This is a genomic window from Streptomyces sp. NPDC045022 (assembly GCF_056432605.1).
This window is the reverse complement of sequence record NZ_JBWKIR010000022.1, coordinates 16046-72290: the sequence shown is the minus strand read 5'-3', so window position 1 is coordinate 72290 and position 56245 is coordinate 16046. Positions and strand designations below refer to the sequence as shown.

At 72.5% G+C, this 56245-nt stretch carries 51 protein-coding genes and 3 pseudogenes (1 of these 54 only partly in view); 25 read left to right on the top strand and 29 right to left on the bottom strand.

The features are described from left to right. Positions 1 to 5365: the 5' portion of an SDR family oxidoreductase gene (locus tag AC07C1_RS30730; RefSeq protein ID WP_478944252.1), read on the bottom strand. 2054 nt of this gene lie to the left of the window's left edge; the window shows 5365 of its 7419 coding nt (coding positions 1-5365); its start codon is at positions 5363 to 5365; its stop codon lies beyond the left edge, outside the window. A gap of 433 nt (positions 5366 to 5798) precedes the next feature. After that, positions 5799 to 7715 (bottom strand): RICIN domain-containing protein, encoded by a 1917-nt coding sequence (locus tag AC07C1_RS30725; RefSeq protein ID WP_478944250.1) that lies wholly within the window; start codon positions 7713 to 7715, stop codon positions 5799 to 5801. A 298-nt stretch (positions 7716 to 8013) separates the two neighbouring features. On the opposite strand from AC07C1_RS30725, the gene galU reads away from it, so the two are divergent. After that, positions 8014 to 8973 carry a UTP--glucose-1-phosphate uridylyltransferase GalU gene (galU, locus tag AC07C1_RS30720; RefSeq protein ID WP_478944248.1) on the top strand — a complete coding sequence of 320 codons (960 nt, stop codon included), beginning with the start codon at positions 8014 to 8016 and terminating at the stop codon, positions 8971 to 8973. A 56-nt stretch (positions 8974 to 9029) separates the two neighbouring features. On the opposite strand, the gene AC07C1_RS30715 is transcribed toward galU, so the two are convergent. Next, entirely contained in the window at positions 9030 to 9497 is a 468-nt protein-coding gene (locus tag AC07C1_RS30715) for a DUF4442 domain-containing protein (protein WP_478944247.1), read from the bottom strand. A 121-nt stretch (positions 9498 to 9618) separates the two neighbouring features. Here AC07C1_RS30715 and AC07C1_RS30710 point away from each other — a divergent pair, with 121 nt between their 5' ends. Beyond that, complete coding sequence (locus AC07C1_RS30710; RefSeq protein WP_478944245.1) at positions 9619 to 10653, top strand: DUF8017 domain-containing protein; 1035 nt, start codon at positions 9619 to 9621, stop codon at positions 10651 to 10653. A 54-nt stretch (positions 10654 to 10707) separates the two neighbouring features. Here the strand turns inward: AC07C1_RS30710 and AC07C1_RS30705 are convergent, their stop codons facing one another. Continuing rightward, positions 10708 to 11034, bottom strand: a complete 327-nt coding sequence (locus tag AC07C1_RS30705) for a hypothetical protein (protein ID WP_478944243.1) — start codon at positions 11032 to 11034, stop codon at positions 10708 to 10710. A 182-nt stretch (positions 11035 to 11216) separates the two neighbouring features. On the opposite strand from AC07C1_RS30705, the gene AC07C1_RS30700 reads away from it, so the two are divergent. Beyond that, a complete protein-coding gene (locus tag AC07C1_RS30700; protein WP_478944241.1) occupies positions 11217 to 12512 on the top strand; it encodes an MFS transporter in 1296 nt (431 codons plus the stop codon). Here the strand turns inward: AC07C1_RS30700 and AC07C1_RS30695 are convergent. The 3 genes from AC07C1_RS30695 to AC07C1_RS30685 all read right to left on the bottom strand — a co-directional run bounded on the left by AC07C1_RS30695 (position 12474) and on the right by AC07C1_RS30685 (position 15525). Further along, positions 12474 to 13319 carry a spermidine synthase gene (locus AC07C1_RS30695; RefSeq protein ID WP_478944239.1) on the bottom strand — a complete coding sequence of 282 codons (846 nt, stop codon included), beginning with the start codon at positions 13317 to 13319 and terminating at the stop codon, positions 12474 to 12476. The two genes, AC07C1_RS30700 and AC07C1_RS30695, sit on opposite strands and share 39 nt — an antisense overlap. 44 nt (positions 13320 to 13363) lie before the next feature. After that, positions 13364 to 14536: an elongation factor Tu gene (tuf, locus tag AC07C1_RS30690; RefSeq protein WP_478944237.1), complete on the bottom strand. Its 1173-nt coding sequence runs from the start codon at positions 14534 to 14536 to the stop codon at positions 13364 to 13366. A 266-nt stretch (positions 14537 to 14802) separates the two neighbouring features. Then, complete coding sequence (locus AC07C1_RS30685; RefSeq protein WP_478944235.1) at positions 14803 to 15525, bottom strand: DNA alkylation repair protein; 723 nt, start codon at positions 15523 to 15525, stop codon at positions 14803 to 14805. A gap of 245 nt (positions 15526 to 15770) precedes the next feature. Here AC07C1_RS30685 and AC07C1_RS30680 point away from each other — a divergent pair, with 245 nt between their 5' ends. Both AC07C1_RS30680 and AC07C1_RS30675 read left to right on the top strand, forming a co-directional pair. Next, complete coding sequence (locus tag AC07C1_RS30680; RefSeq protein ID WP_478944358.1) at positions 15771 to 16922, top strand: glutathione-independent formaldehyde dehydrogenase; 1152 nt, start codon at positions 15771 to 15773, stop codon at positions 16920 to 16922. A 137-nt stretch (positions 16923 to 17059) separates the two neighbouring features. Beyond that, positions 17060 to 17833 carry a TVP38/TMEM64 family protein gene (locus tag AC07C1_RS30675; RefSeq protein ID WP_478944233.1) on the top strand — a complete coding sequence of 258 codons (774 nt, stop codon included), beginning with the start codon at positions 17060 to 17062 and terminating at the stop codon, positions 17831 to 17833. A gap of 746 nt (positions 17834 to 18579) precedes the next feature. Here AC07C1_RS30675 and AC07C1_RS30670 read toward each other — a convergent pair. Then, positions 18580 to 19749 carry a thiolase family protein gene (locus AC07C1_RS30670; RefSeq protein ID WP_478944231.1) on the bottom strand — a complete coding sequence of 390 codons (1170 nt, stop codon included), beginning with the start codon at positions 19747 to 19749 and terminating at the stop codon, positions 18580 to 18582. A gap of 156 nt (positions 19750 to 19905) precedes the next feature. On the opposite strand from AC07C1_RS30670, the gene AC07C1_RS30665 reads away from it, so the two are divergent. Beyond that, complete coding sequence (locus tag AC07C1_RS30665; RefSeq protein ID WP_478944229.1) at positions 19906 to 20376, top strand: winged helix-turn-helix transcriptional regulator; 471 nt, start codon at positions 19906 to 19908, stop codon at positions 20374 to 20376. Positions 20377 to 20458: 82 nt separating this feature from the next. On the opposite strand, the pseudogene AC07C1_RS30660 reads toward AC07C1_RS30665, so the two are convergent. After that, a pseudogene (locus AC07C1_RS30660) lies at positions 20459 to 20796 on the bottom strand (DUF6807 family protein); the annotation flags it as partial. A 114-nt stretch (positions 20797 to 20910) separates the two neighbouring features. Between AC07C1_RS30660 and AC07C1_RS30655 the strand changes: the two are divergent. After that, a complete protein-coding gene (locus AC07C1_RS30655; protein WP_478944227.1) occupies positions 20911 to 21090 on the top strand; it encodes a hypothetical protein in 180 nt (59 codons plus the stop codon). Between the two features lie 47 nt (positions 21091 to 21137). Here the strand turns inward: AC07C1_RS30655 and AC07C1_RS30650 are convergent, their stop codons facing one another. Next, complete coding sequence (locus tag AC07C1_RS30650) at positions 21138 to 21749, bottom strand: DUF4291 domain-containing protein (protein ID WP_478944225.1); 612 nt, start codon at positions 21747 to 21749, stop codon at positions 21138 to 21140. A gap of 91 nt (positions 21750 to 21840) precedes the next feature. Here AC07C1_RS30650 and AC07C1_RS30645 point away from each other — a divergent pair, with 91 nt between their 5' ends. Then, positions 21841 to 22323: a nuclear transport factor 2 family protein gene (locus AC07C1_RS30645; RefSeq protein ID WP_478944223.1), complete on the top strand. Its 483-nt coding sequence runs from the start codon at positions 21841 to 21843 to the stop codon at positions 22321 to 22323. 192 nt (positions 22324 to 22515) lie between these two features. Further along, positions 22516 to 24090, top strand: a complete 1575-nt coding sequence (gene lnt, locus AC07C1_RS30640; RefSeq protein WP_478944222.1) for an apolipoprotein N-acyltransferase — start codon at positions 22516 to 22518, stop codon at positions 24088 to 24090. Here lnt and AC07C1_RS30635 read toward each other — a convergent pair. Then, positions 24008 to 24919, bottom strand: coding sequence for a Gfo/Idh/MocA family protein (locus AC07C1_RS30635; RefSeq protein ID WP_478944220.1), 912 nt, complete (start codon positions 24917 to 24919; stop codon positions 24008 to 24010). The genes lnt and AC07C1_RS30635 overlap by 83 nt on opposite strands. Beyond that, positions 24916 to 25275 (bottom strand): annotated as a pseudogene (locus tag AC07C1_RS30630) (monooxygenase); the annotation flags it as partial. The pseudogene AC07C1_RS30630 and the gene AC07C1_RS30635, both read right to left, overlap by 4 nt. Before the next feature lie 179 nt (positions 25276 to 25454). Here AC07C1_RS30630 and AC07C1_RS30625 point away from each other — a divergent pair. Beyond that, a complete protein-coding gene (locus AC07C1_RS30625) occupies positions 25455 to 25919 on the top strand; it encodes a hypothetical protein (protein WP_478944219.1) in 465 nt (154 codons plus the stop codon). Positions 25920 to 26424: 505 nt separating this feature from the next. Here AC07C1_RS30625 and AC07C1_RS30620 read toward each other — a convergent pair. The 7 genes from AC07C1_RS30620 to AC07C1_RS30590 form a co-directional block, all read right to left on the bottom strand. Continuing rightward, complete coding sequence (locus AC07C1_RS30620; protein ID WP_478944218.1) at positions 26425 to 26940, bottom strand: hypothetical protein; 516 nt, start codon at positions 26938 to 26940, stop codon at positions 26425 to 26427. 483 nt (positions 26941 to 27423) lie between these two features. Beyond that, positions 27424 to 28107: a uracil-DNA glycosylase gene (locus AC07C1_RS30615; RefSeq protein ID WP_478944217.1), complete on the bottom strand. Its 684-nt coding sequence runs from the start codon at positions 28105 to 28107 to the stop codon at positions 27424 to 27426. Positions 28108 to 28189: 82 nt separating this feature from the next. Further along, positions 28190 to 29767, bottom strand: coding sequence for an ABC transporter substrate-binding protein (locus tag AC07C1_RS30610; RefSeq protein WP_478944216.1), 1578 nt, complete (start codon positions 29765 to 29767; stop codon positions 28190 to 28192). Between the two features lie 199 nt (positions 29768 to 29966). Next, complete coding sequence (locus AC07C1_RS30605) at positions 29967 to 30728, bottom strand: SDR family oxidoreductase (protein WP_478944215.1); 762 nt, start codon at positions 30726 to 30728, stop codon at positions 29967 to 29969. A gap of 22 nt (positions 30729 to 30750) precedes the next feature. Beyond that, positions 30751 to 31512, bottom strand: coding sequence for a 3-oxoacyl-ACP reductase FabG (gene fabG / locus AC07C1_RS30600; protein ID WP_478944214.1), 762 nt, complete (start codon positions 31510 to 31512; stop codon positions 30751 to 30753). Positions 31513 to 31657: 145 nt separating this feature from the next. Beyond that, complete coding sequence (locus AC07C1_RS30595) at positions 31658 to 32107, bottom strand: DUF3037 domain-containing protein (protein WP_478944212.1); 450 nt, start codon at positions 32105 to 32107, stop codon at positions 31658 to 31660. Continuing rightward, positions 32104 to 32868 carry a HipA family kinase gene (locus AC07C1_RS30590; protein WP_478944211.1) on the bottom strand — a complete coding sequence of 255 codons (765 nt, stop codon included), beginning with the start codon at positions 32866 to 32868 and terminating at the stop codon, positions 32104 to 32106. The genes AC07C1_RS30595 and AC07C1_RS30590 overlap by 4 nt, the downstream gene beginning before the upstream one ends. 174 nt (positions 32869 to 33042) lie before the next feature. On the opposite strand from AC07C1_RS30590, the gene AC07C1_RS30585 reads away from it, so the two are divergent. Continuing rightward, complete coding sequence (locus AC07C1_RS30585; protein WP_478944209.1) at positions 33043 to 33573, top strand: Rieske (2Fe-2S) protein; 531 nt, start codon at positions 33043 to 33045, stop codon at positions 33571 to 33573. Positions 33574 to 33579: 6 nt separating this feature from the next. Here AC07C1_RS30585 and AC07C1_RS30580 read toward each other — a convergent pair whose 3' ends face one another. Next, positions 33580 to 34224, bottom strand: coding sequence for a cysteine hydrolase family protein (locus AC07C1_RS30580; protein WP_478944207.1), 645 nt, complete (start codon positions 34222 to 34224; stop codon positions 33580 to 33582). A 149-nt stretch (positions 34225 to 34373) separates the two neighbouring features. Between AC07C1_RS30580 and AC07C1_RS30575 the strand changes: the two genes are divergently transcribed. Continuing rightward, positions 34374 to 34844, top strand: coding sequence for a pyridoxamine 5'-phosphate oxidase family protein (locus AC07C1_RS30575; protein ID WP_478944205.1), 471 nt, complete (start codon positions 34374 to 34376; stop codon positions 34842 to 34844). Positions 34845 to 35059: 215 nt separating this feature from the next. Here AC07C1_RS30575 and AC07C1_RS30570 read toward each other — a convergent pair whose 3' ends face one another. Then, positions 35060 to 35962 carry a LysR family transcriptional regulator gene (locus AC07C1_RS30570; protein WP_478944204.1) on the bottom strand — a complete coding sequence of 301 codons (903 nt, stop codon included), beginning with the start codon at positions 35960 to 35962 and terminating at the stop codon, positions 35060 to 35062. A gap of 74 nt (positions 35963 to 36036) precedes the next feature. Between AC07C1_RS30570 and AC07C1_RS30565 the strand changes: the two genes are divergently transcribed. After that, positions 36037 to 36969 carry a DMT family transporter gene (locus tag AC07C1_RS30565; protein ID WP_478944202.1) on the top strand — a complete coding sequence of 311 codons (933 nt, stop codon included), beginning with the start codon at positions 36037 to 36039 and terminating at the stop codon, positions 36967 to 36969. Between the two features lie 85 nt (positions 36970 to 37054). Here AC07C1_RS30565 and AC07C1_RS30560 read toward each other — a convergent pair whose 3' ends face one another. Then, the gene (locus AC07C1_RS30560; protein WP_478944200.1) at positions 37055 to 38386 is read right to left on the bottom strand and encodes an aminotransferase class I/II-fold pyridoxal phosphate-dependent enzyme; all 1332 of its coding nucleotides are present in this window, start codon (positions 38384 to 38386) and stop codon (positions 37055 to 37057) included. A gap of 61 nt (positions 38387 to 38447) precedes the next feature. Here AC07C1_RS30560 and AC07C1_RS30555 point away from each other — a divergent pair, with 61 nt between their 5' ends. Further along, positions 38448 to 39128: a pyridoxamine 5'-phosphate oxidase family protein gene (locus tag AC07C1_RS30555; protein ID WP_478944198.1), complete on the top strand. Its 681-nt coding sequence runs from the start codon at positions 38448 to 38450 to the stop codon at positions 39126 to 39128. 88 nt (positions 39129 to 39216) lie between these two features. Here the strand turns inward: AC07C1_RS30555 and AC07C1_RS30550 are convergent, their stop codons facing one another. The 3 genes from AC07C1_RS30550 to AC07C1_RS30540 form a co-directional block, all read right to left on the bottom strand. After that, entirely contained in the window at positions 39217 to 40161 is a 945-nt protein-coding gene (locus AC07C1_RS30550; protein WP_478944196.1) for a DMT family transporter, read from the bottom strand. A gap of 192 nt (positions 40162 to 40353) precedes the next feature. Beyond that, complete coding sequence (locus AC07C1_RS30545; RefSeq protein WP_478944194.1) at positions 40354 to 41358, bottom strand: EamA family transporter; 1005 nt, start codon at positions 41356 to 41358, stop codon at positions 40354 to 40356. A gap of 98 nt (positions 41359 to 41456) precedes the next feature. Then, positions 41457 to 42143, bottom strand: a complete 687-nt coding sequence (locus AC07C1_RS30540; RefSeq protein ID WP_478944192.1) for a Clp protease N-terminal domain-containing protein — start codon at positions 42141 to 42143, stop codon at positions 41457 to 41459. A gap of 255 nt (positions 42144 to 42398) precedes the next feature. Between AC07C1_RS30540 and AC07C1_RS30535 the strand changes: the two genes are divergently transcribed. Further along, a complete protein-coding gene (locus tag AC07C1_RS30535; protein WP_478944190.1) occupies positions 42399 to 42827 on the top strand; it encodes a type II toxin-antitoxin system Rv0910 family toxin in 429 nt (142 codons plus the stop codon). Positions 42828 to 42891: 64 nt separating this feature from the next. Here AC07C1_RS30535 and AC07C1_RS30530 read toward each other — a convergent pair whose 3' ends face one another. After that, complete coding sequence (locus AC07C1_RS30530) at positions 42892 to 43518, bottom strand: PadR family transcriptional regulator (RefSeq protein ID WP_478944356.1); 627 nt, start codon at positions 43516 to 43518, stop codon at positions 42892 to 42894. A 217-nt stretch (positions 43519 to 43735) separates the two neighbouring features. Here AC07C1_RS30530 and AC07C1_RS30525 point away from each other — a divergent pair, with 217 nt between their 5' ends. Further along, complete coding sequence (locus tag AC07C1_RS30525; protein ID WP_478944189.1) at positions 43736 to 44548, top strand: PhzF family phenazine biosynthesis protein; 813 nt, start codon at positions 43736 to 43738, stop codon at positions 44546 to 44548. 18 nt (positions 44549 to 44566) lie between these two features. Here AC07C1_RS30525 and AC07C1_RS30520 read toward each other — a convergent pair whose 3' ends face one another. Further along, positions 44567 to 45367, bottom strand: a complete 801-nt coding sequence (locus AC07C1_RS30520; RefSeq protein ID WP_478944354.1) for a CPBP family intramembrane glutamic endopeptidase — start codon at positions 45365 to 45367, stop codon at positions 44567 to 44569. 281 nt (positions 45368 to 45648) lie between these two features. Further along, on the bottom strand, positions 45649 to 47166 hold the full coding sequence (locus tag AC07C1_RS30515) for a glutamate-cysteine ligase family protein (protein WP_478944187.1): 1518 nt from the start codon (positions 47164 to 47166) through the stop codon (positions 45649 to 45651). A gap of 565 nt (positions 47167 to 47731) precedes the next feature. On the opposite strand from AC07C1_RS30515, the gene AC07C1_RS30510 reads away from it, so the two are divergent. From AC07C1_RS30510 to AC07C1_RS30485, 6 genes are all read left to right on the top strand, one after another. Further along, positions 47732 to 48316 carry a hypothetical protein gene (locus tag AC07C1_RS30510; RefSeq protein ID WP_478944185.1) on the top strand — a complete coding sequence of 195 codons (585 nt, stop codon included), beginning with the start codon at positions 47732 to 47734 and terminating at the stop codon, positions 48314 to 48316. 275 nt (positions 48317 to 48591) lie between these two features. Continuing rightward, entirely contained in the window at positions 48592 to 48798 is a 207-nt protein-coding gene (locus AC07C1_RS30505) for a DUF5999 family protein (RefSeq protein WP_478944352.1), read from the top strand. A gap of 436 nt (positions 48799 to 49234) precedes the next feature. Continuing rightward, positions 49235 to 49765 carry a universal stress protein gene (locus AC07C1_RS30500; RefSeq protein ID WP_478944183.1) on the top strand — a complete coding sequence of 177 codons (531 nt, stop codon included), beginning with the start codon at positions 49235 to 49237 and terminating at the stop codon, positions 49763 to 49765. A gap of 208 nt (positions 49766 to 49973) precedes the next feature. Beyond that, positions 49974 to 50531 carry a hypothetical protein gene (locus AC07C1_RS30495; RefSeq protein ID WP_478944181.1) on the top strand — a complete coding sequence of 186 codons (558 nt, stop codon included), beginning with the start codon at positions 49974 to 49976 and terminating at the stop codon, positions 50529 to 50531. A 357-nt stretch (positions 50532 to 50888) separates the two neighbouring features. After that, positions 50889 to 52841: an APC family permease gene (locus AC07C1_RS30490; RefSeq protein WP_478944179.1), complete on the top strand. Its 1953-nt coding sequence runs from the start codon at positions 50889 to 50891 to the stop codon at positions 52839 to 52841. A 267-nt stretch (positions 52842 to 53108) separates the two neighbouring features. Further along, a complete protein-coding gene (locus AC07C1_RS30485) occupies positions 53109 to 53504 on the top strand; it encodes a TOBE domain-containing protein (RefSeq protein ID WP_478944177.1) in 396 nt (131 codons plus the stop codon). 43 nt (positions 53505 to 53547) lie between these two features. Here the strand turns inward: AC07C1_RS30485 and AC07C1_RS30480 are convergent, their stop codons facing one another. Next, complete coding sequence (locus AC07C1_RS30480) at positions 53548 to 54069, bottom strand: molybdopterin-dependent oxidoreductase (protein WP_478944176.1); 522 nt, start codon at positions 54067 to 54069, stop codon at positions 53548 to 53550. A gap of 201 nt (positions 54070 to 54270) precedes the next feature. On the opposite strand from AC07C1_RS30480, the gene modA reads away from it, so the two are divergent. The 3 genes and pseudogenes from modA to AC07C1_RS30465 form a co-directional block, all read left to right on the top strand. Then, positions 54271 to 55092 (top strand): molybdate ABC transporter substrate-binding protein, encoded by an 822-nt coding sequence (modA, locus tag AC07C1_RS30475; RefSeq protein ID WP_478944174.1) that lies wholly within the window; start codon positions 54271 to 54273, stop codon positions 55090 to 55092. Further along, positions 55089 to 55949, top strand: coding sequence for a molybdate ABC transporter permease subunit (modB, locus tag AC07C1_RS30470; RefSeq protein ID WP_478944172.1), 861 nt, complete (start codon positions 55089 to 55091; stop codon positions 55947 to 55949). Before modA ends, modB begins: the two co-directional genes overlap by 4 nt. Continuing rightward, positions 55946 to 56245, top strand: a pseudogene (locus AC07C1_RS30465) (VWA domain-containing protein); the annotation flags it as partial. The gene modB and the pseudogene AC07C1_RS30465, both read left to right, overlap by 4 nt.

Sequence of the window (56245 nt, the reverse complement as noted above, 5' to 3'; positions counted from 1 at the left end):
CGGCGATCATCTCCCGGCTGGTGCGCAGGTATTCGGAGACCAGGGCGTCCCGGTCCGCCGGGGTGCCGTACGGCTGGTCGGTCGTCACAGTGGTCTCCAGGACTCGTCGGGCCGGTGCGAGGGCACCGGGGAGCGGTGCTCCGCCGGCGGTGCGGACGAGATGTCCGTCCACCGTCCAGCCGGGCCGCTCGGGCAGCGGGGTGCGCAGCGCGTCCACGGCGTCGCGGCCCTGGAACAGCCACGCGGTGCGCACCGGGAGTCCCGCGACGGCGAGTTCGGCGAGCGCGTCGAGCCAGCCGGGCAGACCGCTGTCGGCGCGGGGCTCGCAGGCGACCGTGCGGTGCGGGCGGTCCCCGAGGATCTGCCCGACGAGCCGGGTGAGGACCGTACCCGGGCCCGCCTCGACGAAGATCCGCGCGCCCGCCTCGTACATCGCCTCGATCTGCGCGGCGAAGGCCACCGGGGCGCCGATCTGCGCGGCGAGTTCGGCCCGCACCGCTTCGGGGTCCGGCGGGTACGGGGCGGCGGTCCGGTTGGCCCACACGGGGAACTCCGGGGCTCGTACGGTCCGGTCCGCGAGGACCTCGGCGAACCGCGCCCCCGCCGCGGCCACCACCGGGCTGTGGAAGGCGCAGGCCACGGGGATGCGCCGCGCACCGAGCCCGGCCGCGCGCAGCAGGCGTACGGCGGCGTCGAGGTCCGCGGTGGGGCCGGAAACCACGGTCTGCTGAGGTGAGTTGAGGTTGGCGACGACCACCGACTCGGGTGCCCCGGCCGTGCGCAGGGCGCGTACGACGTCGTCGGCGGCGGCTCCGACGGCGGCCATGGTGCCGGGTTCGGCGCCCGCCGCGGCCAGGATCGCGCCGGCCCGCTCGGCGCTCAGCTCCAGCAGCGTCCGCGGATCGAGGGCGCCGGCCGCGGCGAGCGCGGCCAGCTCGCCGTAGCTGTGCCCGGCGGCCATATCGGGGTGGACGCCCGCATTGGTCAGGAAGGCGTGGGCGACGAGGCCCGTGATGCCGAGCGCGGGTTGCGCGGTCCGGGTGTCGGTGAGGGCGGCGCGGCGCCGCTCGCGGGCGGTGTCGTCGAAGGCGGCCGGCGGGTAGAGCGGGTCGGCGGTGCCACGGGCGAGGTGCAGGTGGTGGCGCAGTTCGGGCAGGGTGATCAGGAGGTCGGCGAGCATGCCGGTCCGCTGGCTGCCCTGGCCGGGAAAGAGGAAGGCCACCTTGCCGTCCACCGGATCCGCGAGAGGGGTCCCGGCCGCGGCGTTCCCACCGTTCGGCGGATCCGCCGGACGCACCCCGGTGACATGCAGGCTGCCGCCCGACGGATCCGCCGGCCGCACCCGGACGACATCCATACCGCCACCCGACGAATCCGGAAGACCCGCCCCGCCGACACCCACACCGCCACCCGACGGATCCGCCAGACGCACCCCGGCCGCCGGATCGTGTTCCCCGGCGAGGACCCGCCGCAGCTGCCCGGTCAGCTCCTCCGCGGTGCGGGCCACGATCGCGGCCCGTACCGGTTCGTGTGAGGTGTCCGCGCGGTGGGCCGCGGCCACGGCGAGGTCGCGCAGGCGCCAGGGGCGGCCGTCGGCCTCGGCGGCGTGGATCAGCTCCGCGACCTCACGGTGGGCCGCCGCCGTGTCCCGGCCCCGGAACAGCAGCAGCTCGGCGGGCCAGGCGTCCAGAGTCTGCCGGGGCGGTACGGCGGTCTCGTGCGCGGCCAGCACCGCGTGAAAGTTGGTGCCGCCGAAGCCGAACGCGCTGACTCCGGCGAGGCGTTCCGCGGACGGGGCCGCCCAGGGCCGGGCGTGGGTGTGGAAGACGAACGGGCTGTCGTCCTCCGCCCAGGCCGGGTTGGGCCGCTCCAGGTGGAGGGTGGGCGGCTTGACGCCGGTGTAGAGGGCGAGGGTGGTCTTGATCAGGCCGGCGAGTCCGGCGGCGCACTTGGTGTGCCCGATCTGTGACTTGACCGAGCCCAGCGCGCAACTCCCGCTCGGAGCGCCCGCCTCGGTGAACACGGCGGCAAGGACGGCGAGTTCGGTACGGTCGCCGACGACGGTCCCGGTGCCGTGCGCCTCGACCAGGCCGACGTCGGCGGGCGAGACACCCGCGTTGCGGTACGCGCGCTCCAGCGCGGCCCGCTGGCCTTCGGGGCGGGGCGCGGTCAGGCCGAGGGAGCGGCCGTCGCTTGCGGCGCCCAGGCCCTTGACCACGCCGTAGACGCGGTCGCCGTCGCGGTCGGCGTCCGTGAGCCGTTTGAGGACCACGCAGGCCACGCCCTCGCCGAGGGCGATGCCGTCGGCAGCGGCGTCGAAGGCGCGGGACCGGCCGGTCGGGGAGAGGGCGTGGACGGAGGAGAAGAGCACGTAGTCGTTGATGCCGTTGTGAAGGTCGGCGCCACCGCACAGCACGACGTCACTGGTGCCGGAGACGAGTTCCTTGCAGGCCACGTCGAGGGCGGCGAGGGAGGAGGCGCAGGCGGCGTCGACGGTGTAGTTGGCGCCGCCGAGGTCCAGGCGGTTGGCGATCCGGCCGGAGATGACGTTGGCGAGCATGCCGGGGAAGGAGTCCTCGGTCAGCCGGGGCAGCTGCTCGTCCAGCCCCTCGGGGACCTTGCCGTAGTACGACGGCAGGACGGCGCGCAGGGTGACGGCGTTGGACAGGTCGCTGCCGGCCTCGGCGCCGAACACGACGGAGGTCCGTGAGCGGTCGAACGCCCGGCCGCGTTCGCCGTATCCGGCGTCCTCCAGCGCCCTGCGGGCCGCTTCCAGGGACAGCAGCTGGACGGGTTCGATGCTGCCGAGCGAGGCCGGCGGGATGCCGTAGCGCAGCGGGTCGAAGGGGATGCGGGGCAGGAAGCCGCCCCATCTCGACGCCGTGCTGCCGGCGGTGTGGTGCACCGCGGGGTCCCAGCGGTCGGGCGGGACCTCGGTGACGGCGTCGTGTCCGGAGACGACGTTCGCCCAGAAGGTGGCGAGGTCGGGGGCCTGCGGGAACATGCAGGCCATGCCGACGATCGCGATGTCGAGCGGCGCGGGGGGTTCCGGTTCGGCCGTGGGGCGGGGGGCCGGCCGGGAGGCGCGGGCGGCTTGTGCGGCTCGCGCGGTCAGGAAGTCGGCGGCTCCGTCGGTCACCGAGCGGTGCAGGGCCGCGACGGTGGTGGTCGCCGCGCGCAGGACGGCCACCTCGCCCGCCATGAACATCCCGTCGGTGAGCTGCCGTTCCTCGCCGACCGCCCGCAAGTCGCCGTCGGCGGCACGCTCCAGGCCTTTGCTGGCGATACGCAGCCGGCCCACGTTGAGGCGTTCCAGGGCTTCCCAGACGTCCCGGTCGGACACGCCCTTCGTCCGTGCGGCGGCCTCCCGCTCACGGTAGTCGTGGGTGAACGGGCTCGGCACACAGCGGGTCGCGTGCCCGGGTGCGGTCTCCAGCAGGGCGGTCGCGGTGGCGGCGACGACCTGACGCTGGAAGAGGGGCCGGATGGCGCCGTGCGTGACGGCTTCCTCGGTGAACAGGTAGGCGGTGCCCATGAGGAGGCCGACGGCCGCGCCCCGGGCGGTGAGCGGCGCGGCCAGGGCGGCGACCATCGCCGCCGACCGCGCGTCGTGGATGCCGCCCGCGAAGAGCACCTCCAGCCGCCGGGCGGTCTCGCCACCGGTGCCGTCGGCGTCGGCGTCGGCGTCGGCGTCGGCGTCGGCGTCGGCGTCGGCGTCGGCGTCGGCGTCGGCGTCGGCGTCGGCGTCGGATGTGGCATCGGCGTCCGCCAGGAAGTCCTCGAGCACGGCGAGTTGGGCCTCCCACAGCGGGAAAGAGGCCCGGGGCCCGACGTGCCCACCGCACTCGGCCCCCTCGAAGACGAACCTGCGCGCCCCGGTGTCCAGGAACTGCCGCAGGAGTCCCGGCGAGGGCACGTGCAGGAAGGTGCGGATCCCGGCCCGTTCCAGCGCCTCGGCCTGGGCGGGCCGGCCGCCCGCGATGATCGCGTGCGTGGGCCGCAGCTCCCGTACGGCTTCGAGCTGAGCGTTTCTGATGTCCTCGGGTGCGAACCCGAGCACGCCCACACCCCAGGGCCGCCCGTCGAGCGCGGCCCGCGTCTCGGTCAGCATCGCCCGGGTCCGCTCCCCGTCGGCGAGGGCCAGTGCCAGGAAGGGCAACGCCCCGTTCTCGGCGACGGTGGTGGCGAACCCCGCCTGATCGCTGACGCGGGTCATCGGCCCCTGGGCCACCGGCAGTCGGGTGCCGAGCGCCCGGCTCATGGCGGACCCGGGCCGCAGAGCCCTGACGGCCCCGGCGACGTCGGCACCGACCCGCTCACCCGCACCACGCGCCGCCGGCTCTCCGACCACCGCCGCAGGCACACCACCCGGCCCCTCGTCACCACGTGCCTCCACAACCGGCCCGCAGACACCAGGCGCCTCCGACCCTCCGACAGCCGCCGGAGGCACACCAACCGCCCCGCAATCACCGCGCGGCTCCGCATCGGTCGCCCCTGTCGGCAGTCCCGGACCAGTCACCCCCCGGATCGCCTCGGACAGCGCGCACACCACTCCCCGCACGGTCCGCCACCGCTCGGCGAACCGGGCGGCGAGGAAACCGTCCTGGCCCACGGGGAGCAGTTGGCCGCGGAGGTCGCGGGCGCCCAGTAAGGACGCGACCGTGTCCGGATCGTCGGCGGGTGGCCGCGGGGCGTCCGGTCCCCGGCGGCGCAGTACTCGGTGCCCGCCCAGCACCACGGTCTCCGAACCGTCGAGGGACCGCAGCGCGGCCCGGACCGTTTCCGGCAGCCGGGACTCGGCCAGCAGGGCCAGTTGACTGTCGAGGACGACCCCGGCCGCCCCGCCCGCCACGGCGGCGACCGCCGTACGCGCTCCGATGCCTCCCCGGGCCCATACCGGAAGGCCGTGCAACTCCGCGTCGGCAAGCAGCTGTTGCAGCAGTACGAAGGTGCTCAGCTCGCCGACCCGGCCACCGCCCTCGGCCCCCCGGGCGATGAGCCCGTGGGCACCGGCGCGGCCGGCCTCACGGGCCTGCCCGAGATCGGTCACCTCCACCAGTACCCGGTATTCGGCGGTGAGCCGGTGCACGCGCCAGGGTGCGTCCGAGGCGAGGACCACGGTGTCGGGGGCGCCGTGGAGGTCGGCGGGGGCCAGGGCGCAGCGCCCCGTCACCCGTACGCCGAAGGGTCCCGCGGCGGCCCGGCTCAGCCGGGACAGCTCCTCGCGGGATCTTCGGTCGCCGGTGTCCAGGTCCAGGACGCCGAGCCCGCCGGCGGCGGAGGCCGCGGCGGCGAGGCCCGCGTCGGGTTCGGCGAAGGGAGTGATGCACAGGATCAGGTCATGGGCGCGCACAAGTGAGGTCATGATGCTCCGGCACAATCGGCGAGACAGCACGGTGGGGGGTTTGTGCGGCGGACGCTCTGGTGCGAGGGAACCGGAAAACTAGCGAGGGGCTACTCACGGGTCAATAACGCTGCAACCTTTTCGCGTGCGGTGGCATCGATTCGGCCAGCGCGCAGAATTCCCCGCAAGGGACTGGAAATCCGAGCAATTGCCTTCGCCGGTCCGGGCGTACGAGTGTCCCGGCCTACGGGCCGCACCGCCACCGAGCCCGCCGACGCGTGCGACCCCGTTCGCCGCGGACCGGGCCGCCGCTCACCCCGTCGCCCGTACCCAGGCGCGGGTCACGCGAGGTTCACCGGGGCCGGAAGTGAGAGGGGCCACCCGGCACGGGAGCACGGGTGACCCCTTCTCTTCCTGACTGTCCGCTTCTCTTCCTGACTGTCCGCCTCGCGCGTCAGCCGACCAGCGACCCCACGGCCGCCGGCACGGAGGCGACCGTGGCAGTCACCGGTGCGGTGTCGTTGACCGGTGAGGTGAGCGCGTCGGTGACCGGCGCGACGAGGCCACCGGCCGCGTCCACCACGTCCACCACGTCCACCACGTCGCCGGGTGCCGCGGATCCGCCCTGCCGCTGGTCGGCGTCGGCGCGTACCTGGGCGATGCGAGGGGTCTCGTCGTACTCCCCGGGGCTCTCGCCGTCGCCCGGGGGCGTCCCGCGTGAGGTGTCGTCCGGTCTGCTCCCTTCGGGTGCTTGCCCGCCGTCCCCCGTCGAGGGGGCCGGCTCCCCGCCGTCCGGCGCCTCTGGCGAAGCCGGTCCCGCGCCGGAACGCGGCAGCCCGTCCGCGTCCGGCTCCAGCACCCACCGCTGCTGCGCCGAGCCGTCCCGGGCAGCGATCCCCGCACGGGTGGCCGAGCCACCGGAACCCGGGGTCAGGGCAAGGCCCTGGTGCCAGCGGAGCAGAATCTCGCCCCGCACCGTGAAGTCGTACGACACCTCTCCCGCGTGTACGACACAGCCGTCCACCACGACCCTCCTCGCGCCGGGGTCGGCGGCGAGGCAGAGAGAGGGGTCGGCGGCGCTGCGCAGCAGTCCGTCGTCCTGGTACGACCACTGTTGCGAGGTGGCCGACGAGCAGTCCGCGAGCCGGACGCCCGCGCCCGCCGCGACCTTGTGCCCGCGCACGTCCAGGCAGAGCCCGGAGGCGAGGCCGCGCAGCCGGCCATGGGCGACCTCGGCGGAGGTGCCGACCGAGGCGGCGGAGGGCGAGGCGGCGGGCCGCGCGCCGGTGCCGCTCGGGCGGGTGGCGTGTCGAGGGGCGTGTCCGGCGGGGGCGCCCCAGGTGGCGCCGCGCCAGGGGACACCGTTGTCATCGGACCGGTTCCCGGCCACGAGGACGGTGGTGAGCAGCGCGAGCGAGGTCAGTCCGACGCCGACGGCCAGCGCCGTGCGGTGGCCGCTCACCGCCCCGGTGCGGTGCCGGCCGCCCGCCGCCGGAGGTGCCGTCTCCGCCGTCGCGGGGAGCGGCCGGTGCGCGACGGCGCCGCGGCCGGGGCGTGCGTCGAGATAGCGGCGGGCGCCCCAGCCGAGCACGGCCTCGGCGAGCAGCAGTTCCAGAGCGCCGTCGAATCGGGCGAGGTGTTCGGCGGCGTGCCGGCAGTGCCGGCACGCCGTCAGGTGCCGGCGCACGTCCGGCAGCAGGGCGCCGCCACGGCGCAGGGGGACGTCGAGGAGCCGGTTGTGGAAGCGGCATTCCCTGGAGGGCGCGAGTTCCCGGTGGGCGCGTACGCAACCCGCGCGGAATTGCTCCCGAGCCTGCTCCAGGGCGGCCGTCGCGGTGGCCACGCCGACCCCCAGCAGACCAGCGGGTATGTTTATGGGTTCCGCTTCGACCTCGGTGTGCCAGAGAAGGCATTGCGAGGCGCCGGGAAGGGCCCGGAATGCGCGTTCGGCGAGCTGTCGCCTTTCCGGTGTTCCGGGCTTTGTCGCGCTGAGCCCGCGACCGCCGGCGGTTTTGCGCAATTCCGGCAGGGTGGCGCAGGTCGCCTCGTCCGCCGCCCAGGCGCGGACGGTGTCGCGGACGGCGACCAGCAACTGCGGACGCAGGGCGCCGCCGACCGCTCCGCCGGCCACGCGGCCGAGGACCTGGTGGAAGGCGGCGGTGGCCACCAGTTGGGCCGTGGGCCCGGTGGAGGCCAGGCAGACCACCGCGTAGTCGTGGGCGGCGCGCCAGTGCCGGGCCAGCAGCAGGGCGACGGCGTGATGGTGGGCGGCGTGGGGGCCGCCGAGCCGGGCGAGGAGATCGCGGTCGGACTCCCCGGTCGAACCGGGCAGCGGCGGGTACGGCGGGCGTGGGGGGTAAGGGGACTGCACGGAGCCTTTCCTTTCCAGCCGCAGGACGGCATGCGAAACCGCGTCCTGTCGGAAAGCAGTGCCTGATGGGTGCGTACCTAAAGGGCCGGCCTTGGCGTCCCGCGCCCGCCTTTGCCCTCCCGCGGGGAGGCTCACCTTCGCACACGCGCCTCACAGGAAACAAGAAGTTCGAATGACTCGGCATCAAACTCTGTTGACGGCGCAAAGGTTACCGACGGTATCCCCTGGATCCCCACACACAGCCGGTTCCCATGTTTCTCTGGGTGCGCTCTCATTCGCGTCCCCCAGCATGGGCGGCATGATCGCCCCGCGCCGCACAGCGACTCCCGCCACCCCCCGTACCGTACGCAAAGCGGTCGTGCCGGCCGCCGGTCTCGGCACCCGGTTCCTGCCCGCGACCAAGGCAACGCCGAAGGAAATGCTGCCGGTCGTCGACAAGCCGGCCATTCAGTACGTCGTCGAGGAGGCCGCCGCGGCCGGTCTGGAGGACATCCTGATGGTCACCGGCCGGCACAAGCGGGCCATCGAGGACCACTTCGACCATGCCTTCGAGCTGGAACAGGCTCTGGCGGCCAAGGGTGACACCGTGCGGCTGGACGCCGTCCGCGATCCGGCACGACTCGCCGACATCCACCACATCCGTCAGGGCGACCCCCTCGGCCTCGGCCATGCCGTGCTCTGCGCCCGGCACCACGTCGGGAACCAGCCCTTCGCGGTCCTGCTCGGTGACGATCTGATCGATCCGCGCGAGACCCTGCTGCGCCGCATGCTGGAGGTCCGCGAGCGGTACGAGGGCAGCGTGGTCGCGCTGATGGATGTCGACCCGGCGCAGATCCACCTCTACGGCTGCGCGGCACTGGAGCCGGCGGGCGAGGAGGACGTCGTCCGCGTGACCGGCCTGGTGGAGAAGCCGGCGCCCGGGACCGCACCGAGCCGGTACGCGGTCATCGGCCGCTACGTCCTCGACCCGGCCGTCTTCGACGTCCTGGACCGCACTCCGGCGGGCCGCGGCGGCGAGATCCAGCTGACCGACGCCCTGCAGGACCTCGCGGCGGCCGGCACCGTCCACGGGGTGGTCTTCAAGGGCCTGCGCTACGACACCGGTGACAAGGGCGACTACCTGCGCACGGTGGTCCGCCTGGCGTGCGCCCGCCCGGATCTGGGGCCCGAATTCATCGGCTGGCTCAAGGAGTTCGTGACCGGACTGCAGGGCAGCGGCAGCGGCAGCGGCACCCACGAACCGCACCGGGCCGCGTGACACGGCTCGAAGAGTGAGAGAGGGGCCCGCGCGGGCCCCCTCCCCGAACACCCGGGTCAGTCCTGGTTGCTGGGACGCAGCGTCCAGACGACGGTCATCTCACCGGTCACCGCTCCGTCCGCGCGCCGGATCTCGATCGACACGGGGAACTCGGGGCGCCGGCCCGAGTCCAGCTCGGCGACGACCTCGGCCGCCGGACGGCCCAGGGTCGCGGTCGCGGTGACGGCGCCCATCGCCAGCTTCTTGTAGGCGATCTCGGCACGCACGGCGAGCGGCACCGCGCGCGAGAGCTGGTCACCGAAGGCGGCCAGCACGATGGCGCCGCTGGCCGACTCCCCGAGAGTGAACATCGCACCGGCGTGCGGCCCGCCCACGTGGTTGTGGTACGCGCCCTGGTCCGGCAGGGAGACCACGGCCTGGTCCGGCGTGGTCTCCACGAACTCGAGGTTCAGCGTCCGGGCCATGGGCACGGTGGCGGCGAGCATCTCGCCGATCGACATCTGGTCTGCGCTCATGGACGACATGTTACTCACGAGTAGCCGGGGCTGACCAGGGCCTGCGCCGACGGTCCTCCCGGACTTCGCCACGACCCCGACGAGGGCCGGTTACCGGACCGTGTCCGCCGCCACACTAGGGTTACTGGCCATGTGGCCAGATCAGCAGCCGCCAGGGGGCGCGCAGAACCCGCAGCACAACCCGTACCAGCAACCGGGGTACCAGCAGCCGAATCCGTACCAGCAACCCGGACCTCAGCAGTACCCGCAGGCGGACCAGGTCGGACAGCAACCGCCGGCCGGCCCGTACGGGCAGCAGCCGCAGTGGGGGCAGCCCCCCACCGCACCCGTGCCCGAGCCCCCGCAGGGCGGCGGCGGCCGTACGAAGCCGATCGCGGTGATCGCGGCCGCGGCGGTCGTGGTCACCGCCGCCGTCACCGGCGTCCTGGTGCTCGGCGGCTCGAAGGACGACGAGGCGGAGGGCGGCAAGGACGGCCGGCGGACGAGCCAGTCGCCCACGGCGGAGCCGACGCCCACCCCGACCTCCTCGGCCACGCAGGACGATCCGCGCGGCAACACCGCGGAGAAGCCGACCATCGCCGGCTGGAAGGTCGTGGTGAACCCCAAGTGGGGCGTCGCCTTCGACGTGCCGGCGGACTGGGAGGTCAGGTCCCCCGGCGTCGGGATCGGCTTCGAGTTCGAGAACGAGAAGGAGAAGGGAATCACCATGTCGGGCGCCGCGGAGTTCAAGCCCGAGTGGTGCACCTCCGACGACGACAAGGAGGGCCGCACCGAGGACACCCCGCTGGCGGTGGTGGGCACCAAGGGTGCGGCCGGCGCCAAGAACACGGACGAGATCGCGGTCAACACACCGGCCTGGTGGGTTTACGGCGGCTACACCAGGCCCGACAAGAAGAGCATCTCGTACGACAGGAAGGCCGCCTCGTTCACCACCACTTCGGGCATCAAGGGCAGCATCAGCTGGGCCCGGTCGACCGGCACGCCGCGGAAGGGCAAGTGCGTGACCGACGGCAAGGCGCTCACGTTCGGCTTCAAGAACGGCGCCCACGACTTCGTGTCGTTCAACTTCTACGGAGCCAAGGGCGTGAAGGGCGAGGTCCCGGAGGCGACCGTTCTCAAGGTCCTCAGCACGGTCCGGCTGCACGGTATGCCGACGAGTGAATAAGCTCACAGGCCTTCCGGCCCGCCACGATCGGGCGGGCCGGAACCCCGCGAAGCCTCAGCCCCTCAGATAGTTACGGAAGACCCAGCGGCCGTTGAGCGACTCTTCGGGGTCGTGACACTGGCCGATGCACTCCCAGGTGCCGCTGCTGTTGTCGCACTGAAGCTCGGCGTGCACCTTGTTGTCCTTGTACACGTAGCCGGTCACCCTGCCACCCGGGGACGGCGTGGCGTGAACGGGCACCTTCTCGTTGTTCACGATGTAGGTGTGGCCGACGGGGTGACAGGAGAACGCGGCGGCCGAGGCGGGCGCCGCGGCCACGGCGGGAAGGGCCGCGCCGATGAGCGCGGCCGTGCCGAATACGGCTGCAACATGCTTTCGCATGACGGTCCTTTCCTTGGAACCAAGAAGTTCCGGGGGGGTGATAAATCGTCATGAACATGACTTGATCATCTTAAAAGGCATCGGTGTCGGAGTCAAAGAAGCGGTCAAATGAGGCCACTTGAGCGTGTCGCGCGGCCGACAACCCGATTGAACCGGGCGCTTGGGCGGGCGATAGTCGGCCGGTGAACACAGCCGCCACCGCACGCTTCCCCCGCAGACCCTCCTGGGCCGGCCGCAACTACTCCCTGCTCACCGCGGCCGCCGTCGTGACCGGCCTCGGCGCCAACGGCTCGCTCATCGCGGCCGCGTTCGCCGTGCTGGAGACCGGCGGCGACGGCGGTGACGTGGGACTGGTGGCCGCCGCCCGCACCCTTCCGCTGGTGGTGTTCCTGCTCATCGGCGGCGCGATCGCGGACCGGCTGCCCCGGCACCGGGTGATGGTCGCCGCCAACGCCCTCAACTGCCTCTCCCAGGCGGCCTTCGCCGCCCTCGTGCTCGCCGGTGAGCCCCAACTGTGGCAGATGATGCTGCTCACCGCGCTCGGCGGCACCGGGCAGGCGTTCTTCGGCCCGGCGGCCGAGGGCATGCTGATGTCCTCCGTCGGAGACGAGCAGGCGGGCCGGGCGTTCGCCGTCTTCCGCATGGCCACCCAGGGCGCGGCCCTCGGCGGCGCGGCGCTCGGCGGCGCCCTGGTCGCGGCGATCGGCCCCGGCTGGGTGCTCGCGGTCGACGCGGCGGCCTTCGCCCTCGCCGGAGCCCTGCGCTCCTTCCTCGACGTCAGCCACATCCCGCCGCGCGCCCCGGGCCAGGGCATGCTGGCCGATCTGCGCGAGGGCTGGCGGGAGTTCATCGGCCGGCCCTGGCTGTGGGGCATCGTCGTGCAGTTCTCGGTCGCCAACGCGGTGGTCGTCACGGCCGACGCGGTCTACGGCCCGCTGGTCGCCCGCGACAGCCTGGGCGGTGCGGGGCCATGGGGCCTGGCGCTGGCCGCGTTCGGCGCGGGCACGGTGGCCGGTGCCCTGCTGATGACCCGCTGGAAACCCCGCCGGCTGCTGCTCGCGGGAACGCTGTGCGTCTTCCCGCTGGCCCTGCCCTCCGCCGCGCTGGCCGTACCGGTGCCGGTGGGCGTGCTGTACGTGGTGATGTTCGCCGCCGGTACGACGGTGGAGGTGTTCGGTGTCTCCTGGATGACCGCGCTGCACCAGGAGATCCCCGAGGACAAGCTCTCCCGCGTCTCGGCGTACGACTGGTTCGGCTCGGTCTCCCTCATGCCCCTCGCCACGGCCCTGGCCGGTCCCGCCGAGACCGCCTTCGGCCGCACGGCCGCCCTGTGGGGCTGCGCCGCCCTCGTCGTGCTGGTCACCGCCCTGGTGCTGCTGGTCCCGGACGTCCGCGGGCTGACCCGCCGCACCCGGCCGGTCGCCGCCCAGCCGTCGGCGTCAGCCGATGCCGAACGCCCCGTCGGGGGGCTCGGGTGACGGCACGGCAGCGGCATCCTCGACCGGCCGGGCCGACCCGATGAACTCCCGCAGGGCCGCGCCGTGTTCGACCCGGGCCGGAAAGGCGTCCGCCGCGGCCCGGCGGGCCAGCACGGCGATGCCGAGGGGCCGGTGCGCGGCGACGAGCACCGCGTTGCCGAACCGCCGGCCGCGCAGCACCCCAGGCTCGGCGATCAGCGCGAGTTCCTCGAACACGGCCGCGAACGTGGCCAGTTGGGACCGCAGAAAGCCGAACGGCGCCGCGTCCGCGAGGTTGGCCAGATAGACCCCGTCCGGCCGCAGCACCCGCTCGGCCTCCCGCGCGTAGGCGAGCGTGGTCAGGTGCGCCGGCACCCGGGACCCGCCGAACACATCGGCGATCAGTACGTCGGCGTGGTCGTCCGCGGCCGTCTCCAGCCAGGCCCGGGCATCGTCGGCGTGCAGCGCGACACCCGAGCCGGCCGGCAGCGGCAGGTACTCGGCGACCAGCTCCAGCAGCCCCCGGTCCGCCTCGACGACGTCCTGCCGCGAACCGGACCGGGTGGCCGCCACATACCGGGGCAGTGTCAGCGCGCCCCCGCCGAGATGCACCACGTCCAGCGCCCGCCCGGCCTCGGCCACGACGTCCAGGACATGCCCGAGGCGCCGCGCGTACTCGAACTCCAGATACGCGGGATCGTCCAGATCGACGTACGACTGCGGCGCCCCGTCGACCGTGAGCAGCCAGGCCCGCTCCCGGTCGACATCGGGCATCAGCTTGGCGGTGCCGTGGTCGGTGACCCGGCTGACGGGTATCGCTTCGTTCACCTGTCCATTGTGCGGTGCCTGTTCCCGCCCAGGGCGCGGGCCAGTCAGCCGACAGAGGTGACCGTCCCGGCGCCCACGGTCCTCCCACCCTCACGGATGGCGAACCCGAGCCCCGGCTCCAACGGCACCTCCCGCCCCAGCCACACGCTCATCTCGACCGTCTCCCCGGGCCGGGCGACCGCCGTCTCGCCCAGGTCGACGTCACCGACCACGTCCGCCGTACGGATGTAGAACTGCGGCCGGTACCCGGTGGCGACCGGTGTCGTACGACCGCCCTCCCGAGCCGACAGCACGTACACCCGCGCGGAGAACCGCCGAGCGGGAACCACACTCCCGGGCGCCGCCACGACATGCCCCCGCCGCACCGCGTCCCGCGGCACACCTCGCAGCAGCACGGCCACGTTGTCCCCGGCCTGCGCCTCCCGCATCGGCTTGCCGAAGGTCTCGAGCCCGGTGATGACGGTCTCCACACCGGCACCGAGCACCGACACCCGGTCGCCCGGACGGAGCGTCCCCCGCTCCACGGCACCCGTGACGACGGTGCCCCGCCCGGTGATGGTGAGCACGTTCTCCACCGGCAGCAGGAACGGGGCCTCCAGATACCGTTCGGGCATCGGCACGTACGTGTCCACGGCGTCGAGCAGCGCCTCGATGGACGCCGTCCAGCGCGGGTCGCCCGCCAGGGCCTTCAGCCCGGAGACGCGCACGACAGGCACGGCGTCGCCCGGGTAGCCCTGCGCGGTGAGCAGGTCGCGGACCTCCAGCTCGACCAGGTCGATGAGTTCCTCGTCCCCCGCGCCGTCGGCCTTGTTCAGCGCGACGACGATGTGGTCGACGCCCACCTGCCGGGCGAGCAGCACATGCTCGGCGGTCTGCGGCATGATGCCGTCGAGCGCGGAGACGACGAGGATCGCCCCGTCGAGCTGCGCGGCACCGGTGACCATGTTCTTGACGTAGTCGGCGTGGCCCGGCATGTCGACGTGGGCGTAGTGCCGGGTGTCGGTCTCGTACTCGACGTGCGCGATGTTGATGGTGATGCCGCGGGCGGCCTCCTCCGGGGCGCGGTCGATGCGGTCGAAGGGGACGAAGGTGCCGGTGCCGCGCTCGGCGAGCACTTTGGTGATGGCGGCGGTCAGGGTGGTCTTGCCATGGTCGACGTGACCCATGGTGCCGATGTTCAGGTGCGGCTTGCTGCGCACGTAGGCCGTTTTGGACATGGCGGTGCCTCGGAGCCTCTCCGGTCGTACGGGAACGCTGGAACGCGGGACCCCGGGAACTGGCCGACCCTCCCCCTGCGGGGTCCGCCGGACGATCCGGAGAGGGTCAGCTTCGGGCGCCGTCGACAGCGGCCACGAGGATCGGGACGGCAGCCTTCGGGGCGTCCGCGACGGCGGACGCTGCGAGACGGAAGGCGTACCGGAACATGGCGTCGATCATCGCCGACGGTTTGTCCGGCGTCGAATGGTTTTCCGGCCGGGCCGGTTCAGCCGCCGGTGTTCCTCAGTGCCTCCCGCACGGTCAGCGGGGCGAACCGGCCCCTCTCCCGCGCCAGGAAGGCCCGTACGGCGTCGGGGTCGGTCTTGGCGTACTCGCGCAGGGCCCAGCCGATCGCCTTGCGGACGAAGAAGCCCGGGTGCCCGGACTGCACCAGGCAGTAGGCGAAGAGCCGGTCGGCGTCGGTGCGCTCCTTGTAGGTCAGCTGGTGGAGCAGGGCCGTGCGTGCCACCCACAGGTCGCCGTCGCTGATCCAGGCGTCCATGTCGGCGGTCAGCTTCGGGTCGGCGGCGACCAGGGTGCCCACGACGTGCGCGGCGAGCAGGTCGACGGTGTCCCACCAGGGGACGGTGGTGGCGAGGTGCCGGGCCACCGGGAGGAGGGCCGAGGAGCAGCGGCCCGCGTGCCGGCGCAGACAGTCGACGGCGAAGTAGTGGTACTCGCGCTCGGGCAGCTCCCAGCAGCGCAGGGCGATGGCGGTGCAGTCGGCCTCGTCGGGACGCGGGGTGCCGGCGAGCACGGTGCGTGACAGGGCGCGGCGGGCCGGAGTGGGGATGCCGAGGAAGGGGGCGACGTCCTTCATGTAGGCCCGCATCGCGGCGGCCCGCCCAGGGTCCGCGGCGGCTCCGTACCCGGCCGTCAGCCGTTCCAGCACGGTGTCGGCGAGAGCGCTGCGCGGCACGTCCGGCGGGGCAGCGCCTGTGACGGTCATGACACGAACCCTACTGTCGACACGGAGGCCCGTCCGCGAGCCCGGCGTGGTTGCCGCAGCGAGCGCGTCGCCCCTCCCGGCCGGGGGTTGCAACCCCTTCCGTACGGGCGTTACCTGGAAGTACCGGCGGTGAAGCGGGCGCACGGGGCCACGGCACAGAGGCGAGGGCCCGCGCCTTGCGCGTCCCCTCGGCAGCGTTCCCTCCTCGCCGCCGTCATCCAACGCTGGACGCGGAGGTGACCGAGGTGAAAGCCGTCGTCTACGAAGAGCCCTTCAGTGTGGTGGTGAAAGACGTCCAGGATCCCCAGATCCAGCATCCCAACGATGTGCTCGTACGGGTCACGTCGACCGCGATATGCGGCTCGGACCTGCACATGTACGAAGGCCGCACAGCGGCCGAGTCGGGCATCGTCTTCGGACACGAGAATCTCGGCGTCATCGAGGAGGTCGGCAGCGGCGTGACGTCCCTGTCGGAGGGGGACCGCGTGGTGATGCCCTTCAACGTCGCCTGCGGATTCTGCAAGAACTGTCTCGCCGGAAAGACCGGGTTCTGCCTGACGGTCAACCCGGGATTCGCCGGCGGAGCCTACGGCTACGTGGCCATGGGCCCGTTCATCGGCGGCCAGGCGGAGTTGCTGCGGGTGCCGTTCGCCGACTTCAACTGCCTGAAGCTGCCCCCGGGCGAGGAGTTCGAGACCGATTTCGTGCTGCTCGCCGACATCTTCCCGACCGGCTACCACGGTTGTGAACTCGCCCAGGTGTCCCCCGGCGAGAGCGTGGCCGTCTACGGCGCCGGACCGGTGGGCCTGATGGCCGCCTACTCCGCGCTGCTGCGCGGTGCCGCGAAGGTCTTCTCCGTGGACCGCGTGCCCGAGCGGCTGGCCAAGGCGGAGGAGATAGGAGCCATCCCCATCGACTTCACCAAGGGTGACCCGGCAGCGCAGATCAAGGAACAGACCGGAGGTGAAGGAACCGACAAGGGCGTGGACGCCGTCGGCTACCAGGCCCAGGCACACGACGCCAGCCACGAGGAACCCGCCATCGTCCTCAACGAGCTGGTCGAGACGGTACGCCCGACCGGCATGCTCGGCATACCGGGTCTGTATGTGCCCTCGGACCCCGGCGGTCCCGACGAGCACGCCAAGCACGGCCAGCTGCTGGTCTCCATCGGCAGGATGTTCGAAAAGGGCCAGCAGATGGGCACCGGTCAGTGCAACGTCAAGCGGTACAACCGCCAGCTGCGCGACATGATCATCGCCGGGCGCGCCCAGCCCAGCTTCGTGGTCTCCCACGAGTTGCCGCTGGACCAGGCACCGCAGGCGTACGAGAAGTTCGACAAGCGGATCGAGGGCTATACCAAGGTAGTTCTGCATCCCGGTCACGCGCTCGCCGCGTGAGGTACGGGTCCGGGTGCCAAGGAGGCGCCCGGGCCCCTCTCCGCTCACCGACGACCGATGGATGCCACGGCCGTGGTGTGACGGTGATGCGACACACTTGACGGCGATCACACACGTTCGTCGGTTAGTGTCACCGGATGTTCGATGCCACCAACCGCTCTGGGGGCACCGCCACGGCCTCTCCCCGGGCCGCCGCCACGGAGTTCGTCGTTCCCGTAAGCCCCCTGCGCCGCGCAGGAGCGGTCGCCCGCTGCACGCGCGTGCTGCTGTCCCCCTATGTCCGGCTGTCGCTGCTGTTCGCCCTGCTCGCGGGCGGCGCCACGGGTGTGCTGCTGCTGGAGCCACAGCGGCTGCTGACGCAGGGGTGGCCGCCACAGCTCGGCGGGGCCGCGGCGGCCGTCGTGTTCGCGGTGGCGTACGGGCTGTGCACCGTGGCGTTCGTACCGCGCCCCCTGCTGAACCTCGCGGCGGGCGCGCTGTTCGGCTCGCAGCTCGGTCTGGCGACGGCGCTGGTGGGCACGGTCCTCGGGGCCGGGGTGGCCTTCGGGCTGGGCCGCCTCCTCGGGCAGGACGCGCTGCGCCCGCTGCTGCGGGGCCGCTGGCTGAAGGCGGCCGACGGGCAGCTCAGCCGGCACGGGTTCCGGTCCATGCTGGCCGCCCGGCTCTTTCCCGGTGTGCCGTTCTGGGCGGCGAACTACTGCGCGGCCGTCTCCCGTATGGGCTGGCTGCCGTTCCTGCTGGCCACGGCCCTCGGCTCGATCCCGAACACGGCCGCCTACGCGGTCGCCGGCGCCCGTGCCTCCTCACCGACGTCCCCGGCCTTCCTGATCGCGATGGCCTGCATCGCCGCACCGGCGCTCGTGGGCACGGTGGTGGCCTGGCGCAAACGCCACCACCTGCGCGCACACTAATCCCGCAGCCCTCCCGACACCGCGCCCCCCTTCTCCCCCCGCCGTCCCCGAAAACCCCCCACGCGCCCCACCACCCGGCCACCGCCAACCTTGCGCCCGACCGTCACGCCCGGCCATGACCAACCCGCACCCACCACCGAGGCCCGCTGACCGGGACACGACCGCTACGCAGCCCGGCCACCGCCAACTCGCAGTCCGGCCACCACCAACCCGCTGCCCCCACCCCTTGCGCCCGGCAACCACGCCCGCCAGGCGGAGCACGGCCGCCCGCTGCCCGGCCCCCGCGCAACCCGGCCACCGCCACCCCCGCCGCCTGGTCACCCAGGCCCCCCCCCGAGCGGGACACGACCGCTACGCAGTCCGGCCACCACCAGCCCACCGCCCCGCACCTTGCGCCACGCGGCCCGGCAACCACGCACCTTCAGCGGAGCACGGCCGCCCAACTGCCCGGCCACCGTCAACCCGCCGTCATGCCCCCGGGCCTCGTAGCCCGGCCACCCGCGCCCGCCGAGCGGCACACCACCGTTACGCCGCCCGGCCACCACCAACCCGCTGCCCCACCCCCTGCCGCCCCGCAGCCCGGCCACCCACGCCCGCTGGACCGGACGCGACCACCCAGCCGCCCGGCCACCGCCGACCCGCTGCCCGGCCAAGCCCGTGCCCGGACAGGCCCGTGCCCGGACAGGCCCGTGTGCGTCAGCGCGGTTGCCGGGGAACGGGCAGCCGGGTCCCTTCGCCGTAGCCGGTCAGACGGCTTCCAGGATCATCGCGTTGGCCAGCCCTCCCGCCTCGCACATGGTCTGCAGGGCGTATCGGGCGCCGCGCTCGCGCATCGCGTGGACGAGGGTGGTGGTCAGCCGGGTGCCGCTGGCGCCGAGCGGGTGGCCGAGGGCGATGGCGCCGCCGTGCACGTTGACCTTGGCGAGGTCGGCGCCGGTCTCCTGCTGCCAGGCCAGGACCACGCTGGAGAAGGCCTCGTTGATCTCGAACAGGTCCATGTCGGCGAGGGTCAGCCCAGCCCGGCGCAGTACCTTCTCCGTGGCCGGTACGACGCCCGTGAGCATCAGCAGCGGGTCGGAGCCGGTGACGGCGAAGCTGTGCAGACGGGCCAGCGGGCGCAGGCCGAGGCGGGCCGCGGTCTCGCTGGAGGTGATCAGGACGGCGGAGGCGCCGTCGTTGACGGGGCTGGCGTTGCCCGCGGTGACGTTCCACTCGATCTGCGGGAAGCGCTCGGCGAAGCCGGGGTCGTAGTAGGCGGGCTTGAGGCCGGCGAGGATCTCCGGGGTGCTACCGGGCCGTACGCACTCGTCGCGGGCGACGCCCTCCAGCGGCGCGATCTCGGCGTCGAAGAGGCCGGCCTGCCACGCGGCGGCGGCCTTGTGGTGCGAGGAGACCGCGAACTCGTCCATCCGCGCGCGGGTGAGGGACCACTTGGCGGCGATCAGCTCGGCGCTGACGCCCTGCGGAACGAGGCCCTCCGGGAAACGTTCGGCGACTCCGGGCCCGAACGGGTCCTTGCCCGCGGGCACGTTGGACCACATCGGCACCCGGCTCATCGACTCCACACCGCACGCGACGACCAGGTCGTACGCGCCCGAGATGACGCCCTGCGCGGCGAAGTGCACGGCCTGCTGGGAGGAGCCGCACTGACGGTCCACGGTGGTCGCCGGGACCGTCTCGGGGAAGCCGGCGGCGAGGACGGCGTACCGGGTGGTGTTCATGGCCTGCTCGCCGACCTGGTCGACGGTGCCGCCGATGACGTCGTCGACCAGCGCCGGATCGACGCCGGAGCGCTCGACCAGGGTGCGCAGGGTGTGCGCGAGGAGCTGGACGGGGTGGACGTGGGCGAGGGAGCCGTTCGGCTTGCCCTTGCCGATGGGAGTGCGTACGGCTTCCACGATGACTGCGTCGCGCATGGTGCGGGCCTCCTTGGCCGCCTGGCTGCCGGCAGCGGGCTACGGCAGCTACCAGTGAGTAGGAAATTCAAACTCACGATAGCCCGATGAGTTGGAAAATCAAACCCTTCATGAGGACGGCCGTGTGTGCCGCATGGCCGCATCTAGACTGACCGCATGGCCGCAACGAAAGATCCGCGCCCCTGTTCGATCGCCGACGCCCTCGCACTGGTCGGCGAGAAGTACTCCCTGCTCGTCCTGCGGGAGGTGTGCCTGGGCAACGGCCGCTTCGACCAGCTCGTGCGCAACATCGGCGCCCCGCGCGACATCCTGGCCACCCGGCTGCGCCGCCTCGTGGACGCCGGGATACTGACCAAGCGGGTCTACAGCGAGCGCCCGCAGCGCTTCGAGTACCGGCCCACCCAGGCGGGTCTGGAGCTGGAGCCGGTCCTGATGACCCTCAAGGAGTGGGGTGACCGCCATCTCCGCAAGGGCACCGACCTCCCCATGGCCGTCGAGCACGTCTGCGGCAACGAACTGGTGCCGGTGGTCACCTGCCAGGCCTGCGGCGACCCCGTGCGCCACGAGGACCTGACGGCCCACCCGCAGACCCCGGGCTGGACGGTCTCAGGTCCGACGGCCGCCTGACCAGGCGCCTCTACTGCCCCTGCCCGTATACGCCGCCCCTGCCCGTATACTCCGCCCCGCCCGTATACGCCGCCCTGCCCAAAGCCGGGTGGGTTCCGCCGGCGCCCGAGTGATCGTTCTGGGGGGCGTGCGCGAAGACGAGGGTGGCGTGGCCGTCGGCGCCGTCGTGCTCGCCGCAGTACGCGAGCCAGGGCGCGCGCGTCCCCATCAGCGCGGGCCCCTCCCCCTCGGGCCCGATGATCCGCCCCTCCCAGAAGGCGCGCGGGCCCCACCAGAACAGGCTGGTGTAGCCCGCCAGTTCGCGCCCGGCGGTGGTCGGGCTGCCGAAGAGGAGTGGCTCCGCACGCCGGTTGGTGATGGCACTGGACCAGGTGAGCGCCCAGGACCGGAGTCCGCGTCGATGTCGTGGACCTCTGGTCTGGGCGGACCGAGGCACTCTCCCCCGCCGGCCGGACCCCGGCGGTGACCAACCCCATACCTTCTGTGTAGCCACGCGGTAGCGCTGTGTCAGTGCTTGCCCCTAGGCTTGTCCGCATGTCCCCCGATTCCATGCCCTCTGGTTCCGTGCGGCCTGCTGCCGAGGTGAACGAGCAGATCCGGGCGCTGTGGCTGCGTGCGGGCGGCACCCTGTCGCCCCAGGAGCGCGCGGAGTACGAACTGCTGGTGGTCGAGTGGGCCGAGGCGATCCGCGGAGCGGTCATCGAGGCGGCCTGAGACGGACGGCGCCTCCTGGCAGAGACGGCGCGTCGAGGCCGTGAAGCCTAAGCCCGCAGATGCCCGAGCGCCTCGTCGGTCACCGGATACGGCCGCTCCTCGGGCACCAGCGCACTCGCCCGCTCCAGTTCACCCGCCCGCACCAGGCCATGGATCTCGGTGGCCAGCGGTGAGACGTCCTCGATGCCGACGATCCACTCGTCGGCGTACCGGGCCGCCGCCTCCCCGGCGAGGCCGAGCTGCAAGGACCGGTAGGGCAGCGCGTTGTGGCGCAGGTCGCGTTCGGGATCCCACTGCACGCGGGCCGGTGACCGCCGCAACTCCCGCTTCCAGGCCGCCGGGTCGTCGTGCAGGGCCGGTACGTAGTGCGAAAGGCAGGCGTTGCGCAGGGCCCAGTCGAAACCGGCGCGGTCGATCTCGACGGCGAGGACGGTCTCCTGGCCTTCCTTGGTGCCCCAGCCACAGCGGTACATCATCCACAGGAAGGACGGTTTGATCCAGGTCATCCTGTCCCGCTTCCAGGAGGACGGGAAGCGGCCGGTACGGGCCGCGGGGCGGCCGATCTGCGGGCCGTAGGCCTGGTAGACGATGACCGTGGAGTCCGTGTGCCGAGCCCGGATCCGGAACTTGGGTTCGGTTTCGATGGATTGTTCGTTCACGGAGACAGGTTCGGGTGTCGGACGCGCCGCGCACCAGCGAATATCGGCCGCGCCTCTTGGCTCCGCGCCCCGCGTGCCCAACACTGTGCCGATGACGCAGCGTGTGGAGCTCGCGACCGTGATGGACCGGCTGGCCGTGGACGAACTGATCACCGAGTACGCCGTGGCGGTGGACGACGGGGACTGGACGGCGTACCAGGGGCTGTTCACGGCGGACGGTCGGGCCGACTACCGTTCGGCCGGCGGCATCGAGGGCGCCGCCGGGCAGGTCGCCGGATGGCTCGCCGAGAACCTGGCGCTGTTCGCCGTGCGACAGCACCTGATCGTCAACCGCCGGGTACGGTTCGGGCTCCTGGACCACGACACCGGTGACACCGCCCGGGTGCGGGCCGACTATCTCAACCCGATGCGGTCGACGGGCGACGGCGGCCCCACCGCCCCGGACCTCGTCTGCGGCGGCCGCTACGAGTTCGCGCTGCTGCGCACACCGGACGGCTGGCGGCTGCGCGAGGTGGTCGTCCACGAGAAGTGGCGCCGGCTGCCCGATCGCAGCGCGGCGGACGTGACCGGCTGAGCGGTGGGCGCACCCCGGGCGCAGCCCCGGGCGGGGCGCGGGGCTGTGTCGCTGTGCGGCGCCGCCGCACGGGCGGGCTCGGCCGTTCACGGCGGACGCGGACGGCGTACCGGCCTCGATGTCGAACGCACCCTGTCGCGAGATCGCCTTCGAGACGCACACTGGAGCCGACGCTGGGTAGGGAGGGTCCTTATGAGGACGATCGACCGCTGGCTCACCTCCCCCTGGCGACGCTCCGTCGCCGCCGCCCTCGCGGGCGCCCTGCCCGTACTCGCGTTCCCGGCGCCATCCCTGTGGTGGTGCGCGTACGTCGCCCTGGTCCCGTGGATCCTGCTGGCCCGCTCCGCGCCCACCGGGCGGCGGGCGGCGTACGACGGCTGGTGCGGCGGCTTCGGCTTCCTGGTGGCCGTACACCACTGGCTACTGCCGAGCCTGCACGTGTTCATCTTTCTGATAGCCACCCTGCTGGGCGCGCTCTGGGCACCCTGGGGCTGGCTGGTGCGCCGGTTCCTGGGCGGGGTGCCGGCACCGGGCCGGGGCGCCGCGGCGCTGCTGGTGCTGCCGTCGGCCTGGCTGGCGGTGGAGCTGGTGCGCTCCTGGCAGGGCCTCGGCGGGCCGTGGGGCATGCTGGGTGCCAGCCAGTGGCAGGTGGGTCCGGCGCTGCGGCTGGCCTCGGTCGGCGGGGTGTGGCTGCTCAGCTTCCTGGTCGTGGCCGTCAACGTGGCCGCGGCCGTGCTGATATCCGTCCGCGAGTCGCGTGTGCCGGCCGTGGCCTCCTTGGTCGCCACGGCTGCCGCGACCTCGGCCGCGTGGGCGTGGGCGCCGCGGCCTGACGTCGACGGGCGGGTGCGGATCGCGGTGGTCCAGCCCGGCATCGTGGACGGGCAGGACAGCGGCGAGAAGCGCTTCGAGCGTGAGGAGCAGCTGACCCGGCAGCTCGCCGGACAGGACGTCGACCTGGTCGTGTGGGGCGAGTCCAGCGTCGGCTTCGACCTGGACGACCGGCCCGACCTGGCGCGGCGGATCGCCGCGCTGTCCCGCGCGACCGGCGCGGACGTACTGGTGAACGTGGACGCCCGCCGCTCCGACCGGCCCGGCATCTACAAGAGTTCGGTTCTGGTCGGCCCGAACGGTCCGACAGGCGACCGGTACGACAAGATGCGGCTGGTCCCGTTCGGCGAGTACATTCCGGCCCGTTCCCTGCTGGGCTGGGCCACCTCGGTCGGCAAGGCGGCCGGTGAGGACCGCAGGCGCGGCGGCGAGCAGGTCGTGATGAACGTCGGGCACGGGCTGCGGATCGGCCCGCTGGTGTGCTTCGAGACCGCGTTCCCGGACATGGGCCGCCATCTCGCGGAGGACGGCGCGGACGTCCTCCTCGGCCAGTCCTCCACTTCCTCGTTCCAGCGCAGCTGGGCCCCTGAGCAGCATGCCTCGCTGGCCGCGCTGCGGGCCGCCGAGACCGGCCGCCCGATGGTGCACGCGACCCTCTCCGGCGTCTCGGCCGTGTACGGGCCGGACGGCGAGCCCCTCGGCCCCTGGCTCGGCACCGACGCGAGCACCGGCCGCCTGTACGACGTACCGCTCGCACACGGCGTCACACCGTACGTCCGTTACGGCGACTGGCCGGTGCACGGCGCGTTGCTGGTGCTGGCCGCGCTGTGCGCGACCGAGGGGGCGCGGGCGCTCAGGCTGCGCCGGAGCGGTCCTCAACCGCTCGTACCACCCGCTCGCACAGTTCATGAGTCGCCAGTGCGTCCCGGGCGCTGAGCACCTTGCCGGCGCGGACGGCGTCGAGGAACGTGAGGGCCGCCTGTTCGATCCCGCGCTGCCGGGCCACCGGCACCCAGTCGCCGCGCCGGCGCACCGTCGGCTGCCCCTTGTGGTCGATCACCTCGGCGAGGTTGAGCACCTGGCGCTTGGTGTCCTGTCCGGACACCTCGAGGATCTCCTCCGCCGAGCCGCTGAGCCGGTTCATCACGCCGAGCGCGGTGTAGCCGCGCCCGCCGAGCTGGAGCACGACGTGGTGGAGCAGCCCGTCCTCGACGCGGGCGCGCACGGTGACGTCGTCGACCGGGCCGGGTACCAGGAACCGCAGGGTGTCGACGACATGGATGAAGTCGTCCAGGATCATCGAACGCGGTTCCTCGGGCAGCCCGATCCGGTTCTTCTGCATGAGGATCAGCTCGCGCGGGTGGTCGAGGCACTGCGCGTAGCCGGGGGCGTACCGCCGGTTGAAGCCGGCGAACAGGGAGACGCCGCGCTGTTCGGCGAGGTCCACCAGCCGCTCGGAGTCGGCGAGTTCGTAGGCGAGCGGCTTGTCGACGTACGTCGGTACGCCCGCCGCCAGCAGCCGGGTGACGATCTCGGGGTGGACGGCGGTGGGGGCGTGCACGAAGGCCGCGTCGAGGCCGGCGGCGAGCAGGGAGTCCAGGCTCGTGTGCCGCCGTTCCCGGGGCAGGTGCAGGGTGTCGGCCACCCGGTGGAGGGTCGCGGGCGTGCGGGTCTGCAGATGCAGGTCGATCCCCGGCTGCATGCCCAGCATCGGCAGGTACGCCTTCTGCGCGATGTCCCCTAGTCCGATGCAGCCGACCTTCACGTGTTCTCCCTCTCCCGCTTGCCTGCGCGTGGTTCCCCGGAAGCATACGGGGGCCGCCAGCCGGTGATTTTGTCGAGACCGCGCGGGAAGAGCGCCAGTCCGGCCTTCGACAGTGCGGCGATCGCGGGGTTGCGTGCGGCGACGACGGCGCGGCTGCCGGCCATGCCGAGGCGGCCGGCCTCGACGGCCTGGCGGGCGATCGCGATCGTGCGCGGCAGCCGGGCGGCGGTGTGGGCGGCCAGGGCGTCGCGGGGAGTGGTCCCCTCGCGCGCGTGCGGCCGGGTGAGGGAGAGCGCGAGGACGACGGCGTCCTCGCTGGCCTGGTTGCCGCCCTGGTCGAGGGCCGGGGGCATGGCGTGGGCAGCGTCTTGGCCACGCGGACCTCATCCGCGAGCGGATCGACGGCGCCACCGGCGACTGACGTCACCTTCGGCACTCGGAAACCCCCCGTACGGGGAACGAGATCACCCGTGCGGGGGCGGCAACCTCCACTCCCTGCTGCCAAGCCGGGTGCCTACCCAGCAGAGTTGCGCGGGTGCATCGATCGACCACCACCGCAGCACTCCTGGTCACCATGGCCGTCTCGGCCCTCTCCGGCTGTACGACGGTCGAAGGCACGGCGACACCCGGGCCCCCGCCGGTCGCGGAGCCCTCGCAGCCGACGGCGCCCCGGCCGGACGGCAGCGCGGAACCCCGGGTGGTGCAGGCGCCGGCCCGGGAGGCACTGGAGATGGCCGGGCCGTCCCGGCACCCGGAGCGCTCCGAACCGGCGGCCCCACGACGGACCGGGGCAGCGCCCCCGGTCACGCACCGGCCGCCACCCGCGCCCGCCCGTTCCCGGCCGCACCGGGATCACCCCCGGCGGTCGCACGTGGACGGCCCGGCCCTGTCACCGCCGGACCCGAAGGCCGCTGACGTCTGCGCCCTCGGCAAGAAGTACGGCGGCTGGCGCGGGGACAGCCCCGAGGCGGTGATCTGCGAGCAGACATACGGTCACTGACCGCCTCCGGCGGGCACCGCTTCGAACACCGGCCCCTCGTCGCCTTCGGCGAGCCCGACACCGGGCGCCACCTCGCGCACCGACACTGATCAGCTCCAGCGGGCCCGACACCCGCCGCCACCTGGTGCCCGGCACTGATCGGCTCGGGCGGCCCCGGTGCCCGGGCCACCGCGCATCAGCACCGGCAAGGCAGCCGGTCCGCGGAAAACGGCCTGCCCCATTCACCGGTCGTTCCCAGGCAGGCCCGACGCCCGGCGCCACCTCGCGCATCGGCACCGGTACGGCAGCCGGTCCGGCGGAAAGCACGCCGGTCGCACCCCGGCGAGCCCGGCGCCATCTCGCACACCGACACCCACACCGACACCGGCAGCCGGTCCGGCACGAAACTCCCCGGCCGATTCTCCGGTCAGCCCAGGTGAGCCCGACACCCGGGGCCACCTCGTACACCGGCACCGCCAGGCAGCCGGTTCGGCAGGGAGCACCCCGGTCGATTCACCGGTCGGCCCTAGCTCGGCCGCTGCCGGGGCGGCCCCCAGCCGTCACCGTCCGGTGAGCCGCCCTCGCCCAGCCGCAGCTCCAGCCGGCTGATCGCCGCCCGTACCCCGTTGCCGTAGCCGTCGTCCGCCAGGCCCCCCACGGCGCTGCGGGCCCGGCGCAGGTGGCTGCGGGCGGCCTCGGCGCGGCCCAGCTTGACGTAGTCGGCGGCCAGGTTGAGGTGCAGGGAGGGGAGGAAGCCGCGGACGCTCAGCGGATCGCCGCCGCGGCCGTCGGCCAGTTCCTCCGCCGCCGACAACGCCCTGAGGTCCCAGGCGAGTTCGTCCGCCGGGTCGTCCTGGGTGTCGGCGAGGTAGTGGGCGAGGGTGCAGCGGTGCAGCGGGGCACCGTCCTGGCCGATCTCCGCCCACAGGTCCAGGAGACGGCTGCGGGCCTCCTCGCGGTCACCGCCGTGGTGCAGCATGACGACCTGACCGATCCGCGTCAGCAGGGCGTCCGGCGCCGCCTGTTCCTGTCGCTCCGCCACCGCGTCCTCCGGGCCGTCGTCAGCTGTCTGCCCCGACGCTAACCGGCGCCGTCGGGATTCCCGGTCAGGCGGCCCCGCACGGCACGGCGCCGCGGCCGCCGGGGACACAGCCCCGCTGCGCCCCGGCCGTGGACGCCGACGGCAGGCTCGCCGGCATCCGGACACCGCGCCGGGCGGACCCAGCGGGGCTGCTCCGGACCGCGCCCTCGACGAAGGCCGGCCCAGGTTCGGGATGCGCCCCCGGCGAAGGCCGGCACGGGTTCGCGGAACACCCCTCGCAACGGGTCGGCCCACAGTCGCGGCACACTCCGGTCGGCGGGCGACCCCCGCTCGCGGCACACCCCGGATACGGGCGAGCCCACGCACGCGGCGCACCCCCGGTCGACCCACCCTCGCGGCACACCCCCGACGAAGGGTCGACCCACCCTCGCGGCGCCGCCCGGCAATGGCACGACCCACGCTCGCGGCGCGGCCCGGCGCTGGTCAGCCCAGGTTCGGGATGCGCCAGTCGATGGGCTCGTGGCCCTGCTGGGCGACCGCCTCGTTGATCTGGGTGAAGGGGCGGGAGCCGAAGAACTTCTTCGCGGACAGCGGCGAGGGGTGCGCGCCCTTGACCACCACGTGCCGGGTCTCGTCGATCAGTGGGAGCTTCTTCTGCGCGTAGTTCCCCCAGAGGACGAAGACCGCCGGGTCGGGCCGGGAGGCCACCGCGCGGATCACCGCGTCCGTGAACTTCTCCCAGCCCCTGCCCTTGTGCGAGTTGGCCTCGCCGGCCCGGACGGTGAGCACCGCGTTGAGCAGCAGCACGCCCTGCTCGGCCCACGGCATCAGATAGCCGTTGTCCGGGACGGGCAGGTCCAGCTCCTGCTGCATCTCCTTGTAGATGTTCCGCAGGGAGGGCGGGGTCTTCACTCCCGGGCGGACGGAGAAGCACAGCCCATGGCCCTGGCCCTCGCCGTGGTACGGGTCCTGGCCGAGGACGAGGACCTTGACCTGCTCGTACGGCGTCGCGTCCAGCGCGGCGAAGACCTCCTCGCGCGGTGGGTAGACAGGACTCTTCGCCCGCTCCTCCTCGACGAACTCGGTCAGCTCCTTGAAGTAGGGCTGCTGCAGTTCGTCACCCAGAACCCCGCGCCAGGACTCGGGCAGCATGGCGATGTCGGTCACGTCAACGTCCTCACGATGTGCGGTCACTTCCAGGCTTCAGAACCTACAGGCGACCACTGACAACCGGTGCCCCGAGGGCGGTTCACCAGCTGGTCTTGCGGTGCAGCATCCACATCATCATGATCGTCGACGGGTCGAGGGCCTGCTCGCCGCCGGAGATGTCGTTGCTGGCCGCCACGAACTGCCGGCCCTGCCACAGCGGGATCAGCCGGGCGTCGTTCACCATGATCTGCTGAGCCTGCTCCATGTCCTTCACCGTCTGGGCGCGGTCGCTCTCCGCGCGCGAGTGGGGCAGCAGCTTGCCGGTGATCTCCTTCGACGGGTACGGCGTACCGAGCGCGTTGTGCTCGCCGACGAAGGGGGCGATGAAGTTGTCGGCGTCCGGGAAGTCCGGGAACCAGCCGCGTCCGAACACCGGGTACTCGCCCTTCTGGTAGCCGACCACGTAGGTCTTCCAGGGGCGGCTCTTGAGGGTGATGGTGAACAGCCCCGAGTCGTCCAGCTGACGCTTCAGCTCCTGGAACATCAGTGCCGTCTCGGAGCCGTAGCGGTCGGTGGTGTACCAGAGGGTGAGCGGCACCCGCTGGGTGATGCCGGCGTCGGAGAGGATCTTGCGGGCCTTGGAGACGCTCGGGTCGCCGTACGTGTCGAAGAAGCCGGTGGCGTGGCCGGTCAGGCCCTTGGGGACCATCGAGTACAGCGGGTCGACGGTGTCCTTGTAGACCTTGTGCGCGATCGCGCCCCGGTTGACGATCTGGGCGACGGCCTTGCGTACGGCGGGCTGCTTGGCCCAGGGGTCCGCCGGGTTGAACACCAGGTAGCTGATGTCGGTGCCGGCGCCGTCGACCAGTTGCAGGTCGGAGGTGCCGTGCTGCTGCAGGGCGAGGATGTCGTCGGCGCCGAGACCGCGGTAGGTGACGTCGATCTGCTTGTCCCGGAGCGCCTTGACCATGCTGGACGAGTCCTGGAAGTAGCGGATGGTCACCTTGTCGTTCTGCCGCTCGGCGAAACCCTTGTAGTTCCCGTTGGCGGCCAGGACGGCCTGCTTGCCCTCCTCGTACGACTGGAGCTTGTACGGTCCGGAGCCGAAGACGTTCTCGTCCTTGCGCAGGGAGTTGGCGGGGTAGTCGTCCGGGTCGACGATCGACATGGCGGGGGTGGCCAGCACGAACGGGAAGGTGGCGTCGGACCGGTTGAGGTGGAAGACGATCTCGCGGTCGCCGGACGTCTCGACGCGGTCCAGGCTGCCGAGCAGCTCCGCGGGGCCCCCGGGCGCGTCGATGGTGCGGATGCGGTCGATGGAGTGCCGGACGGCCTCGGCGTTCAGCGGGTCGCCGTCGGCGAACTTCATGCCCCCGTGCAGCTTGCAGCGGTAGGTGCGGCTCGTGGAGTCGGTGAAGGAGCAGCTCTCGGCGGCGTCGGGCTGGGGGGTGGTGGCGCCGTTCGGGTAGGCGAGGAGCGTCTGGTAGATGTTCCGGTACAGCTCCCATGAGCCGTCCCAGGCACCTGCCGGGTCCAGCGTGCTGGGGGCGCTGGTGGTCCCCACGACGATCGGCCCCTTGCTGTCGGCGTCGCCGTCGGACAGCAGACTGCAGCCGGCCAGCAGGGATATGGACGCGATCGCCGCGACTCTCCGCAGGAATCGGTTCCGGTTGAACACGCGCACGCTCCTCGATCTGCCATACCAAGGGTCGGCAGACCATACCGCAGCGTCCGGGCCGCTGAACCACCCCCGGCAGTGACCTTCTTGATCGATTGAGCGATGACGACGTTGTCATCCCGCTGTATGGGTCCCGTATGCCGTTTCGGGCGCCGTTCCACGGGGAAACGGCGCCCGAAAGCGACGATCGGCGAGAGGGTCAGCCCACGCCGGCGTTGAGGAAGATGCCGCCGTCCACGACGAGCGTCTGACCGGTGACCCAGTCGGACTGCTCCGAGGTGAGGAACGCGGTGGCGCCGCCGATGTCGGAGGGCACACCGAGCCGGCCGAGCGGGTAGGAGGCGGCCGCCTCCTCCTCGCGGCCCTCGTACAGGGCCTGCGCGAACTTGGTCTTGATCACGGCCGGGGCGATCGCGTTGACCCGGACCTTCGGCGCGAACTCGTGGGCCAGCTGCTGGGTCAGGTTGATCATCGCGGCCTTGCTGACGCCGTACGCGCCGATGAACGGCGAGGGCGCGAGGCCCGCGACCGACGCGATGTTGACGATCGCGCCGCCGTTGTCCTTCTGCCAGGCGTGCCAGGTCTTCTGGGCGAAGCCGAGGGCGGAGATCACATTGGTCTCGAAGACCTTGCGGGCGACGGCCAGGTCGAGGTCCGCGATCGGGCCGAACACCGGGTTGGTGCCCGCGTTGTTGACCAGGAAGTCGACACGGCCGAAGGCCTCCATGGTGCGCTCGACGACCTCGCCCTGGTGGTCGAGGTCGTGCGCCTTGCCGGCGACGCCGATGACCCGCTCGGCGCCGAGCTTCTCGATGGCCTCCTTGAGGGCGTCCTCGCCCCGGCCGGTGATGCACACGCGGTCGCCGCGGGCCACCAGCGCCTCGGCGACGCCGTAGCCGATGCCACGGCTCGCGCCCGTGACGATGGCGACCTTGCCGGAAAGTTCCGGGAGTTCAGTCATGTCCGTGATTCCCCGAGATCCCTTAGTTGAGCGGTCCGCCGGCGACGTACAGCACCTGGCCGGAGACGAAGCCGGCCGCCTCGCCGGTGAAGAACGCGATGGCGTTGGCGATGTCCTCCGGCTCGCCGACGCGCTGCACCGGGATCTGGGTGGCGGCGGCCTTCTTGAAGTCGTCGAAGCCCATGCCGACGCGGTCGGCGGTGGCCTTGGTCATCTCGGTGGCGATGAAGCCGGGGGCGACGGCGTTGGCGGTGATGCCGAACTTGCCCAGCTCGATGGCGAGGGTCTTGGTGAAGCCCTGCAGACCGGCCTTGGCGGCCGAGTAGTTGGCCTGGCCGCGGTTGCCGAGCGCCGAGGAGGAGGAGAGGTTGACGATCCGGCCGAAGCCGGCGTCCACCATGTGCTTCTGGACGGCCTTGGTCATCAGGAAGGAGCCGCGCAGGTGCACGTTCAGGACGGTGTCCCAGTCGGAGACGCTCATCTTGAACAGCAGGTTGTCGCGCAGCACGCCCGCGTTGTTGACCAGGATCGTCGGGGCGCCCAGCTCCTCGGCGACCCGGGCGACCGCCGCCTCGACCTGCGCCTCGTCGGAGACGTCCGCGCCGACCGCGATGGCCTTGCCGCCGGCCGCGGTGATCTTCTCGACGGTGTCCTTGCAGGCGGCCTCGTCGAGGTCGATCACGGCGACCGCGTGGCCCTCGGCGGCCAGCCGTACGGCGGTGGCGGCGCCGATGCCGCGCGCCGCCCCGGTGACTACCGCGACCCGCTGTTCAATGGTGGACATTGCTTCTCCTCGCCCTTGAGAGAACCTGTCGGGGCCCTCGGAGAGGACCCCTGATGCGGTGAGCGACCGCTTAGTACCTTCAGCACCCGTGACGCTAGAAGCCCTGGCACCCGGTGTCAACGGCACATCCCGCCGGTGTGATCCATTACCTCACCAGGAGGTCCAGCAACCGCTCCGTCTCGGCGGCCGGGTCGGCGGTCAGACCGGTGTGCACGGGACCCGGCTGGACGACGGTGGAGCGGGGTGCGATCAGCCAGCGGAAGCGCCGCCCGGCGTCGTCCCCGGCCGCCTGTCCGGCGCCGTCGCCGCCCGCGCACACCTTCTCCACGGCCCCGAGCGCGGCCCGGACGCCGGTCACGTCGGCCCGCGGGTCCAGCGCGAGCAGCCGGGCCTCGTCCAGGTGGGTGCGGGCGCCGACGTAGCCCTGGGCGCGGGAGTAGACGATCACGCCGGCGTTGATGCACTCCCCGCGCTCCACGCGCGGTACGACCCGCAGCAGCGCGTACTCGAACACGTCCCGGTCGCCGCCCTGACCCGCTCGGGTGATGTGCCGCTCGGCCACATGGCCGGCCATGTGGATGTGGCGCTCGCTCATTTGCCCTCCTCGGTGCCGGTGACGCGCTCTGCGATGACGGCCGCCCGGGCGAGCAGCGGTCGGGCATAGGCCCGGCGCAGGTCGTCCGGCGTGTCGAAGCCCGGCTCGTCGGCGAGCCAGGCGTCGGGGATCTCGGCGGTGACCTCGCCGAGGAGGTCCTCGGTGACCCGGGGTGCCAGCTCGGCCGCGGCGGCCGCGACGTCCGGGGCGAAGCGGGCGAGGGCGTGGTCGGAGGCGTCGTAGGGGCGGGCCGCGGAGGCGTCCGCGGAGGGCCAGTTGTGGTGCCAGATCATCGTGGCGCCGTGGTCGATGAGCCACAGCTCGCCTCGGTGCACGAGGAGGTTGGGGTTGCGCCAGGACCGGTCGACGTTGTTGATCAGCGCGTCGAACCAGACGATCCGCCCGGCCTCCTCGGGGCTCACCGGGAAGGCGAGCGGGTCGTAGCCCAGGGCGCCGGACAGGAAGTCCATACCGAGGTTGGTGCCGCCGCTGGACCGGAGCAGGTCCTGGACCTGCTGCTCGGGCTCGCCGAGCCCGAGGACCGGGTCCAGCCGGACGGTGACCAGCCGGGGCATCCGGAAGCCGAGCCGGCGGGCGAGTTCGCCGCACACCACCTCGGCGACCAGTGTCTTGCGGCCCTGCCCGGCGCCGGTGAACTTCATGACGTACGTCCCGAAGTCGTCTGCCTCGACGAGCCCCGGCAGCGAGCCGCCCTCACGCAGGGGCGTGATGTAGCGGGTCGCGGTGACTTCCTTGAGCATCGCCCCAGGTTACTGGGGCGCGGGCGAGGCCCGGCCGACACCTGATCGACAGCTGTGACTCGCGGCCCCCGCGCCCCTGGGCGGCAAGGATCCGGGTGCCCGTCTGAACAGGTGGTGCCCGAGGACCGTACCCCTGGACGGACCACGAAAAGCTCCGCGGAAGGGAACCGCCACATGACCAGCGCATCGCCCCAGCCCAACCCCGAGCTCCCGGCTGCGCTCGAGCAGGGCGGTCACAGCACGGGACCGGACCGCCGTATTGTCATGGCGGCGGTCGGAGCGGCGGGGCTCGCCGCCGCGCTGACCGCCTGCGGTTCGGGCGACGACTCGTCCAACACCGTCAACACGGGGTCCGGGTCCGGCACGGCCGGTGCCAACGGCTCCTCTCCGGACGGCGGCTCCTCCGCCGGCTCCGGTGGAGCCGCGCTCGCCAGGACCTCGGACATCCCGGAGGGCGGCGGCAAGATCTTCAAGGACCACGGTGTCGTGGTCACGCAGCCGACGGCGGGCACGTACAAGGCGTTCTCGTCCAAGTGCACCCACCAGGGGTGCGCGGTGAGCAGCGTGGCGGACGGCGTGATCAAGTGCCCGTGTCACAACAGCCACTTCGCCGTCGCGGACGGCAGTGTCAAGCAGGGGCCCGCGACCCGGCCGCTGCCCGCGGCGAAGATCACCGTCTCCGGCGAGGAGATCAGGCTCGCCTGATCCGCCTCAGGCCCGCCTGCGTGACCGTTCCAGACAGCCGAGCAGCTCGTCGGTGGTCGTGATCACGGCGACCAGTGCGAGGGTGTTGCGGATCATCACGGGGGTGTAGTCGTCGGGCACCCCTGCAATGGCGTCGGCCGGGACGACGGCGGTGTAGCCGAGGTTGACCGCGTCGAACACCGCGTTGGGTATGGCGACGTTGGCCGAGACACCGGTGACGATCAGGGTGCGGCAGCCGAGGTTGCGCAGCAGGGCGTCGACGTCGGTGCCGTGGATCGGGGACAGCCCGTGCAGCCGCCGTACGACGAGGTCCTCCGCGGTGACCTCGATGGGGGGCGCGACCCGGACCGCGGTGCTGCCGCTCAGCTGTTGCACGGGAAGCCGTTCGGCGGCCCGGAACAGACGGGCGTTGCGGCCGGCGCCGCGGCCGTCCGGGCGGCGCTCGGCGATCGCGTGGATCACCTGCACCCCGGTCTCGTGGGCGGCGGCGACCAGCCGGGCGACATTGCCCAGAGCGCCGCGGGAGCGGGCAGCACGGGCCAGTTCGGGCAGGGCGCTGTCCGGGCCGACGACCCCCTGCTGGCACTCCACGGTGAGCAGGACGGTGTGCACGGGGTCGAGGAGGTCACCGAGCTGCTCGTACGACGGCATCACGCACCCTTTCGCCGAGGGCCGGGGCGGTGAGAGTAACCACAACCGGGCGCGGGCGGTAGACGAGCCATTCCCTTTTCTGACGTGATGTCAGAGGATCGGCCGGAGACGGAAGTTCTCTGGCACGACGTGGGAGAAGAGGGGGCCGTATGACCGTCACTCAGCAGCGCCGGGGCCGGAAGATCATGATGACACCCGGTGAACTGGACGAGTTTCTCACCGCCCAGCGCACCTGCCGGGTCGCGACCGTCTCGGCGGACGGCGCACCGCATGTGAGCGCGCTGTGGTTCGCCTGGGACGGCACCTCGCTGTGGCTGTACTCGGTGGTGCGCAGCAGGCGCTGGGCCCAGTTGCGCCGCGATCCGCGTGTGGCGGTCGTGGTCGACTCGGGCGAGGAGTACGACCAGTTGCGCGGGGCGGAGCTGTCCGGCCGGGTGGAGTTCGTCGGTGAGGTGCCGCGCACCGGAGAGCTGTGCGCCGAACTCGACACGGCCGAGACGCTGTTCGCGCGCAAGAACTTCGGGCTGGACGAGATGCCGCACGACGGCCGGCACGCCTGGGCGCGACTGACCCCCGACAACATCGTCTCCTGGGACTTCCGGAAGCTGGGCGGGGCGTAGGCCCGGCCGGATTCCGCCACGAGGGCCGCACGGGACGCGGCCGCACGGGACGGGGGCACGCCAGGCAGGCCGCGCAAGGCAGGGCCGCACGAGACGGGGCCGCACAGGGCAGGCCGCGCGAGACGGGGCCCCACGAGGCGGACCCCGCCAGGCAGGGCTCAGCCGGGTCTGCGTACGCGACGCGGGACAGGGCTCGGCCGGGATGCCCGGCGGGCTCAGGCGAGCGTTTGTGCCGCCGTGCGCAGGGCCTCGACCGCGGCGCGGATCGAGGGGCGACGGTCGGCGTCCGCCCGCCAGACAACGTACACATGCCGGCGCACATGCTGCTTCAGCGGGACCAGGACCACCCCCTCGGGCACCGGGTGGCGGCCCAGCAGTGGAGCGATGCACACCCCCAACCCGGAGGCGACAAGGCTGAGTTGGGTGTGGGTCTCGCCGGCGCGGTGCCCGACGGTCGGCTCGACGCCCTTGGACCGGAGGGTGAACATCAGCCACTCGTGGCAGAACTCGCCCTCGCCCCAGGTGATCCACTCGTCGTCGGCGAACTCGGCGAGGTCCACCTCGTCGCGGTCGGCGAGCCGGTGCCCGGCGGGCATGGCGACATCGGCCGGGTCGTCCAGCAGGGGTGCCTTGACCAGGCCGTCCGGCACGGGCATCGGCTTGTTGTACCAGTCCAGGACCACCGCGAGATCCAGATCGCCGCGGACGACACCGGCGACGCCCTGCTCGGGCTCGAGTTCGCTGGAGCGCACCCGCAGCCCCGGATGTGTGGCGCGCAGCGCGCCGAGCGCGGCCGGGAAGAGCCCCCGGGCGGCGGTCGGGAAGGCCGACAGCCGCAGTTCGCCGACGACCTGGCCGCGCTGCGCCTCCAGGTCGGACTCGGCGAGCTCGACCTGCGACAGGATCCGCGCGGCATGCTCGGACAACAGCCGGCCGGCGTCCGTGAGCCGGACACCCCGGCCGTTCTTGGCGAGGAGCCGCTGGCCGACCTCACGCTCCAGCTTGGCCAGCTGCTGGGAGACCGCGGACGTGGTGACGTGCAGCGCGTCGGCCGCGGCGCTGACCGAGCCGTGCCGGGCGAGGGCGTCCAGGGTACGCAGGCGCTCGAGGTTCAACATGTAAGTGATTCTAAGAGGTACAGCGTGAGAAATGTCGATTGTGCTACGAGGTTGCCTACGGCATCGTTGAGGTCATGAGCTCGGCCATCGCACCCCGGACCCAGTCCCCCGCCCCCGCCCCTCCCCGCGCCCGCCTCGGCTGGCGGCTCCGCTTCGGCGCCCTCTCCCTGATCTGGGGCTTCAGCTTCCTGTTGATCAAGGTGGGCACGGACGGGTACGCCCCCTTCCAGGTCACTTTCGGGCGGCTGGTGTTCGGTACGGCGGTACTGGGGGCGGCGATGGCGGTGAAGCGGGAACGGCTGCCGCGCGGGACCCGCCTGTGGGGCCACATGGCGGTCGCCGCGTTCCTCCTCAACGCCCTGCCGTTCTCCCTGTTCGCCTACTCGGAGCTGACGATCCCGTCCACCCTGGCCGGCATCTGCAACGCCACGTCGCCCCTGTGGGGCATGGCCCTGTCACTGGTCGCCCTCTCCGAGGACCGGCCGACCCGGGTCCGCGTGGCCGGGCTCGGTCTCGGTTTCCTCGGGGTCCTGACGGTGCTGGGTGCGTGGCAGGGCTTCCACGGACTGGATGCCAGGGGGACGGCGATGGCGCTGCTCGCCTCGCTGAGCTATCCGGTGGGGTGGATCTACGTCCGCCGGAAGCTGGCCGGAACGGGTAACTCCCACCTGTCGATGACGGGGGCTCAGCTGCTGCTCGCGACGCTTCAGCTGGCCGTCGTCACGCCTCTGTTCGCCGGTTTTCCCACCCATCTCTCCCTGGTGCCGTCGCTGGCGATCGCCGCGCTGGGGGCCTTGGGCACAGGGCTGGCGGTACTGATCCAGTACGGGTTGGTCGCCGAGGTCGGTCCCACGACCGCGCAGATGGTCACCTACTTCATTCCGGTCATCGCCACGGCAGCGGGAGTGGCGATACTCGGCGAGTCGCTTCGGTGGACGACGCCGGTGGGAGCGGTGATCGTGCTCGCCGGGGCCGCGCTCACCCAGGTACGGCGGAAGGGCGCGTAGCGGGCAGGGGGCTCGCGGTAGGTCAGCGGCTGCGGGCCGTGAGTGGCGCGTCGCGCGGTGTCCCGCGCCCCTTCTCAGCCCAGCCTCAGCCGTAGGCGCGGGCCGGTGACGGTCGTACGGCCGCTGCCACCGCGTCCGCAAGAGGGGCGACGTCCTCCACCGTGAGCGCCGAGACTGTGACCCGGATGCCCTGCGGGGATGCGACGCGGAAGCGGGCGCCCGGCGCGACCGCCCAGCCCGCTTGCAGCAGGCGGGCCACCGCGCCGGTCTCGTCCGGGACCGGCACCCACACGTTCATTCCACTGCGGCCGTGGGCGACGACCCCGCGCTCCGCCAACGCGTCGACCAGCGCGTCCCTGCGGGCCCCGTACGACTCGGCGACCGACGCCCGGTCCACCGCACCGTCGGTCCACAGCCGGACCACGGCCCGCTGCAACAGCAGGCTCACCCAGCCCGGGCCCAGGCGCTGGCGGCCGCGCACCCGGTCGACGGTGACGGTGTCCCCGGCGAGGACGGCGAGGCGCAGGTCGGGACCGTAGGCCTTGGCGGCGGAGCGGACGAAGGCCCAGTGGCGGGTGACGCCCGCGAGGGGGTGCAGCGGCAGGCCGACGATGCCGTGGCCGTGGTCGTCCTCGATGAGCAGGGTCCGCGGGTGGTCCCGCAGCACCGAGCGCAGCGCACGCGCGCGCGTGGCGGTCACCGAGGCGCCGGTCGGATTCTGCGCGCGGTCGGTGACGATGAGGGCGCGGGCCCCGGACTCCAGGGCGCGGCGCAGGTCGTCGGGGCGCGGCCCGTCGTCGTCCACGCCGACGGGGACCGTGCGCAGCCCCAGGGCGGGGACGAGGTCGAGGGCGCTGCCCCAGCCGGGGTCCTCCACGGCGACCGCGTCGCCGGGTTTGAGGTGCGCGGCGAGGACGCGTTCGATGGCGTCCAGGGAGCCGGAGGTCACGGTCAGCGGGCCCCCCGGAACGCGGTCGGCGTCGAGTTCGGCACGGGCGATGCGGACGAGGTCCGCGTCGACGGGGTCGTCGCCGTACAGCACGGGACGCCGGTCCGCCTGTTCGGCCGCCGCCGCGAGGGCCGGGCCCAGGCGGGGCAGCAGGGCCGGGTCGGGATTGCCGGTGGACAGGTCACGGCCCCCGGCGGGGACCTGCACGCGCAGTTCCTCGCGGCCGGTGGTGGCCGGCTTGGGCCGGATGCGGCTGCCCCGGCGGCCGGCCGTCTCGATCACCCCCCGTTCGCGCAGGATGCGATACGCGGCCGCGACGGTGTTCGGATTCACCCCCAACTGAGCCGCCAACTCCCGCATGGGAGGCAGGAGTTGCCCCGGCGCCAGCTCGCCCGCACCGACCGCCTGCTCGACGCCGGCCGCGATCTCGGCTGCGCCACGTCCTTGAATCCGATACTCTCCTAGCACAAAAGTCATTATGCACTAGTGCAATAGAGATCGCGCACCAGATCGCCAGGGAGGGACCCTCATGCAGGGCACGACCGAGGAATCGCGGACCGCCGCCTACACGCCGACCGACCGCACCGTACCCACGCGCTCCGCGCACCGCGCGTCGTACGACAAGGAGCTGGTGCACTCGATACTCGACGAGGGGTACGTCTGCCACCTCGGCTTCGTCCGCGACGGCGCCCCGGTGGTGCTGCCGACCCTGTACGGCCGGGTCGGCGAGCGGCTCTACGTGCACGGGTCCACCGGTTCGCGCCCGCTGCGGATGACCGGCCAGGCCGACCCCGGCCTGCCGGTGTGCCTGACGGTCACCCATGTCGACGGGCTGGTGCTGGCCCGCTCGGCCTTCCACCACTCGATCAACTACCGCTCGGTCGTGGTGCACGGCGTCGCGCACGAGGTCACCGGCCCCGAGGAGCGGCGGCTGGCCCTGGACGCGCTCGTGGACCATGTCGTACCCGGGCGGGCCGCCGACTCCCGGTCCGCGAACAGGAAGGAACTGGCCGCCACCGCGGTGATCCGCCTGGACCTGGACGAGGTCTCGGCCAAGGTCCGCACGGGCGGCGCCAACGACGAGCCCGAGGACCTGTCCCTGCCGCACTGGGCCGGGGTCGTGCCGCTCCGCAAGGGCTATGACACCCCTGTCGCCGACGCCCGCCTGACGCCCGGCATCGAGCTGCCGGACTACCTGGCCGTGCTGTAGGACGGAACGGTCACACCGGCCCGTCCTGCCCGGCAAGGGGCTGGGCGGTCACGCAGGGGCCCGGTCCGTCGTGCCGCGGGCGGGGCAGTCACGCCGGGACCGGTTTCCGCCGGCCGGTCCCGCGGGCCTCGCTCGCGGCGAGGCCCCCGACCGCGCCGAGCATCAGCAGGGTGCCGGCCGTGGTGGTGGCGGTGAGCCGCTCGCCGAGCAGGGCGACGGCGAGCACGGCCGCGGTCACCGGCTCCAGGAGCATGATCACGGAGACGGTGGCGGACCGTACGACGGCCGCTCCCGCGAAGTACAGCGCGTACGCGAGGGCCGTGGGCACGGCGGCGATGTACAGCAGGAGCCAGAGCAGCCGCGCCGGGTGGGCGGTGTGCGGGAGCAGGCCCTCCTGCACCGCGAACGGCAGCAGGCACAGGCTCGTCACGGCGAGGGACCACACGGTCGTGTCGGAGGCGTCGGTGCCGCCGTCCCGGCCCCACCAGCGCGTGAGCAGGGTCATGGCGCTGTAGCCCGCCGCCGAGGCGAGCGCCAGGAGCACGCCCGCCGGCCGTACGGTCGCGGCCGGTCCGCCGAAGGTCAGCACGACGAGCCCGGCGAGGGCACCGGTGACCGCCAGGACGCCCCCGGCGCCGAGCCGCTCCCGGAGCAGCGACCGGGCGCCGAGCGCGATGAGGACGGGGCCCGCGCCCAGGGTGACGACGGTGGCCACGGCGAGACCGGTCGACTCCACGGCCGCGAAGTACGCGGTCTGGAACACGGCGAGGCCGAGGCCGGTGACCACCGCCCGGGTGACCCTGCGGCGCAGGGGTTCGGACGCGGCCGGGCGGACGCGCGGGCGCAGCCCACGGCTGGCCAGGAGCAGCAGGAGACCCAGCGCGCAGCGCCAGAAGGACAGACCGAAGGCGCCCAGGTCGCTGGTCCGGTAGACCAGCGAGGCACCGGCACCGGCGGTGCCCCAGGCGGCACCGGTGATGATCAGGTAGAGCAGGCCACGCCCGACGGGCAGGCCGGAAGCAGTGTTCGACAAGGGAGTTCTCTCCGCAGCGGCGCACACAGGGTGCGGAAGTTCGAGGGCGACCCACTTCGGTGGGGCGCGCGGACTTCATCTGCGGGCAACACCGTCCAGCCCGGCGCGGCTGCACCGAGCGAGTGACCCGGAGGCCCGCCTCAGGCGGCCGGGGGCGGAAGGACGAGCGCGTTCGACGGCATGACCGGAAACCTATGCGGCGGTGCCTCGGGCGGACAACTCCCTTTCCGCGCCGCCCGGGGCGACCGGCTCCGGAGAACCCTTGGCGGGCGTCGAGGACTGGGCGATGAACGCGCCGACCAGGACGACCGCGCCACCGGCGACCTGCGGCGCCGACAGGTGCTCGCCGAGCAGTACCCAGGCCAGCACGGTCGCGATCACCGCCTCCAGGCAGGCCACCACCCCGGCGACCTGTGGGGACAGTCGCCGCACGGACAGCACGCCGGTGATGTACGCGACCACCGTCGCGACCAGTACGATCCAGGCCAGCAGCGCGACGGCCGGTACGGCGGTGCCGTTCAGGTGCGCCGAGCCGGCCAGCACCGACCAGTCCATGCTCCAGGGACGGGCGACGACCGTCAGCACGACGGCACCGACGAGCAGTCCGTAGGCGATGACGCCGAGCGGGTCCGGGGCTTCGTCGCCCGCGTCGCTGCCCTGGTCGGAGAGGACGAAGTAGCCGACCTGGCAGCAGGCGGCGCCGAGCGCGCACAGCAGTCCCAGCACGTCGAAGCCCAGCCCCGACCAGACCTCCACCACACAGGCGAGACCGCCCGCCGCGAGGATCACGCCGAACGCGGCGGCGCGGGTCACGGGCCGCCGCTGCACGAATCGCACCCAGCCCAGCACCAGGGCCGGAGCCAGGTACTCGATGAGCAGTGCCACGCCCACCGGGATACGGGAGAGCGCGGCGAAGTAGCAGGCCTGTACACCGGCGACCGCGAGCAGCCCGAACCCGGCGAGCAGTGCGGGACGGCGGCGGGGCAGGGCGCGGTGCCGGACTGCGAGCGGCAGCATGACCACCGCGGCGCCGGCCACCCGCAGCCACACCACGTGCAGCGGGTCGAGACCCGCCTCGATCAACGGCTTGGCGGCCACTCCGGACCCGCCGAAGGCCAGCGCCGAGACGAGCGCGAGGCCGAGCCCCGCGCCCTTGCCGGAGGTGCCCTGACTGCTCTCTGACGTACGCACCGGCACATGATGACAGGCGACGACAGGAGCGTCACCCCCCTTGACACCTGTCTCAGTTGATGGACGGCCGGTGCGTCAGCAGGTCACGCCGGCGTCGCCGGTGTTCACTCCCCGCCGGTCTCGATCCGGGCGGGCAGATCGCGGGCGGGGATGCCGGCGCGTCCGAGGACCTCGACGGCGCGCGACCGCGGGTCCGTGAGGAGCGCGGCGAACAGATCGGTACCGGTGGCGCGGAGTTCGCCCCGCCGTCGGGCGCGCTCGCGCGCCTCCGCCAAGGCGGCGGCCGCGACAGGGGACCAGCCCCCGCCGTCCCGCGCCTCACCGCCGCGAGCGGTGGGGACGGCTGCCGCGGCGTGGTCGGCCGTAGGGGCGTGGCCGGCCGTGGTGGCTGAAGCGGCTTGAACGGCAGGCATGGCTGGAGCGGCTCGATCGGCCGGCGTGGCCGGAGCCGCTTGAACGGCGGGTATGGCGGGAGCGGGGACGAAGGCGATCGCCCCGGAGTCCTCCACGCTGCCCTGCCACCGCAGCCCGTAGCCGATGCTGCGCTGCACGAGGTAGCCGAGCAGCCGGGCGAGCCGCGCGGGGCCGCCGACGGCGGCGCGGACCTCGGGGTCGTGTTCCAGCAGGGAGTGCAGGAGATGGGCGGTGTCGATCTGCCGGTCCCCGTCCCGGACGGCCCTGCGGCGGGCACCGTCGGCCACCGCTGCCAGCTCGGCACCGAGCCCGGCATCGTCGTCCCTGTGCGCGGTCGCCTCGTCGCGGGGGGCCCGGCGGGCAGTACGGGATTGCACACCCCCACCCCATCAGTCACGACGGGGCCGCGTCATCCACGGGGGGAACCATGTTCGCGTCCCACAGAGAGTGGACATCGCCGTCCCGGATCTCATCCTTACGGAGGAGATCCGGCCGATCTGCCGCCAGGGGCGCGCGCCGCCTTGCCATGCACTGAACGTTTCTGATCGTTCATCAGTATTGAATGTTCACGCCCCTGCGGCTACGTTCCGCGACATCGTAGCCCGCTACGCCCGATCCGAAGGGGTGGTCGCATGGCCGAAGTCACCGCGCAGGCACGCATCCAGGCGCCGGCCGGGAAAGTGTGGGCCCAGCTCACCGACTGGCCGTCGTACGGGGAGTGGAACGCGACCCACACCAGTTTCCCCCAGGGCGGCCCCGAGACCATGGCCGTGGGCGGGACCTTCCAGGAGAACATGAAGCTGATGGGCTTCCCCGCGGAGGTGGACTGGACCATCGAGGAAGTGGAGCCGGCCCGGGTGTTCGCCATTCGCGGCAAGGGCCCGATGGCGGTGACCGTCGCGACGCGCTACACACTGACCCCTGACGGGGACGCCACCAGCGTCCGCATCGACGGTGAGTTCACCGGCGCCGCGGTGTCGTTGATGGCGGGCAGGCTCAAGGACTCGGCGACGGCCGCCCTGAACGAGTCGCTGCGCAAGCTGGGCGGTCTGGTGGCCTGAGCCGGGACGCACGAAGGCGCCCCGCACGGATACCGCACGGGGCGCCCCGGTCGCCGTACCGACCTCAGTGCTCGTCGGCGAGGATGAGGTACAGCTTCTTGCGGGCGTCGTTGATGACGGCCAGCGCCTTCTCGCGCTGCTCCTTGCTGCCCGTCTTCCAGACCTGGCCGAAGGCCTCCATCAGACCGACGCCGGCCTGGCGGATCTCATGGAGGGCCTCCCAGTCGACCCCGCGCGAGGCCTCCTCCCAGGGGGCGTCCGGACCCTCCTCGGCGGCACTGCGGCCGCTGTCGGTGAGCGAGAAGAGCTTCTTGCCGCCCTCGCTCGCGCTGGCGATAAGACCCTCGTCCTCCAACAGCTGGAGCGTCGGGTAGACCGAGCCGGGGCTCGGCTTCCACGCGCCACCGCTGCGTTCGGCGATCTCCTGGATCATCTCGTAGCCGTGCATGGACCGGTCCTTGAGCAGGGCCAGGATCGAGGCCCGCACATCACCGCGCCGCGCCCGCCCCCTAGGTCCTCCGCGCCCTCGCGGCCCCCAGGGTCCGGGGCCGAAACCGGGTCCGCCCGGGCCGAACCCCGGTCCGCCCGGCCCGAAGGGACCGAAGGCGGCCCGCCGGCCGTCGAATCCACCCATGCCCCGCCGACCGGGGCCCTCGTGCCGATGTCCACGCTCGAATCCGTGGGTACGCATCGTGATCACTCCGTTCCATCGCTGATCTGTCACGTATGCATCGCGTATCGCTCGCGATGCTTCAACGATATATCGCCGACGGATCGCCTGATAACCCCCGGGTACGGAGTGGGATGCGCCGGGCCGCTCAGCCGGCCGGACCGCCGGGCGGGAAGCGGTCCGGCACTCGTGAATTGGCCTTGGTCCGGGGGTCGGCGGAGCCATTAGCGTCAGCGCCATGCGCATTCGAATCGTGGACGCCTTCACCGACCGCCCCTTCGCCGGCAACCCGGCCGGAGTCCTGCTCCTGGACGACGCCTTCCCGGACGACGACTGGCTCCAGAACGTCGCCCTGGAGGTCAACCACGCGGAGACAGCGTTCGCGCACCCGCTGTCCGGGCGCGGTGAGGCGGACTGGGCGCTGCGCTGGTTCACGCCCGTCACCGAGGTCGCGATGTGCGGGCACGCCACGCTCGCCACGGCCCACGTCCTGCACACCACCGGCGCCCACGAAGGCGCGGTGCGGTTCGCCACCCGCAGCGGCGTGCTCATCGCCACGCCCGCCGCGGACGGCTCGGTCACCCTCGACTTCCCGACCGCCCCCCTCACCCCCGTCGAGGTCCCGGCCGGAGTCGCCGAGGCGCTGGGCGCGGAACCGGCCGCCGCCTTCGACACCGGCCCGAACGTCGGCGACCTGCTGGTGGAGCTGGCCGACGAGAAGACCGTCCTCGGTCTCTCCCCCGACCACAGCGCCCTCGGCGCCTACTCCTCGCGCGGCATCATCGCCACCGCCTGTGCCGAGGACCCCTCCCGCGGGTACGACTTCGTCTCCCGCTGCTTCTTCCCGAACGTCGGCATCGACGAGGACCCGGTCACCGGCAGCGCCCACACCGCACTCGCCCCGCACTGGTCCGCCCGGCTCGGCCGCGACGACCTCACCGGGCTGCAGGCCTCCCGCCGCACCGGGCTGGTCCGCACCGCCGTGCGCGGCGAGCGCACCCTGCTCACCGGCCGCGCGGTCACCGTCATCGAGGGCGAGCTGCGCGCCTGAACGGCCCGCCCACGGTCCTCAGGCCGTCGGCAGCCAACCCACCTTGCCCGCGAGGACGGCATAGCCGACGAAGGCACCGATGTCGAGCAGCGAGTGCGCGACGACCAGCGGACCGACCCGGCCCCAGCGGCGGTACAGCCAGACGAACACCACGCCCATGGCCATGTTGCCGAGGAAGCCGCCGACGCCCTGATAGAGGTGGTACGAGCCGCGCAGGACCGCGCTGGCGACCAGCGCGGTCCCCGGGGTCCAGCCCAACTGGCCGAGCCGGCGCAGCAGATAGCCGACGACGATGACCTCTTCGAGGATCGCGTTCTGCAGGGCGGAGAGGATCAGCACCGGGTACTTCCACCACACGTCCGGCAGCGCCTCGGGCACGACGGTCAGATTGAAGCCGAGGCCACGTGCGGCCAGGTAGAAGGCGATGCCGGTACTGCCGATCACGGCGGCGACCCCGGCTCCCCGGGCCAGATCGGGCCGGGGGCGGGTACGGTCGAAGCCCAGCGTCCGCAGGCTCTTCCCCTCGCGGAGCAGCAGGTGGGCGACGAGGGCCACCGGGACCAGCGCGCTGGCGATGCCGAAGAGCTGCCAGGCGAGGTCGAGCCACGGGCGGCCGGGCGCGGCCGACGCGTTGAGGGTGGCCGCCTGGTCCTTCAGGCCGCCCGGCTTGGTGACCGAGCCGATGAAGCTGATCAGCGCGGAGACTCCGCTCGCCCCCAGCGAGAGCGCGAGGACGAGCAGCGTCTCGTCCCGCAGGATCCGCCGCGGGTCACGCGCCGGCGCCACGGAATCGCCCACCGAGTCAGCCTCCACCTGCACCCCTGCCTCCAGCCGGCTCATGGGCCCACGGCCCCTTTCGCCTGGCAAGGATCGCAGAACCACAGGGGGAGACCGCGCACCGGGCTGCCGACGGACGGCCCCGTTCGGCCGCCGTGCACTCCCGTCCGCCCCGACGGCGCTCGGCCACAACGGCGCGGGCCGACGGTCACCACGGCGGACGGCCCGCCAGGGCCTGCCTTCCTGATCTCGCCGGGGCCGCGGTCGGCCGCGAGGCGCCGTCGCTGGAGCCGGCCTGATCCGGAAGAAAGGCCCCGAGCCCCTCAGCCCAGCGGCACCGGCTCCGGCAGACCCACCGGCCAGGTGTGCACCGGCTCGCCGACATGCATCAGCTCGGCGTAGCGCCGGGTCGTCGCCGCCAGGGCCGCCTCGCGGGTGAGGCCCTGCTCGAGCGCCCGGTGGAAGGTGGCCGCCTGCCAGGACGCGCCGTTGACCCGCCGCCGGCAGCGTTCCTCGATGACCCCAAGGTAGAGATCCCGGTCGGCGGCCTCGACGCCCCACGCATCCAGCCCGGCGGAGGCCAGCGGCAACAGCTCGTCGCGGACCAGGGTGACCGCGTCGACCTCGCCCGTGCCGCCGTAGCGTCCCCGCCGGGGCCAGACGAAGCGGGCGTCGATCCCGTGCCGGCACGCCGCGTCGAAGTTGGCCTCGGCCACGGCGAAGGGCAGCCGGGTCCACACCGGCCGCGAGTCCTCGGCGAGGGCGCGCACCAAGCCGTAGTAGAAGGCCGCGTTGGCGATCACGTCGGTGATGGTCGGCCCGGCCGGCAGCACCCGGTTCTCCACCCTGAGGTGCGGGACGCCGTCCGCGATGCCGTACACCGGCCGGTTCCAGCGGTAGATCGTGCCGTTGTGCAGGACGAGTTCGGCGAGCTTGGGGGTGCCGCCGGCGTCCAGCACCTGCAGCGGCTCCTCCTCGTCGCAGAGCGGCAGCAGGGCCGGGAAGTAGCGCAGGTTCTCCTCGAACAGGTCGTGGGCGGAGGAGATCCACCGCTCCCCGAACCAGGTGCGCGGCCGCACCCCCTGCGCCTGCAGCTCGGGCGGCCGGGTGTCGGTGGACTGCAGAAACAGCGGCGGCCGGGACTCGCGCCACAGCTCGTGACCGAAGAGGAACGGTGAGTTGGCGCCGACGGCTATCTGCGCGGCGGACGCCACCTGCGCCGCGTTCCACACGTCGGCGAACCGTGCCGGAGTCACCTGGAGGTGCAGCTGCAGCGAGGTGCACGCGGCCTCGGGGACGATCGACTTGGAGGTGCACACGAGGTGCTCCACGCCCTCGATGTCGAGCCGGAAGTCCTCCCCGCGCGCGGCCACGATCTGGTCGTTCAGCAGGGTGTAGCGGTCGACCTCGGAGAGGTTGGAGGAGACCAGGTCGTCCCGGTCGAGCGTGGGCAGGATGCCGATCATGACGATTCCCGCGTCCACCTCACCGGCTTTCCGGTCTGCGTACGCCAGAGAGGTGCGCAGTTCCTCGGCGAGCCGGTCGAATACCCGGCCGCCCAAACGGTGTGGGGCGATGTTCACTTCCAGGTTGAACATGGCTAGTTCCGTTTGGAAGTCACGGCTCGCGATGCGCTCCAGCACCTGCCCGTTCAACATTCTCGGCATACCGTCGGAGCCCGCGAGATTCAATTCGATCTCCACCCCCATGAGGTTCTTGGGGCGATCGAAACGCTTCTCGACCAGCAGTCGCTCCAGTCCCGTCAGGCACTTTTGGAGCTTTTCGCGGTATCGCTGGCGATCGGACAGGTCGAACTGCCCTGCCACGACCTTCTCCCCCATCGAAGTGTCCCTCCTTGGATGGGCGGGCCGACGATCCGGCCGCCGGGCTCCCGAGTCAGGGGGGATGATGCCCAGCGGAGACGATCGATAACGTCCCGCGCGGGCCCAGCGCCCGCTACTCTGTCGAATGTTCCCTGCGGCACATTCACGAGGCATGCCGCCGACGCACCTTCGAGTGCCCCGAACGCCTCGTGAAAAACGCCGACGACATTCGGCCGACCGCTACCGGCACGTATCGCCAGGTCAGCGCCGAGGAACCGGTGCGAGAACCGGGATGAGTCCCGCAAATCGACGGCCCAATAGCGCCTTGCGTGAGTTACCGGAATGGGATAGACGAAGCAACGGCCGAACATCCGTCGTATAAACTTCGCCCACAAGGCAGAAGGTTGGCGCCCTCGGTCCTGGTTCCTGTCGTGTTCCTGCCGTCACCACGACGGGCGGCAGCCGAGCCGCAGCTTTGTTCACCGACCCGGGCCCCCACCCCTCAGGCCTTTCCGTGAGCAGACAGCGCCGTCCGCCCCACCCTCCTCGCGCCGCCGCGCCTGTCGAACGAGAGGCGACCCACATGCCGCTGCACGTGCCCCCTGCCCCCGCGCCCGCCCTGCGCTCCGTTCTCACCGCCCTCAGTTCCCCGACCGCGGTCCGTGAGGCCCGCACCCCGTCCCTGCGCGCCGCGCAGGGCCCGGCGACACCCGAACTGCCGCTGCCCGTCCATGTGCTGGACCGGATCACCGCGCAAGGCCTGTCCGCGACGAGACTGGCCGGCTGGCGCTTCCTGATCCGCTGCGGCGACCGGGCGGTGGCCGCGGCGGAGACCATGCTCACCCCCGACGGCTGGGCCTTCTCGCACTTCTTCGAGGGCCCGTACGTCCCCTCCACCGAGCGCGCCCTGCAGCAGGCCGAGACGCTGCAACAGTCCTACCAAGCACGCCTGCTGTCCGTGCCCGGTCTGTACATGCTCACCCTGTGGCTGCACGGCGACTGCGCCGCCGACGGCGCGGAAGGCCACCCGGCCGCCACCGATCTGCTCGTCCCGCTGGCCCCCGCACCCCCCGGCATACCGGCGCACCGGCCCTTCCCGGTCGCCGAGTTGCTTCCGGTGCTGACCCATCGGGCGACTCCCATCCCACTGCTCGGCTCACCTGCCTGAACGAGACCCGCGTACCCCGCTCCCCGGAAGGGAAGCGGGGTACGACTGTTTCCGCCGGATGACACCCTGCGGACTAGCCCGTTCCGACCACTGCGAACCACCCGAAGTGACAGTGCAGTTGGGTGAACCGACCGCGCGGGTGACGCGTCCTCAACCTGTGAGAAGCGGTGCAGCGAAATCCCTGCGGAATGACGCCCGGAGGGCAACACTGGGTTCCGACCGACTTATCACCACGGGGGACGGACATGACCACGACACAGCGAAAGATCCCACCCATGTGCCAGCACCAGCCACCGTGCCCGCCAGCCGAATCCGCCGACCGGGAGTCCGCCCGTCTCGTGGCACACCACCCGGAGCAGGGATGGAGTCTGCTGTGCAACGGCGTCCTGCTCTTCGAGGACACCGGTGAGCTGCTGCCCGACGGCCGGATCATCGCTCCGCACCGCCCACTCGGTGCGGAGTGGGTGATGACCGCCGCCTGAGCACAGCGCAAGCGATCCGAGGGGCCGGCCGCACACATCCCGTGCGCACCGGCCCCGATGTGTGTCCAGCCGTGACTACCGTACGTAGCCGGACATCATCGCAGCGCCTCCCACAGGGCCTGGTACGCCGGTTTGGGGTTCAGCCGTTCGTCCCACGGCAGGGCCGCGCCCTCGCCCGGGAAGAAGGCCGGCCGGTACGTCGTCCGGCAGCGTCAACTGGGTCGGCCGGTCGAGGACGTTGCCGATCTGGCGCCAGTGCACCAGACGGGCTCGCGCACCGCCTTGACCGTGCCCGAGTGGCGGTGAACGCCGGAAGACCACCGCCCGGCTGGTCGAATCACCGCCGCGGGAGTGGGATGGAGGGCAGGGGCCTTGCCGGCGGGCACGTCCGCCTGAGCCATCCGGTCGGCGCCCGTGGGAAGCGAACGGTGGAGTCATGTCCGGTTACGACGCCTCGGCGGCCGCTCGTGTGGTGGTCGGTGTCAGCGGCTCTCTGGGCAGTGTCACGGCCCTGCGGCGGGCCACCGCGCTGGCCCGTCGGCTGGGAGCCGAGCTGTGGCCGGTGCTGGCCTGGGAGCCACCGGGCGGTGATCCCGCCGCTCGGCGCTCCCCCGGCGCCGGCCTGCTGGTCGAGGAGTGGCAACGGCTGGCCAAGCAGCGGCTGGCCTCGGTGCTGGACGAGATCTTCGGGACGGAGAGCCCCGGTGTGCCGACGCACCCCGTCATCGTCCGCGGCACCCCGGGCCGGGCGCTGGTGGCGACCGCGGACCGGGAGGACGACGTGCTGGTGGTGGGGGCGGGGCGGCGCGGCCTCCAGCGCGCCTTCTCGGGCCGGGTCTCCCGGCACTGCCTGGCCCATGCCGTGTGCCCGGTCCTGGCGGTGCCCCCGTCCCCGCTGGAGACCGAACTGCTGTCCGTCCACCGGCGCAACACCTGGCATCTGCGCATCGACACGCGCGAGTTGTGAGGGGCGGCTCGGCGCCGGATGACCGAAGGTGCGGCTGTGTCCACGTGCCGGGCCGGAGCCGGAGCCGTCGAGCGGGAGTCCTGAGCACACGATCCCGGGCGGTCCGGCGATGCCGGCGCGTCAAGAACGGCCCCTCGGCCGTCAGGGTGCCATCAAGGTGCGGTGCGGTCGGCTCTCGACGGCCCCGCGACTGTCTACGATCGAACTCATGGGGCACCGCGACGACACTCGCCCCCGGACGCAGGGCTCCCACTCGCCCGACCGCGGCGACGTGGTGCACGACCGCGAATGGACCGAGGAGATGCGCACTGCGGTCCGCTGCTCCGGGTTGCTGTTCGCGCTTCTGCTCTTCGTCGACTGGACGGCCGGCTCGCTCGGCTGGTGGCGCGGTGGCCTCTGGCTCCTGCTGGCCCTGCTGCTCCTCCTCGTCCTCCTTCCGGCCCGCGTCTCGGCCGGAAGGGGCTGGTTGGCCACCCGCCGTCTGCTGCGCACCCGCCGGGTTCGCACCGATCTGCTGATCGCGGTCCGTCCGCTGGACGGCGTGGCACAGCGTCTGGTCCTGCGCGACGCCCTCGGCCACCGGGTCGAGATCGACCCCGGGGTCCTGATCCGCAATCCCGCCCTCTGGTACCGGCTCGACGAGGGCGCCCGGATGTCCGAGGCGGCCGGAACCCTGCTCTGCGGCGCGACCGCCCTGCATCGCCTCGCCCACCGCCTGGACCGCGAGACCGCGCTGGCGGTGTTCCGGGCATCGGGACTGGAGTGACGCCGCCCGCCACCGCGCCACGGACCGCGGCGCCGCCGGCCCTACGCGGGGGAAGCACCTAGGGGGAAAGCCGCCGGGTGCCTTGGATCGGCCGCCCTCCGGCACCGTAGGACATGACGCTCGGTGGCCGTCCCCGGATCGGCACCGCGCGGGACCACCCGTTGCGTCCAGGTCCGGGTGACCGCCCCCTGCCTCCCCTTGTTGATGCGGCGTCCGCGTTCCCGGGCGATTCTTAACGCAAGACTGACGCCCACGGAGCCAGGATCCGTGGGCCCAGGCGTCACTCTCTGCTTACGCTGGTGCCGTCGTCCGCGTGAGGGCCAGAAAACCGCGGAGCCGCACATCAGGAGTACGCCGATGGTCACGACCGAACACCCTCCCAGTCGCCTGCGCACCTGGATGCTGGAGGGTCTGTCCGACATGGGCAAGAACGGCGGCCACACGGGACCGCACGCCGAGCCGGAGCCTGCGCACCAGGGGCAGCGCTGGTGGCGGGTGATGTGCCTGACCGGTGTCGACTACTTCTCCACCCTCGGATACCAGCCGGGCATCGCGGCCCTGGCGGCCGGTCTGCTGTCACCGGTGGCGACCATCGTGCTGGTGATCGTCACCCTGGCCGGCGCCCTGCCGGTCTACCGGCGTGTGTCCGAGGAGAGCCCGCGCGGCGAGGGCTCCATCGCGATGCTGGAGCGGCTGCTGTCGTTCTGGCAGGGCAAGCTGTTCGTGCTCACCCTGCTGGGTTTCGCGGCCACCGACTTCCTGATCACGATCACCCTCTCGGCGGCCGACGCCTCCACCCACCTGGTGGAGAACCCGCACCTCACCAGTACCCTGCACGGTCACCAGATGGTGATCACGCTGTTCCTGGTGGCCCTGCTCGGCGCGGTGTTCCTCAAGGGCTTCCTGGAGGCGATCGGCGTCGCGGTCGCCCTGGTCGGCATCTACCTGGCGCTCAATGTCGTCGTCGTGATCACCGGTCTGTGGCACGTCGTCACGGCCGGGCACGTGATCACGGACTGGACGAGCGCCCTGACCGCCGAGCACGGCAACGTCTTCGCGATGGTGGGTGTGGCGCTGATCGTCTTCCCGAAACTCGCCCTCGGCCTGTCCGGCTTCGAGACCGGCGTCGCCGTCATGCCGCACGTCCAGGGCGACCCGGGCGACACCGAGCAGCGTCCGGCCGGCCGGATCAGGGACACCAAGAAGCTGCTGACCACCGCCGCGCTGATCATGAGCTGCTTCCTGATCGCCACCAGCTTCATCACCACGCTGCTGATCCCCGCGGACGAGTTCAAGACGGGCGGCCAGGCCAACGGCCGTGCGCTGGCCTACCTCGCGCACGAATACCTCGGTGGCGCGTTCGGCACGGTCTACGACGTCTCGACCATCGCCATCCTGTGGTTCGCGGGCGCCTCGGCCATGGCCGGTCTGCTCAACCTGATGCCCCGCTATCTGCCCCGCTACGGCATGGCCCCGCACTGGGCGCGGGCGGTGCGCCCGATGGTGCTCGTCTTCACCCTGGTCGCGTTCCTGGTGACCTGGATCTTCGACGCCAACGTCGACAAGCAGGGCAGCGCCTACGCCACCGGCGTGCTGGTACTGATCAGCTCGGCCGCGATCGCGGTGACCATCGCCGCGCGCAAGGCGGGGCAGCGCGGCTGGACCATCGCGTTCGCCGTGATCTCGGCGGTGTTCCTGTACACGACGGTCGTGAACGTCATCGAGCGCCCGGACGGTGTGAAGATCGGTGCCTGCTTCATCGCCGGCATCATCCTGGTCTCGCTGCTGTCCCGGCTGGCCCGTGCCTTCGAGCTGCGCGTGACCAGCGTGACGCTCGACCCGCTGGCGGAACGTTTCATCCGGGACATGGCCAGCCGCAAGATACGGTTCATCGCCAACGAGCCGGATCGCCGCGACAAGGCCGAGTACCGCGACAAGATCGAGCAGATCCGCGCCGACAACGACCTGCCCGAGCAGGAGGACTTCGTCTTCGCCGAGGTCACGGTCACCGACCCCTCCGAGTTCGAAGCGTGCCTGACCGTACGCGGCGAGGTGCTGCACGGCCGCTACCGGGTCCTGACCCTGGAGTCCGCCTCCATCCCGAACGCCCTCGCCGCGCTCCTCCTTCACGCCCGGGACGTCACCGCTTGCATCCCGCACATCTATTTCGAGTGGACCGAGGGCAACCCGTTCGCCAACTTCCTGCGTTTCTTCCTCTTCGGTCAGGGCGAGGTCGCCCCGGTCACCCGCGAGGTGCTGCGCGAGGCGGAACCCGAACGGGCGCGGCGGCCGCGCGTGCACACGGGCTGAGACCGAGCACACGCGAGACGGAACGGGGGCCGGCGCGGCGGCCGCTTCGCGCACATGCTGAGACCGGGCGCACGCCGGACGGAATCGGGGCGGGCAGGTGGGCAGGTGGGCCCGCGGGGCCCACCCGGACAGGAACCGTCCGGGCAGGCAGGCCCGCGCGGCAGCACCCAGGGTGGCACCGGCGCCGGCCGGAGCATCAGGCCCACGCACGCCCCCGGGGGCGTCCCCGCGTCCAGGTTCCCGGCGCTTGGCTCTATCGTGACCGGCATGCAGTCCTACACGATCGGCCAGGCGGCGCGGCTGCTCGGCGTGAGCCCGGACACCACCCGCCGCTGGGCCGATGCGGGCCGGGTGGTGACCCACCGCGACGAGGCCGGCCGGCGTCTCATCGACGGCCGGGACCTCGCCGCGTTCTCGGTCGAACTGGCCAAGGCGGGCGGCGGCGAGGAGGACGCCTCCTACACCTCCGTGCGCAACGCCTTCCCCGGCATCGTCACCGCGATCAAGCTGGGCGACGTCGCCGCCCAGGTGGAGATCCAGGCGGGCCCGCATCGGCTGGTGTCGCTGCTGACCCGGGAAGCGGTCGAGGAACTCGGCCTGGAGGTCGGTATGGAAGCCACCGCGCGCGTGAAGTCCACCAACGTACACATCGACCGCTTCTGACCCGGTCCGCTGCCGCCCGCCGGCGCCCCGCCCGAGGGGCCGTTCATGGAGCCGCCGTCGGCGCGTGACCGGATGTGGCCGGCGCGGGACCGCTCTGAACGCGACCCGCACGCCTGTCGGCCGGCCCGAAGGGGTAGCCCCCGTCCACCCGGATCGCGGTGATCCCACTGATGTGCCGGGCCCCGCACCGGTCCTGCGGAAGCACCAGTTGGGGTCCGGCCGCGTCCAGCGGGGCGTCGTCGAGGGTGAGCGCGAGCAGTACGGGCGCGTCGGCGAAGTCCGGGTCGATCTCGGCCCAGGACAGCACCGCGTGGTGGCCGTCGGCGCCGGTGACCGCGATGAGGAACCGCAGGCGGTCCTTGCTCCGTGCCGGGTCGAAACCGGGACCGGCGTCGGTGAGCACGTCGTACAGGCGCGGGCCGGTGAAGCGGTGGTGCTGGACGCCGCTGGTCACGCACTCGAAGCTGACGTCCGCCCGGTGCTGTGGCCAGCGGAGCAGTTCCGGCACGGTCAGCCGGGCAGGTCGTACCAGATCACCGGCCAGGGCGAATTCCGCGAGCGTCACCGTCGACCACCTCCCGCAGAACGGTACCCGCCCGAGAGCGCCGCACAAACGCACATGCGAGCTACAAGCCACAAGTTCGCAGCTCATGCGATGCGACAGGAGACTTCCGCCTGGCAGATGCGGCAGTATCATCGCCGCACGGCCGATGCCCGGCCGTCAGGGCGCGACAGTCGTTCGACAGAACCTGAGGAGAGATCCGTGATGACCCGTTCCGTGCGCCGGACCCGGCGGATGCTGCAGCTGGCCGGTGCGGGAGCCGCCGCTCTGATGGCACTCAGCGCCTGCTCCTCGTCGTCCGACTCGAAGGACTCGTCCGGTTCATCGGGCAAGCCGGCCTCCCCGAAGCTGTCCGGCACGGTCACCGTGTTCGCGGGCGCCTCCCTCAAGGAGAGCTTCACGACGCTCGGCAAGCAGTTCGAGCGGCAGCACCCGGGCACCAAGGTCAGCTTCAACTTCGGCGGCAGCGACACCCTCGCCGCGAACATCACCGGCGGGGCCCCGGTGGACGTCTTCGCCGCCGCCAGCCCCAAGACCATGGCGATCGTCACGGGCAGGAAGGAAGCGGTCGGCACTCCGGCCACCTTCGTCCGCAACCAGCTGGAGATCGCCACCCTGCCGGGCAACCCGCACAAGGTGACCTCCCTGAAGGACCTCACCAAGTCCGGTCTCAAGGTCGTCCTGTGCGACAAGACGGTGCCGTGCGGCGCCGCCGCCCAGAAGGCCCTGGACGCCGGCAAGCTCAAGCTCACCCCGGTCTCCTACGAGCAGGACGTCAAGGGCGCCCTGACCAAGGTGGAGCTGAAGGAGGCCGACGCGGCGGTGGTGTACAGGACCGACGTGAAGACCGCCGGTGACAAGGTGGAGGGCGTGGAGTTCCCCGAGTCCGCCGATGCGATCAACGACTACCCGATCGCCCTGCTGAAGAACGGGCAGAACGCTGAGGCCGGCAAGGCGTTCATCGCTCTCGTGCGGTCCGCCGAGGGCCGGCAGGTACTGGGCGAGGCCGGGTTCCTCAAGCCGTGACCTCGCTCCACGATCCCGGTGCGGCGGCCGGCCCCCGCACGGGCCGGCCGCGGCGCCGCCGCGTCGGCGCGGGGGGCCGGCGCGGGGTGCCGTTGCCGCTGCTGCTGCCGGGAGTGCTGGCGCTGGCGTTCCTGCTGCTGCCCCTGCTCGCGCTGCTCCTGCGTGCGCCCTGGCGCAGTCTGCCGGACCAGCTGACCAGCACCGAGGTGTGGCAGGCGCTCCAGCTGTCCCTGGTCAGCGCCACCGCGGCGACCGCCGTGAGCCTCGTCCTCGGCGTGCCGCTGGCCTGGCTGCTCGCCCGCACCGACTTTCCCGGCCGAGGCCTGGTACGCGCCCTGGTGACGCTGCCCCTGGTCCTCCCCCCGGTCGTCGGCGGTGTGGCCCTGCTTCTCGCCCTGGGCCGTAACGGCGTCATCGGCAAGTGGCTGGACGCCTGGTTCGGGATCACGCTGCCGTTCACCACCACGGGGGTCGTGATCGCGGAGGCGTTCGTCGCGATGCCGTTCCTGGTCATCAGCGTCGAGGGCACCCTGCGCGCCGCCGACCCGCGCTACGAGGAGGCGGCCGCCACGCTCGGCGCGTCACGCTTCACCGCGTTCCGCCGCGTCACGCTGCCGCTCATCGCCCCCGGCATCGCGGCGGGCGCCGTGCTGGCCTGGGCCCGCGCCCTTGGCGAGTTCGGTGCGACGATCACCTTCGCGGGCAACTTCCCCGGCCGCACCCAGACCATGCCCCTCGCGGTCTACCTCGCCCTGCAGAACGACCCCGAGGCCGCCATATCGCTCAGCCTGGTACTGCTGGCCGTGTCGATCACGGTACTGGCCGGGCTGCGGGACCGCTGGATGACGACATCGTGACGAACCCCCAGCCCGAAGCCACCGACGGCGCCCAGCCTCCCCAGGCCCCGCCGGCACCTGCGGCCGCCGACGGCGCTGACCCCGCGCAGGGGCCACCCGCACCCGACGACGAAAGCCGCACCGGTGGTGCGGGTGGGAACCCGACCCCGGCCGACGGCCGGCCACCCACCACGCAGCCGCACCCGCACCCGCACCCGCACCCGGCCGCCGACGGCGCTGACCCCGCGCAGGGGCCACCCGCACCCGACGACGAAAGCCGCACCGGTGGTGCGGGTGGGAACCCGACCCCGGCCGAC

Coding starts and splice junctions, on each gene's coding strand:
- fabG (WP_478944214.1), bottom strand. CDS start 31,512: ATGTCCACCATTGAACAGCGGGTCGCGGTAGTCACCGGGGCGGCGCGC.
- AC07C1_RS30525 (WP_478944189.1), top strand. CDS start 43,736: ATGCGCATTCGAATCGTGGACGCCTTCACCGACCGCCCCTTCGCCGGC.
- AC07C1_RS30575 (WP_478944205.1), top strand. CDS start 34,374: ATGACCGTCACTCAGCAGCGCCGGGGCCGGAAGATCATGATGACACCC.
- galU (WP_478944248.1), top strand. CDS start 8,014: ATGATCGCCCCGCGCCGCACAGCGACTCCCGCCACCCCCCGTACCGTA.
- AC07C1_RS30530 (WP_478944356.1), bottom strand. CDS start 43,518: ATGCGTACCCACGGATTCGAGCGTGGACATCGGCACGAGGGCCCCGGT.
- AC07C1_RS30490 (WP_478944179.1), top strand. CDS start 50,889: ATGGTCACGACCGAACACCCTCCCAGTCGCCTGCGCACCTGGATGCTG.
- AC07C1_RS30645 (WP_478944223.1), top strand. CDS start 21,841: ATGACGCAGCGTGTGGAGCTCGCGACCGTGATGGACCGGCTGGCCGTG.
- AC07C1_RS30670 (WP_478944231.1), bottom strand. CDS start 19,749: ATGCGCGACGCAGTCATCGTGGAAGCCGTACGCACTCCCATCGGCAAG.
- AC07C1_RS30595 (WP_478944212.1), bottom strand. CDS start 32,107: ATGAGCGAGCGCCACATCCACATGGCCGGCCATGTGGCCGAGCGGCAC.
- AC07C1_RS30585 (WP_478944209.1), top strand. CDS start 33,043: ATGACCAGCGCATCGCCCCAGCCCAACCCCGAGCTCCCGGCTGCGCTC.
- AC07C1_RS30605 (WP_478944215.1), bottom strand. CDS start 30,728: ATGACTGAACTCCCGGAACTTTCCGGCAAGGTCGCCATCGTCACGGGC.
- AC07C1_RS30510 (WP_478944185.1), top strand. CDS start 47,732: ATGCCGCTGCACGTGCCCCCTGCCCCCGCGCCCGCCCTGCGCTCCGTT.
- AC07C1_RS30715 (WP_478944247.1), bottom strand. CDS start 9,497: ATGTCGTCCATGAGCGCAGACCAGATGTCGATCGGCGAGATGCTCGCC.
- AC07C1_RS30675 (WP_478944233.1), top strand. CDS start 17,060: ATGTTCGATGCCACCAACCGCTCTGGGGGCACCGCCACGGCCTCTCCC.
- lnt (WP_478944222.1), top strand. CDS start 22,516: ATGAGGACGATCGACCGCTGGCTCACCTCCCCCTGGCGACGCTCCGTC.
- AC07C1_RS30535 (WP_478944190.1), top strand. CDS start 42,399: ATGGCCGAAGTCACCGCGCAGGCACGCATCCAGGCGCCGGCCGGGAAA.
- AC07C1_RS30515 (WP_478944187.1), bottom strand. CDS start 47,166: ATGGGGGAGAAGGTCGTGGCAGGGCAGTTCGACCTGTCCGATCGCCAG.
- modA (WP_478944174.1), top strand. CDS start 54,271: ATGACCCGTTCCGTGCGCCGGACCCGGCGGATGCTGCAGCTGGCCGGT.
- AC07C1_RS30665 (WP_478944229.1), top strand. CDS start 19,906: ATGGCCGCAACGAAAGATCCGCGCCCCTGTTCGATCGCCGACGCCCTC.
- AC07C1_RS30710 (WP_478944245.1), top strand. CDS start 9,619: ATGTGGCCAGATCAGCAGCCGCCAGGGGGCGCGCAGAACCCGCAGCAC.
- AC07C1_RS30705 (WP_478944243.1), bottom strand. CDS start 11,034: ATGCGAAAGCATGTTGCAGCCGTATTCGGCACGGCCGCGCTCATCGGC.
- AC07C1_RS30685 (WP_478944235.1), bottom strand. CDS start 15,525: ATGACCGTCACAGGCGCTGCCCCGCCGGACGTGCCGCGCAGCGCTCTC.
- AC07C1_RS30495 (WP_478944181.1), top strand. CDS start 49,974: ATGGGGCACCGCGACGACACTCGCCCCCGGACGCAGGGCTCCCACTCG.
- AC07C1_RS30590 (WP_478944211.1), bottom strand. CDS start 32,868: ATGCTCAAGGAAGTCACCGCGACCCGCTACATCACGCCCCTGCGTGAG.
- AC07C1_RS30565 (WP_478944202.1), top strand. CDS start 36,037: ATGAGCTCGGCCATCGCACCCCGGACCCAGTCCCCCGCCCCCGCCCCT.
- AC07C1_RS30485 (WP_478944177.1), top strand. CDS start 53,109: ATGCAGTCCTACACGATCGGCCAGGCGGCGCGGCTGCTCGGCGTGAGC.
- AC07C1_RS30655 (WP_478944227.1), top strand. CDS start 20,911: ATGTCCCCCGATTCCATGCCCTCTGGTTCCGTGCGGCCTGCTGCCGAG.
- AC07C1_RS30555 (WP_478944198.1), top strand. CDS start 38,448: ATGCAGGGCACGACCGAGGAATCGCGGACCGCCGCCTACACGCCGACC.
- AC07C1_RS30500 (WP_478944183.1), top strand. CDS start 49,235: ATGTCCGGTTACGACGCCTCGGCGGCCGCTCGTGTGGTGGTCGGTGTC.
- AC07C1_RS30505 (WP_478944352.1), top strand. CDS start 48,592: ATGTGCCAGCACCAGCCACCGTGCCCGCCAGCCGAATCCGCCGACCGG.
- AC07C1_RS30570 (WP_478944204.1), bottom strand. CDS start 35,962: ATGTTGAACCTCGAGCGCCTGCGTACCCTGGACGCCCTCGCCCGGCAC.
- AC07C1_RS30580 (WP_478944207.1), bottom strand. CDS start 34,224: ATGCCGTCGTACGAGCAGCTCGGTGACCTCCTCGACCCCGTGCACACC.
- tuf (WP_478944237.1), bottom strand. CDS start 14,536: ATGTCCAAAACGGCCTACGTGCGCAGCAAGCCGCACCTGAACATCGGC.